Raw genomic sequence first — 55846 nt, forward strand, 5'->3', positions numbered from 1 at the left:
ATGACGTCGAGACGGGCTTCCATGATGTGCTCCTTTGTGTGGTCAGCAGTCACCTCTAAGACGAGAGCCGACCTCCCCCTGTGACACCTCCGCCACCGACCCCGAGCAACGGCCGGTTCGGTCAGCCCGTGAACGCGGCCAAGATGTCCATGGAGCCGTCCCCAGCGTCGCTGATCCTCAGGTAGACCCCTCGGCCGGCCCGTTCAGCGCTCACACCGTCGACGCAGACTCGGAGACGGCTTTGGGGAGAGGGTCCATCACGATCTGCTTGAGCTGGTCGATCTCCTGCCGCGCCTGTGTCTCGCACCATGCCGTGCAGCCGGTCGTCGTCGAGGCGACCAGGATGGCTGCCGCTGCGGTGAGAGCACAGGTCCTCGTCATGCCGCCTCGTCCTTGGGGGTCGGGGCAAGGCGGAGGTGACGGGGGTTCGTGTCTTCGTCGGGGAAGACCCACTTGCGGAACGCCCAGAAGCGGAAGATCATCGCGACCAGGGTGCCGATGAGCTGGGCGCTGGTGAAGTCGGCGATCTCCTGGGTGAGCAGGGTGACGTGGGGGGTCTCCAGGAGGAGGACGTACCTGGAGATCCACAGCGGCACCGAGCTGAGCACCAAACCGACGCCGCTGACCAGGAAGAACAGCGCCGCCTCGTGATGGCGCTCGCGACCGCCCCGCGTACGGAACGACCATTCGCGGTTGAGGACGTACGACACGATGGTGGCCACCAGCACGGCGATGACCTTGGCGGTCACCGGCTTGGGCTCCAGGACGGTCAGTTTCAGGCCGTAGAAGACCGCGTTGTCCACCAGGAACGCCGCTCCGCCCACCACCGCGAACTTCAGCATCTCGCGGTATCTCCACACCAGGCCGTGCAGGAACGTCGGCAATATGGCGAATGCGGCTCTTTCGACGCGCCCCGATCTGCTCATGAGGCAGTCATCCTAGACCCGCCGACCCGGGCTCGCGGCGGATCGGTGGACGCGGGTCAGACGGCGAACAGCAGGGCGGCGTCGAGCAGCACGAGGACCGCGGTGGCGAAATGGACGCCGAAGGCGGTGGCCTTGGTGCCGCCGTTGCGCAGCACGATGACGGTGTCGGCCAGCGGCGCCAAGGCGGCGAGCAGCATGAACCAGGCTTCGGCCCGCGCGCCGACGAAGGCCAGCAGAGCCAGGCCGATCAGCCCGTACGTGCCGTCGCGCACGCCCTTGATCGTCAGGTACGCGCGGTCGGTCGTGGCGGGCACGCCGTAACCGGTGGCGGCCGCGTACGGCTGGAACAGGAAACGGACCCCGATGAGCAGGCAGAGCGCGTTGATGAGGATGGCGAGACCGTAGGCGACAACGGTGAGCATGACGTGACTCCCAAAAAACTAGCACTGCTAGGAACAAGTACGACGCTAGCAGAGCGGCGGCAATTGTTCTAGCGGTGCTAGATTTGGTGTCATGTCGATCCAGAGCCGTAAGGAACGCGAACGCGCCCAGCGAGAAAAGCTGATCATCGCCGCCGCGCGCGAGCTGGCCGAGACCGAGGGCTGGGAGGCGGTCACCACGCGGCGGCTGGCCGAGGAGGTCGAATACAGCCAGCCCGTCCTCTACAGCCACTTCAAGGGCAAGGACGCCATCGTCACCGCCGTCGCCCTCGAAGGCATCACCGACCTGGCCGCCGAGCTGCACGCCGCCCGCACCGCCGCCCACGACCCCGCCGCCGCACTCGCCGGGCTCAGCACCGCGTACGTGGCCTTCGCCGAGCAGCGGCCCGCCCTCTACGAGGCCATGTTCAGCCGCCACGTCGACCTGCCCTTCGCCACCCCGGAGGCCCCGCCGGCGCTGAAGGAGGCGTTCGGCGAGTTCGTCGCGGCCGTACGCCCCTACGCCCACGACACCGCCCCCGAGATGCTGGCCGAGATCCTCTGGGCCGCCCTGCACGGCCAGGTCACGCTGATGCGCGGTGGCCGCATCCCCCGCGAGGTCCAGGAGCACAGGCTGGCGGTCCTCCTGGCCAGGTTCACCCAGGAGCCGGCGGGCTCCGGGCGGGCAGGATGAGGGTGCGCGCGGCCTCACCGTCCCTTCCGCCATGGTGATCGTCCGCCGGGCGCCCAACCCCCCACTTTTGTGATGTACGCCACCGGCTTCGGATGTCACGTGGCCGGCGAAGCGGGCGTCTTGTATACGAAGCGACGCCGAGCAGGCAGGAGCCAGTGATGAACGAGCAGAGCCCGACGGCCGGCGGCCGCACCTTCCTGAGGATCGCGGTCGCCGTACAGACCGTGGCCCTCTTCTTCCAGGCGATCACCGCCGGCGTGCTGCTGGCCTCGTCGCACGAATCGGAGCTGCACCACATCGGCTCGTACGTGACGTACGGCACGACCGTGCTGTACCTGCTCGCCGCCGTCCTGGCCTGGCGTCCCGGCGGCGGCGGCCCCCGCCCCATCCTGTACGCCGCCGGCTTCCTCGTCCTGGCCTCGGTGCAGGTGGCGTCGGGCATCGCGGGCCTGACCCCGCTCCACGTCCCCTTGGGCGTCCTGATGTTCGCCCTCAGCACCCTGGCCCTGGCCCGCCTGTTTCCCACCCGCAGTGCGTCCGCGGTGAGTCCGCGGTGAGTCAGGCCGCCTCGACGCCGATGTGGGTGCGGTGGTGGTGAGGAGTGTCGATCTCGTCCAGGAGAGCGACGGCCAGGTCGGTGTAGGAGATGCGGCCGGCCGGGTCGGCGGCCGTGATCGAGTAGCGGCCGGTTCGGGGGGCGGTGGGGTCGAAGTCGCCGGCCGGGCTGACGATCAGCCAGTCCAGCGCCGAGGCGCGCAACCCGGTCGCCATCGCGGCGTGGCCCAGGCAGAGGGGGCGGTACTCCGGTGGGAAGCCCGGGGCGTCCATCAGGCGGGTTCCGCCGGCGGTCCGCAGGGTGGCCGCCAGCCCCACGACGATCAGGCGAGGCACGCCTGAGCGGCTCAAGCCGTCGATGAGGGCCTTGGCGGCGGCTGGGAAGAACGTCTCGGGTGGGGTGGCGTAGGCGGTCATGATGACGGCGTCGTGGCCGGTGGTGAGGTGGGCGATGGCGCCGGGGTCGGTGACGTCGCCGGGCGCCATGTCCGCTCCTGCTACGACCGTGGCCGGGTCGCGGACGACCGCCATCACCTCGTGGCCCCGTCGCAGGGCCTCCCCCACGGCCGCCCTACCGGCCCGGCCGCCCGCGCCGAACACTGCGATTCTGCTCATGACCGGCAAGGTAGCCGGATGCATGGTTACCGCCTGGACAGTTACGGTGAGGCTGTGCGTGAGCCGCTGGATCCGGAGATGTTCGACCCGGTCTGTCCCTCCGAGGTGATGCCGATCAGGGTGGGGGACAAATGGGGCGGGATGATCATTCAGTGCCTTGAGGAAGGCCCGCGGCGGTTCTCCGAGCTGATGGTCCCGCTGCGGACCGTCACCCCCAAGGTCCTCACGAAGTCGCTGCGCGCGCTGGAGCGCGACGGCTTCGTCGTCCGTACGGAACGCGCCGGGCCGAGGCACGTCGAGTACGCCCTGACCCCGCTCGGCCGCAGCCTCCTCGACCTGCTGGACGCGGCCCGCGCCTGGGCCGAGACGCACATGGACGCGCTCCTCGACGCCCGCGAGGCGGCGCAATGATCGGCGGCCACGGCGGATCAGAGCGGAGTGAGCAGGCCGTCGGGCGCCTCCCTCACCATGCGTCCCTGATGGACCGTCACCACGCGGTCCGTGTCCCGGAGCCGCGGGAGCCGATGCGCGATGATCACCAGGGTGCGTTCCCTGCAGTAGGCGCGGAGGGCGTCGTACACCTCGTCGGAGGTGACGCCGTCGAGGGCGCTGGTGACCTCATCGACGATGAGCACCTGCCAGGGAGCAAGGAGTGCCCTGGCCACGGCCAGGCGTTGCCGCTCGCCGCCCGACAGTTGATGTCCCTCCTGACCGATGGTGGTGTCCAGGCCGTCCGGCAGCTTCGCCACCAGGCCGTCCAGGCGGACGGCGGCGAGTGCGCGGTCGATGTCCTGCTCGGTCACGTCGTCGCGGGCGAACGTCAGATTCTCCCTGATGGACGTGTCGAACAGCGTGGTGTGCTGCGGGACGATGGTGGCCACCTCCCGTAGCTCCGCGTCCCCTGCGCCGTGGACGTGCACGGTTCCGGTGGCCGGGCGCAGGAGACCGGCTGTGATCAGGCCCAAGGTGCTCTTGCCCGATCCGGTGCGGCCGCGCACGACCGTCACCGAGCCGGCGGGCAGTTCCAGGTCGATCTCGCTGAGGACGGTCCGCGCCCCATAGGAATGACCCACGCCGCGGAGGGTGACGCCGACCCCCGCCCGCGGAGGCGACGTGACGGTGCCCGCGTCGGGCGCCAGCGACACCGGCATGTCCAGATATTCGATGACGCGCTCGAACTTGGCCAGCGAGACGTGGAACCCGCCGGAGAGCTGGAGCATCGTCTGGATGGGCTCGGACAGCTGGAGTTGGAGCATCACCAGGACGATCACTGTCCCGACGCTCAGCCCCGTGACCGTGGTGCCGGCCAGCCAGTAGACCAGAGGAGGGACACAGGCGAACGACACTCCGATGATCACATAGGCGGCCGCGCCCGTCACCCGCTGCCGGATGGTGACCTCGCTCAACCGCCGGCACAGCTCGACGAACCGTTCGCGCTGCCACCGCGTACGGTGCAGCGTCCTGCCCAGGATGATCCCGCCCAGCGTGAGGTCATCAGCGGCGAAGCGGAGCATCGAGGTCACGAGCCGCTGCCGCTGCCGCGCCAGGTCCTGGCGCCTCTGGGCGAAGCGGTGATTGAGCAGCGCCAGCAGGTACGCCAGGACGAAGGAGAGCAGGGCCAGCGGCCAGCTCAGTACCAGCATCGCGATGCCGGAGGCGGCCAGGGCGGTCGCCGCGGCGAGGGACTGCTGGACGATGTTGGTGACGAACCGGTCCACCCCGTCGATGTCGCTGACCAGCCGCGCCTGAACCTCGGACGTGCTCTCCTCCGTGTAGAAGTCCAGCTCCTGCGCCTGGGCGCGCTCGTACACGCCGGCGCGCAACGTGGCGGTCACCCGCTGGCCGATGCTGTTGGTGAGCGCCACGTTGCCGACGGCCAGAGCGCTGTTCACGATCCCCACCACGACCATGAGGGCGCACAGCGTCGTCAGCGTCGCGAAGTCGCCGCGCATCAGGCCCTGGTCGATGACCCCCCTGGTCAGAAGCGGGCTGACGACCCCGAGGGGAACGGAGATCAGCACGACGACCAGCGAGGCCGCGACCCGCCATCGATGCGGCCGGAACCACGTCATCATGCGGCGGAGCACCGCGCGGGCCGTCATGGGAAGGGATGGGGGTCGGCGTTGAGGTCGCCGGGCGTGAGGTCCCGGTCGCGGTGTCCGAGCAGCCGGGGCATGGTCAGGAGCCGCGGGAGGCCGTCCATGCGCCGGTTGTCGTGCCCGAACGTCATCGACAGGGTGCCGGGAATCAGCACCTTCACGCAGGCGAAGCCGCCCGCCCGGTGCTCGGAACCGGTTTGATCGATCATGATGACGTCCAGTCCGGTGTCCAGGTAGCGTCCCACCGTCTCGGTGAGCACTTCGGTCAGATCGGCGTCGTCGAAGGCGCCGGGGATCCCCATGTCGGCGGGCTTGCGGACGCCGGATGACCGGGTCAGGAAGTCGAGCCGCCGGGCAGCGTCCGGGTGCGCGTAGAGCAGGGAGTGGTCGTCCATGTCCCTGACGAGTCCTGGATCGGCCACCATCGCCTGTGCCCGGTCCCTCTCCCGGGCATACCGGTCCGCCATCGGGGTGATGTCAGGAGCGAGTTCGGTGAGCGCGTTGGCGATGGCGCGTTCGGGGTCCGGGCTGGACCCTGCGGCGCTGATCGTCGCGGGCCGGCCGTTGTCGCTGGGATTCACCGCCATGGCCCACACGCAGGGGATCCGCTGCTCAACGCTGATGTCGTAGAGCGACACGGCGTACCCGGTCTCGGCCTCGAGCGCCGCGCGCCACAGCGGCAGGCGACGGTCGGCGGCGGCGGACACGTCGATGCGCGGGGCGGGCAACCGGCAGTACCAGGTGAGGAGGAAGGCGTCGCGTTCAGCGACCTCCATGATGGCGTGCAGGATCGCCTCCTCCAGCGATCCTCCGAGCGCGCATCCGTTGGAGATCTCGTAGACCAGCCCGTGGTCGTGGCCGGTGGAGTGCGCGTGCTGATAGTAGGCGCAGCGCTCCGGCACCAGGATCGGCGCTTGCCGGGCGAAGGAGTACCCCCACACCCAGGCGCGGGGCTCGTTCACGTCGAAGGGACGGTACGGGAATCCCGGCAGGTCGTAGCGCTCCTCGGGGTACAGGCCGAGGGTGCGCGGGTCCAGCGCGCTGTCGGCGATGTCGGCGTACGGGGCGCGCACCTCCGTCCGGCACGCGCCGGGGGCGCCGCCGTAGCGTTCGACGCCTTCCAGCAGCGCGACGAGCCGGCTGGCGGCCCGGGTGCCGGCTCGCCCGTAGCCGGCCACCTCACCGCCGGCCCGTGCCCCCACCGCCGCCGACGTGACGACCAGACCGCCCGCCGTCCACTCGGTGAGCTCGCCGACGAGCCCGGACTCCCTGTCGACGTACAGTTTCTCCAGGTCGGCCAGTTCATCGGCGACGTCCCGCGTCCGGAAGGTCCGCTCCCGATACATGGGCCGGGGTTCCAGCGTCGGCGTCGCGCGCCCGGCGCTGTCCGCCGGAGCATCACCGCACGTGGGGCAGAAGTCGTCGGGCAGGAAGGTGTGCAGGCCGACGTCCAGCGATTCCAGATTCACCAGGAAGAATGCCTCCCGGGTACGGAGCGGGCGGCCTACGGCCAGCAGTGCCGTTTCCGCTGCGACGAGTTCGGCGACCAGCAGGGCTCCCAGCGGGGTGAGCCACGACGACGGGCGCTCGCGCAGGGCGGTGCGGTGCTGTCGCAGGACGGCCCGGTGCCCGGCCGGATCGCTCCGCAGGCGGCGCCGGCGGCGTTCGGCGCAGGAGACGCATCCCGCCTGGCCGGGGGTTTCCAGCGGGCCGACGACGACGCGGTTCAGCTCGGTACGGACGCGCAGCCAGGGGACCCCGAATTCGGTGGCCGCCGCCCGCATCTCCCGGGTGCGCTCGGTGTTCCAGCCGTCGTCGGCCGCGATGAGCAGGCCGGGAGAGCCGGTGAGCTCCTCCGCGGTCGCGTACCGGCTGACGATTCGGTCGCCGCTCAGTTCCGCGGCGATCGCCTCGTGCAGCATTCCCCGCCCGACCAACGCCACTTCACGCATCTTCGATCACCACCTTGGCCAGGTACGGCATGAGCTCGGCGATGGCGGGATCACGGTCGAGGGGCGCGGTCAGCGCCACCAAGCCGCGGGCGCGCAGCCGCGACGCCACCTGTGACGCGCCGAGGCCGGGGAGCATGGGTCGGCACCGGGCGCCGCGCAACTGATCCGGGAAGGGCTCCACCGGGGTCCGTTGCGGGGATTGCAGGTGCAGCAGCACCGCTTTGAGTCCTTTCTGCAGAGCCTTCGCCGGGTTCAGCGCGGCGAAGTAGCCGACGGTGACCGTCCCGGCGCAGCAGACGACGGCCGGGACGCCCAGCGGACCGGTGACGTCGTACACGTCGGGCAGCTGATCGAGCCGGGCGAGGACATCCCGGCACCTCCGGCCCTCCGCGGGCAGGTCGGCCGTGGCGACGTCGACGCGCGGGCACGGTTCCGAGCGCGACCGCAGCTCAGCCAGAGTCAGCCGCAGGCACTGATCGGCCAGGCCCTCGCCGACGGCCTGCTCCCAGTGGGAGCCGGCCGCGAGTCCCGCGTCCGTCGTGCCGAACGCGCCGGGCACGCGCAGTGAGCGAACGGCATCCGGATCGTCGATCTCGTACGCCCACAGGTGGCCGCCCTGTTCGGTGGCCTCGCGCAGTGCGTAGGCGGCCAGAGCCTTGCGGGCGGCGTCGCCGGTCGCCGCGTCGTACCCGAACCCCACCCCGAGCACGTCCATGTCCGGTGTTCCCTTGAGCACGGCGCGGCAGACGTTCAGCGGTGTCTGCGGGCCCGCGGCCTCGGCGAGGGTGAACAGGCCCAGATGCTCGTCGTAGCAGGCAGCGATGTCACGAAGGAACGTGGCGTCGTCGACGGGCCGGCCGGCTCGCAGGTCACGCAGGCGCCGGTGGAAGCTCTGCGGCGAGCCGCCCGCCGCCGTCGCGCGCGCGGGGTGCGGCAGGCACGCGTGCCGCGTGCTCGTATACCCGTCCGGACCGATCCGGACTAAATGGTCACGTTCGGTGTCCGGCATGACGCCCGTCATCACCCGGAAAGCGGCATGGACCAGGCGGGCCGCCGCACCGGATGGTGCCGCGGCGACGTGGCCGGTCGGAGAGCCCAGCCGACGCCAGGCGTCCTCCCAGTCGGGTCCTCCCGGGGGCACGAGCCAGGTGGCGTCGCCGGTGTGCACCAGCAAGGCCAGGGGGATCCGGCGCCGCGCGCACATGCGGTTCAGCGGCAGGGCCGACGGCCCGTCGCCGGCGTAGAGCACCAGCTCGGTTCCCTCGGGCGGGCCGATGCCCTCGGGCGGCGGCGTTCCCCGGGGCGCGCTGATGTCGATCCTCGTGACGTTCTCCAGACCCGACACCCTCGCCGCTCGCGCCAGGGACTCCAGCATGGGCTCGGCACCGACGAGCGCTACACGCAGGCGCCGGTAGTCATCGAACGTGGCGACCGCAGGAGTCCGGAAGCAGCCGAGGAAGTCACCTCCGGGTGTGCGCGGCGGTTCCTCGGCGACCATCTGGACGGCGTCGCATTCCAGAAGCAGGTCGATGACCTTCCGCACCGCATCGCCACGGGCAGGCGGCAACCCGGCGGTCAGTTCGCCGACCGTGCGCTCGCCGTCGAGGAACGGGGCCAGCCGGTCGACCCATCCGGCGATCGAGGCGCCGTCGATCCGCGCGAGCCCGCGATGCGTCAGGATGTGAACGCCGTCGCCGTCCGCGGCGGCATAGGCGTCCTCACGCCAGCGCACCCTCATGGCCGCACCTCCGCGTAACGTGATCCGAGGGCGAACTCGCCCACCGCCCCCTCCTCCAACGGGTCGAGCCCCGTCGCCGCGGCGAACGCGCCACCGTCACCGTCGCCCAGGGCGCAGGGTGCCAATCCCATCGCGGTGGCCACCAGGTACATCGTCTGGTAGAGCACTCCGACGTGCTTCATGACCAGCGAGTACGCCATCGCCTGGTAGCCCGACATGACCCGTCCGAACCGGGCGGCGATCACGAGGAGCACCTGCGGTTCCTGCACGGTGGCCGCCGCCATCGCCCCGGCGCGCAGGAGCCGCCGCACCTGGGGTGTGGTCCCGGACAGCCGCTCCAGCCGGTGATCCTGAGGGTCGTAGTGATACAAACCGGGCTCAAGCCCGGAGACTTTCCGGACCACCGGGTAGATCTCCAGCTCGTGCATGGCTCCGCCGGCCGGATAGGGCCGGCTCACGTGCTGGACGCCGTCGATCCGGTAGATGCCGCGGTTGCCCGCGCAACGGTGGAGGAACTCTCCGAGGCCCGCGGCGGTCAGCGGGGCGCCGTCGTCGTGCCCGCGAATCGATCGCCGCTCCTCCAGCACCTCGGTCAGGCGAGGTTCGGCGGCGTACCGGCGGCCCGGATCAGACCGGGCCAGCTCGACGATCTCGCCCCCGAACGGCTCACGACGCGCCCCCGGCGGGGCGAACACGCCGGCCGTCCAGTCGCCCTTGCCGTACGGGACTCCAGGCAGCCGGGTGCGGCTGCGATGGTGGAACCACAGCTCATGCGGCTGCCACAGGCGCTCGGGCGGCCCGGCCGCCTCGTCGTCCTCCGGTACGGCGAGGCCGGCCGCCCAAAGGTCCTGACGGAGCCGGACAAGCGCCGGATCATCGTCGACCGGCCGGTCGGCGGCGAGCAGAACCACGGCGCGGCGCTCGTGCAGCCGGACGCGACACCAGGACAGCGGGGACTCCACGACCACCTCGCCGCCGTCCCTGCGAGCGATCGCGAACCTCGACAGGGTCAGGCGGCCGGGTGGCTCTCCCTGATGGGGCTCCTGCGACCGCTCCGGCTCAACGGTGTAGACCTTCCGGCCGGCGGCGGCCACGGTGACGTGCAACCAGCCGCCCGTCCGCAGCAGCTCCAGCTGAGTGAAGAAGCCGGGATGAGTTCGCAGCTCGCCGAGGGGGACGGACTCCTGTCCCAAGCGCCGCAGCAGCGCGTGCTGGTCTGCGGTCAGGCGACCCAGACATGTGCTGTGCGGCCAGCTGAGCAGGTGGTAAGAGCCGTCTGGAGCGAGCGTTCCCGCCACCTCCGGCCTCAGCCTGACCATTTCCTCGATCGGTGGTGTCATGCCCGATGCTCTTCCTCACGCAGTTCATGCACGGTCCATGCGGCCAGGGAGGACGCGTATCGCTCGGTCCACAGGTCGATGCCCAGGCGGTTGGCGGCGAGGTGCGCGCAGGTGGTCAGCACCGCTGCCGTCCTGTCCGGGTCCACCTGCAGCGCCTTGCGCAGTTTCGCCGTCGTCCGCGACCAACCGGCCAGACCGTCGTCGCGTGTCACCTGATCCGTGTGGTCGACCAGCCCGCGCAGGCGCCGCCCCAGCGGTAGCAGGATGTCGCGCTGCCGCGCGTAGGCCTCCGCATGCTCTTGCGACGCCGTCGGCGGTGCCGCGAGCCGGAGCCGGACGATGATGTACATCGCGACGCCGGCGGTGACGCGCTGCTCTGCGGTGATCCCCGCTTCGAGCATGGCCAGGACGATCCTGCTGGAGTCCACGAAGTGCTCTTCCACCGCCGCCATCGCGGGGCGCCCGTAGCGGTGGTACTCCCTGCGATAGGGGATGAACGCCACGGAGTCGTTCGAGGCCAGGGTGGGGGCGAACTCCGTCATCTGTTCCCCGCGGGCCAGTTCGGCGGCCGACCGCTCGTACTCGGTCTGACTGATCCGGGTCTCGGAGGGCCACGTCTGGAAGAAGCGGCGGCTTCTCTTCTCGATCAGGCGGCGGACTCCGGCGTGGTCGGATGGCTCGGCCCGTACGCGTAACCGCACGTGCGGTCCTGCCTCCCAATAGCGAAGGAAGAAGAAGTCCCGGCCGAGGCCCTCCGCGGCAAGGTCGTCCACGATCTCCCTGATCAGCCGGGTGATCAGGCTGTCCTGATCACCGTGGTAGAAGACGTGCGCGCTCACCCACTGGCCGCCGCTCATGTCAGGCGATCCCACGCCGAGACGTCCAGCATCATCTCCATGACGTGACCTCCGCCGTGGTTCTCGTGCGCCGTCACCGGATCCGGCAGTGCCTCCTCGAAGAGGACCACGTCGTGGGGGGATCGCAGGAAATCGGTGAAAACCCGCACGAGGAAGGGGTTGGCGAAATCGATGAAGAGCGGCTTATGCTCGCCGGTCCGTGCCCGGGAACGGCTCTTGAACAGGCTTTTCACGTAGCAGGTCTCCGGGATTCCGGCGATCTGCCGCCACTCGGTCAGGCGCAGCAGATAGGCGGCCTCCCGCTCGCCGGCCTTGGGCGCGGGGATGGCCGGCGGCGCTTTGTGCCGGGCGGCTCGTCGTACCGTCACGCGTCCCACTCGCGCCCGCGAGATCACCTCCCTGCCGCGCGTTCCGGACCGGTGCCCGCGGGGCGCGAGGGCGGCGATCGGCTGGGGAGCGTCCTCGCCGAACCCTTTCACGAGTAGCTGGGCCGCACGTGGCAGGGTCCAAGGTGCGCTCATGCCGAGATGTAGCGGTCTGATCTCCCGATCGAGGCCACTCGCACGCAACCGCAGGAGGCCGCGGGCATGGTCGCGCTCCACCCACAGATCCCGCAGATCGATCCCGCGGATGCCCGGTCGCGCGTCACCGTGCCACGGGTAGACGATCTCGTACGGCACACAGGGCTCCCGGACGTTCAGCGAGGTGCCGAGAGAGCCGCCGAGCCCCGCGAACAACGGAAAGTCGCCGGGGATCACCCATGGCTCCGCACGACGTCCCGCCAGGCCGTCCACGCGGCGGTGCCCCTTGCCGTATCCGATGAAGACGTTGTTGACCACGAACTCGGGCCCCGCCTGCTCCAGCAGCGGCTGGCCGTACACCTCGAGCGAGTGCAGTTCGTCCACCCACGGGGGGAAACCGGCCACCGCGTCGGCGAGCCGCTGGGGATCGATGTCGACGGTCTCGTGACCGGCCTGCTCACCCCAGAGCACGCGGGCGGCGTCATCCCGTAGGGCGTGGAGCTCATCGGCGCGTGCCGACCCGCTCTCCCGCCGCTCCGACGGCGAGTGCCACAGGCGGCCGATCGTCCTGCCCTCGGGGGAGCCGCCGGCCACCTCCTGCATGACCTCGTGGTAGAAGTCCAGGTAACGCATCCGCTGATCGGCGGACGGCCGCCGGGTCCACCACGCGTCCAGAGCGATCTTCAACTCCAGGCTGGGGCTGAACACCGCCAGCCACCGGCGGAGGACCTGCAGATCGTCCATGACGGGCCGCCAGGCGCTGCGCCCGAAAGCCGCCAGCGGGCTCTCGGCCACGGCGGTGTCGAAGGTGGCCTGGCCTCCGGCCGACGCGACGGGCTGTCCCAGATGGTCCGACAGGTCGGCGAGCGCGCGGCGGACGTCGTTCAGGCGGCGTCGGTGGCCCTCGACATCGTCGATCGGCACGTCGATGCTCAGCCGATCGCTGACGGTCTGGACGAGCGCGCCCTCGTGGACGAAGTCCGCGCCGAGCGACCGCAACCAGCGCGCGGTCTCCCCCGGCGTGGTGACCTGCCCGCCGGGTTGGGGCGCGACCTGCAGCAGGCCGATCTCGACGAGGTGATCGAGGAAGGCGTCGACCTGAGCAGGATCGGCCTTGCCTCGCTCCGCCAGCCGTCCGGCGAGGTCTCCGAGCGTTCCGGCAGCGGTACCGGCAGCGGTACCGGCAAGCAAGTCCAGGCAGGCATGGATCGCCGGCGTGCCATTGATCGTGATCATCGGCTCCTCGGGCGGGTGGCCGAGGAAGCGCAGCCGGTCACGGTCGACGACCACGCTCGGATTGACCCGGACGAACAGAGCGCGCCGGGTGCGATCGCTCGCCACCAGGGCCGCGTGCAGGTCCGACCGGGTCACGTGCCCCAGCTGCAGCACGCCGCGCGCGCCACGCACCCCATCGGCGAGCCGACGGACCGCGATATCGTCCTCGCTCCACGTGCCGCGCCCGGTCACCATGAACGTGCTGAAAGGGCTGGTCTTGGCCGCGGCGCGGGTCAGATACTTGGCCAGGGCCGCCGCCAGCCGGTGCGGAGCGCCACGATGCGGGTCGGCCAGCCACTTGTCCAGGTCGTCCGAGAGGGCGGCACTGGCCTGCAGGAGCCCGCGCCGGAAGGCGGGGGCCGAGGCCATCTCGCGCAACCGGGCGGCGCGGGCGTCGGTCTCGGATCTCACCAGTTCGTCCAGGTCGTGCTCACCCGCGCGTAGCCGCGCGTGCAGCGCCAGCCACTGCTCCACCCTGTCGGCGAGGTCCTGTGCCAGCGCCTTTCGCGTGTCCGGGCTCCACTCGCGCGCGGTGGGCGCCCGCCCCTGGTAGAGGGCGCGGCGCAGGCCGACCATGAACGGCTTGACGGGATCGTCGGCCAGGCTTGCGATCACGCCGTACAGGTCGTCGCTCAGAGCCTCGCTCTCGGTCCTCAGCCTGCGCCGCAGTTGGAGCTGTCGCTCCACCGCCTGCCATGCCTCGTGGAAACGCAGCTCGCGTAGCACCTCCGACGGCATGCCGGCCAGCCGGATCAACGGGGGAACATCCACCTCAACCTCATTCGATGAGCACCAGGACGTGGCCGGTGGGCCGCCGCGCGGGGGGCGGCCCACGAGCCGGACTACTCCTCGTCCTCGTCGATGCCGGGCGCCACCGGGAGCGGGTCATCGGTGCAGGAGCCGCAGCCCCCCGTACCGGAGCAGGGGTAGCAGCGGGTGGACAGGCAGGAGGCGACCACGTCCAGGCCACGGCCCAAGGTCAGGGTCTCCACCTCCAACCCGCTGACGGTGAGGTCGAAGACGTCCATCGAAAGGTCCTGAACGTCGAAATCCAGCATTTCTGTGGTCGGCATGGAAGCCCCTTTCACCTAGCGGAGTTGGCGTCAACGCTAGGAGGAGCCGGTATGTCCGAGGTATGCCGACGTTATGCCAGGTGACCGCAGCGTTCGCAGTCCCCCCGGCGTGCGACGACGTCCTGGTGCGACGACCACGCGCGCAGGTCGAAGGTGGTGATCGTGCCCGGCGGGAGCGGTGTGCCGATCCGGGCGCGCTGATGGAGGATCTCGCCCGCGACGAGCGCCCAGGCCAGGTCCGCCGCCTCCGACGGATCCGGGCCGGACCCGCCGGCCGGCGGAACGTGAGCGGCACTGCGGACGCAGGCCAGGCAAGGGGTGAGCCGCCGGTCGAAGCGGCACAGTCGCAGGGTTCCTCCGGCGTACCAGGCCCACGTCCACGTCAGGCCATGCTCGAAGCAGGCCACGTCGAACCGTTCGAGCAGGTCGCGCTCCGTCTCACCCGCCGGCACGACGACGTACGACTGCGCCGCCGGCACGCTGCCGGGCGCCACCAGCGTGACCCGGTCCCCCGACGCCGCCAGCAAGTCGGCGACCCGCGCGGCGGGCGGCCCCGTGTCCACGATGAAGGCGGGTGAGGCATGCATCGCCCGATAGGCCGCCGCCACGTTGGGCCAGGCCGGGTCGGCACCGAGCATCCTGCCCAGGGCCTGCGCGGCACCCGCGGGCACGCCCGGGGGCGGCTCCGGATCGTCGTCGCCCTCCTGCAGGTGACCCGTGGAGTGGAGGAGGCGAAGGGCGGCGGTGACCGCCTGCTCCGTACCTGCTCCGAGATCGCGGGCGAGGTCGGCGTGGGTCCGGCTGCCGTCGAGCAATGGCAGGAGGCGTGGCAGGAATGTACGCGCCGCCTTCCCGTCGAAGGACCTCGGCTGCGCCGTGCCCTCCAGGACGAGACCCCGCTCGTACGGCACGGCGCACAGCCCGGGATGGAGCTTCGGCTTTCGAGGCAGGTCGGAGGACGTCACTCGGTCTCCAACTCTTCCACGATGCCTCGCAGGCGGACGATGCTGCGAAGCTGCGGCGCTTCCGCCGCCTCGGGCGCGCAGACCGCGCAGCCGTGGACCGGCACGAGCCTGCTCACCAGCGGTGTGTTCGACAGCAGATCGAGGTGGCGTACGCGGGTCGTGTCCGCCGGGTCGGCCTGAGCGGCCAGCGCGGCCAGCGCGGCGGCCAGTGCCGGCCAGTGCGCCAGATACCCGCGGTCGGCGACCTCCGGATGCCGGCGGTGATGCTCCTCCACCGCTTCCTGAGCCGATACGTTGGCCGCGTGCTGCCGCACCCTGTTGCGGTAACAGGTGGAACAACCCCGAGAGCCGGCCCGCGACACCGGGCCGACACGCAGGCGCGGATGGTCGAGGACGACGGGGAGGAAGGCGAAGTCCCGCAGGTGCGCGGCCCGCGACAGCTCCAGCTCCACGGCGGGTGCGGGCACCGAGGCGGCCAGCACCACAATCGCGGTCGCAGGCGGGAGGTCGATCTCCCGCCCGGCCGGAGGCGCGTCGGCGAGGCGGGTGGCCGGTCCCGAGAGCAGCCGGGCGGCAGCGGCGCCGAAGGCACCGACGGTGACGATGAGATCGGGCGGTCGCATGATCATCGGCCCTCACACGAACGGCTGGGGCCACGGATTGAGGTCGGCTTCGGCGTGGGCGGGGTAGCCCATGGCGACGGGCGCCTCGTACAGTCGCGGCGTCCCGCGGTACTGAGCGGCGCCGACGAAGGACAGCGGCATCAGCCGCGGCACGATGACGCGGACCACCGACATCCCGATGTCCCGTGCCTCGTCGCAGGTGAGGTCCACCGCGAACGCCTCCATTCCGTGATCCCGCAGCCGCTGGAGTATCCATCGCAGGGCCGGCCGCCCCTCTGCCACCTCGGTCGCGGGCAGCTCGGACAGGCTGCGCCGGTGCGGCGAGTCGAGCAGGAAGTCGAAGGCGTGCGCCCGTTCGGGGGCGGCCATGTACGTGCCTCCGTCGAAGGGGTCGCGGAACGTCATGGGGTCCGTTCGCTCCGGCACCCGGGAACGCAGGCCGATCCGGCACGAGGCGGCCTCGCGGAACACCTTCTCCGCCGCCGCGTACGGGTCGAGATCCGTGGCGCACGTCACCAGCGTCCGCGTGGCCGGATGGTGCGGCGCGACCTCCACCAGGTAAACGGTGGGTACACCGAGGTCGGTCGTGGCGTCGAACAGGTGGGTGACGACCTGTTCCTCGCGTGCGATACGGGCGAGGAGGGCGAGTTCGTCCGACACACGGTCCAGGTCAAGACGGGGCAGCGGCAACCGCTGCAACCAGGTCAGGACGATCGCGTCGCGCTCGATCACCTCGCACAGCGCTTTGGCGAGCGCGGTGTGCACGTCGGTGTGTGCGGCGCAGCCGGTGGAGATCGGCGCCGTGAGCCGCTCACCCTCGGAGGCGTGGCGGAGGTGCAGGTAGACATAGGGGACCGGGATCCAGGCCGGCTTGGACGTCATGAGCGACAGACCGCGGACCCAGCGCATGGGCGCGAGCTTGTCCGGTTTGACCAGGGGGCAGGCCGGGTGGGCCGCCTCTGCATCGGAGATGCTCGGCACCGTGTCGAGGTCGAGTGCCTCATCGCCGAGTTCGGCCGCTGTCGCCCAGACGAACTGATCCTCGCTGTAGACGCTGCTCGAGTAGCGCTCCAAGGCCTCGGCGACGGCCAGCCAGCGCGCCTCTCGCTCGTCGACGGACGCGGCCGCACCGTCGATGGTCCCGTTCGTCGGACGCCCGCGCATCGCATCGGCCACCGCGGGCAGCACCTGCGTGGTGTCGCCCAGGGCGGCGGCATGAACCGGCAGCAACGCACCGGTCTCAGGAGTCAGCAGCCGGCTGGTCGAGCCGACGAGCCCGCCGAGAGGTGAGACCATCGCCTCCAGCGCGTCCGCCACCGGGGGTCTGGGGCGCGGGGGCCCGCCTAACGTCTCCGTCAAGGGCTTCCTCGGGTCCGATCTCCTTGGGCGCCAGGCACCGGCGCGTTCTCGGGGAGCGGTCGGCCGCCATCGGCCCGATCACTCTAGTCGAGTCAGCCGCGCGGCGTTCTGATGGTCACGAGGGGACCGGCCGTGTCACAAAAAGGCAGGCGGGGGCGTCTTGTGGGTGTGACGCAATCAGGCATCAACGAACGCGGCCCGCGCGCCGACACCGCGACCGAGGCGTTCGTCACCCATCGGAACCTGCTCTTCACGGTCGCTTACGAGCTGCTCGGCTCGGCCGCCGACGCCGAGGACGTCCTGCAGGAGACGTGGCTGCGCTGGGTGGACGTCGATCTCGCCGCCGTCCGTGACCGTCGCGCCTACCTGGTACGCATCGTCACCCGCAAGGCGCTCGACCGCCTGCGTACGCTGAGCCGGCGCCGCGAGTCGTACATCGGGCCGTGGCTTCCTGAGCCGCTGCTGACGACGCCCGACGTGGCCGAGGACGTAGAGCTGGCCGACAGCGTCTCGATGGCGATGCTGCTGGTGTTGGAGACGTTGCAGCCGGTGGAGCGGGCGGTGTTCGTGCTGCGGGAGGTGTTCGACCTGGCGTACGAGGAGATCGCCGCGGCCGTCGGCAAGAGCCAGGCCGCGGTCCGCCAGCTCGCCCACCGGGCACGTACGCACGTCGCCGCCCGCCGCCCGCGCGGCACCGGCTCCCCCGCCGAGCACCGCGCCGCCCTGCTGGCCTTCCAGCGGGCGGTCGAGACCGGCGAGCTCCAGGACCTGCTCGACATCCTCGCCCCTGACGTGGTGGCCTTGAGCGACGGCGGCGGCGTCAAGTCCGCCCTGCCGCGCCCGGTCGTGGGCGCCGACGCGGTGGCCCGCCTGCTGTCGACCGGCTGGTGGCGCACCGACGCGAAGCGAACGGTCGAACCGGTGCACATCAACGGCTCCCCCGCCCTGCTCATCCGGCTGGACGGCGAGATAGACGGCGTGCTGGCGGTACACGTGGACAACGGCCACGTCACCGGCGCCTACCACGTCAGAAACCCCGAAAAGCTCTCCCACATCAACCGCCCGACCACCGTCAGCCGCTGAGGTCAGGCTTTGGCGGTGCCCCAGACGGGCTGGTCGGGGTCCGGGGGTGGGAGCCTGGAGAGGATTTCGGCGACGCTGTTCCAGTCGCCGACCTCCACGTTGTCGGTCATCAGGCGCAGGCGGTCGGCGATCTCGTGGTGGGCCTCCATGAGGACCCCGATGCCGGCGGCCAGCTGGCCGGCGACCGCCGCGTAGCCGCTGCCGCCGCCCTGGCCCTTGAAGAACGTGACGCCCTCGGCGGTGCCGCCCCAGAAGTCGCCGATGGCGTTGAGCTCCTCGGCCGCCGCCGCGACGAACGTGGCCAGCTCGGTGCCCTCGACGTCGAACGCGATCGCCGCCGAGCGGATGCGTGACTTGCCGATCTCCACGGAAACTCAGCCTCCCGCTGGTTTGTGGGCCATGGTGAAGTACAGGAGCACCCGGCCCAGGGTCTCCTTCCAGGTGGGGAGCAGTTCCTCGCCGCGCTGCCCGTTCATGAGGTCGTACGAGGGCCCGTACGCGATGGACCCGCCGGCCATGCGGCTGAGGAAGTATTGGACGTCCGCGTTCGAGGTGACCTTCTTGGCCAGGGGCGCGGCGGCGTCGAAGACGCCGTAGAAGGCGACCGAGGCGGCGAACTCCTTGAGCGCCTGCGTGGCGTTGTCCTCGAGCGAGCCGACGTCCTCGCCGCGCGCGGCCTTGACGCCGGCCACCGCCGCCACGTCGCCGACCGCGAAGAAGACGCTGCCGATCGTGTACTCGGTCAGCTTGGCCAGCACGATCTTGGCCATGCCGTGTTGCAGCAGCTTCGCGAGCAGCCCGGCCTGCGCCCGGCGGATGAGGATCTGGGTGATCTGGTACGCCACCCCGGCCTGCCAGGGGAAGGTGGAGATGAAGACGAAGCTGGCGAAGTTGGCCATGGCCAGGGTCCAGTAGGCGTGCCTGGCCGCCTCGACCGCTTCGGCGAACTCGTTGCAGGCCGCGCTGGTGTCGCGGCACCGCTGGGCGAGCTTGGCGGCGTACCCGTTCTCCTCCGGCTCGGGGTAGAGCCCTTCGATCATGGCCCGCTTGAACTGGTCCACCCCGGCCCCGTGGTTGGTGCGCCACACGGAGGCGGCGGCGGGGTAGGTGTGCGACGGGCTCTGCTCGATGCGCTCGGCCAGGCGCGCGTAGACGCCGGCGGCCTGGCGGGCCCGGTCGGGGTCGCCCTCGGGGTAGTCGACGGCGAGCATCTGGAAGACGAAGCCGGCGATGCCGAGGGTGCCGAACGTGTAGACGCCCGCGCGGCCGTACGGAAGCTTCAACGGCGGCGCGTCCCGTCGGCGCGGTCGCCGTCGAGCAGCGTGCCGGCGATGAACGGCGTCACCAGGTCCTGCGCCTCCTGCTCCGCCTGGCGGCCGGCCCGTCCCGCGGCCTCCATGATGGCCGCCGCGAGCTGTTCCGAGCCGAGCCGCATGGCGCGCGGGTCGATGGTGACTCCGGCGAGCGTCCCGGTCTGTGTCACCTCCACCACGACCCGGCCGTCGGCGGCCTCGCCCCGGCCCTTGACCGCGGCGATCCGGTCGCGCAGTCCCTCGAGCTCCGCGAGATCCTGCTGGTAGCCGCGGAGGAGCCGGCCCAGTTCCTCGTCGCCGGTGGTGGTGAACGGATCTCTCGGTGATGTCATCCCGCCTCCTGAATCACCTAGACGATCTTTCACAAGATACGCAAACCGGTCAAATCTCGGTTCGGTCTCCGAGGATCTCCCGGGCGATCGCGACCGGGTCGCCTGACGGCTCCGCCGGGTGGTCGGCATGCCGGTCGGCCCACGCCTGGCCGAAGGCGTTCCAGTCGATCTCGCCCTGGGCGAAGAAGGTCCGCCAGCGCTCCCGGTAGTAGCCGCTCATCAGCCCGGCCCAGTTGCGGTTGGCGTACTCGGTGAGGATGGCGGCGTCAGGCCCGCCCCACACGGTGACGAGCCGCTTGGCGGCGCGTTCGAGGTCGCGCCGCTCCCCCTCGTCGGCGCCCCAGCGGCGGGCGTCGCGCAGCCAGCGGCCGAGCAGGAACTCGGGGCGGGTGGCGAGCAGCCGGTCCTGGACGTCGATCAGCCGCAGGAACCGCTCCTGGACGGCCGGCTCGGTGAGCCGGGGGACGAGCGCGCGGCCGCGGTCGTCGAGGACCTGGCGGGTGACATCGACCACGTCATGCCGGTACGTGTCGCGCTCACGCAGCCGGGGCGCCGCCTTGAGCAGCAGCCGCCAGGCGGCCTCCACCTGCGCGGGGTCGTAGTGCAGCCGCCGGGGACCGACGGCCGACGCCTGGTCGGCGGTGAACGACGGGGTGGCGGCGAAGACGCTGTCGGTGGCCGCGTAGACGTGGAAGTCGGCCAGCTTCTCGGCGAACTCCTCGTCCCCCTCGGGCATGGACGTCTCCCCGCCCCACGTCGCGTACGCCGAAGCGCGCAGCAGCCGCCACGCCTCCAGCGCGTCGGGGTCGGCGGCGCCGTAGCGGGCGTGCACCCAGTCCGCCAGCCAGGCGTCGAGGTCGACGGGCTCGCGGGTCCACGCGAGGTCGGCGAACAGGTCCCAGACCACGGGGTTGGTCTGCACGCCCTCGGCCATGTTCGTCAGCCCGGTCAGCTCGCCGGAGGCGAGCGGTGCGGCCAGCGCGGCGGGGGCGGCGGCGATGTCGGGCAGTGAGCCGTACAGGCCGTGCCGGCCGCCGTAGTTGGGCAGGATGCCGTACGCCCAGGGCGCGCCCCAGAACCCGCCGGCCCGCCGCCAGGTGTCGCCGGTCAGGTCGAGCACCAGCATCCGCTGCCGGTCGCAGACCTCGAACAACTCCTCGCGCGGGTTGCCCGCCCACGCCTGGACGACCCACAGGTAGCCGGGGTCGGCGGCGCGCATCGCCTGCTCGACGCCGCAGGCCGCGTCGGCGAGCGAGGTGCCGCCGGTCTTGCCGCCCTCGTGCAGCAGGTCCACCGCCCAGGTGCCGGACTCCCCGAAGCGTTCGCGCTGGTGCCGGTAGAAGGCCGCGGCGACCTGCGCGTAGTGCGGGGTGGAGGTGTCGAGCCAGTCGGGACGTGCCGGGCCGGCGACGTCCATGAACCACCGGCCCTGCGGGACGACGACGGCGCCGGGGTTGCGCTCGGCGAAACCGCCGGGGACGGTGCCGGAGAACCCGGGCAAGATCGGCGTGATGCCCAGCTCCCGCATCCGCGCCAGCACCAGGACGGCCAGCTCGGCGCGCCGCTCGACGAGGCCGCGGGTGGTGCCGCCGCCGAAGCTGTGGATGTTGTTCAGCCACTGCCACGGCTGGTGCGACGGCGGGACGATCCAGGCCAGCAGCTCGCTCTCGGTGTAGCCGGACTCAGCGAACGCCGCCAGCCACACCGCCTCCTGCCCGAGCGTGAGGTGCGCGGCGTTGACGCCGGACGCGGCGAGCAGGTCGAGCTCGCGCTGCCAGTCGTCCCAGTCGTAGAACGGCGTCGTGTACCCGGCGACGGTGAGGTTGTAGGCCACCCGGTAGCGGTACGGCGAGGCCGCCGCCAGTGGTTCGGCGGGCGGCGGCGCGTGCTCGGGCAGGTGGTCGCCCCAGCGTGAGACCGTCCCGCGCGCCACGTGCCGCAGGTAGTGGGCGAACCCGCTGAGCACGGCCACGGGCCCGGTGCCGGCCAGCACCGTACGGCCCTCCTCGCCGGCGCGGACCTCGAAGCGGTCGCCGTCACCGGGCAGCGCCCGCACCTCGAAGGCGAGCGGTCCTGCGAGCCTGCGCAGCGCCTCCTGGGCGACGGGCACCCATGCGGGCGTGGTCATAAGACCTCCAGAAACTGTCTCAACGGGACTTTTCATAGTGTGATACGAAATTTCCCGCCAAGCCTACTGTCCCAGTGAGACATTTTTGCCCTACGGTAAGGGCCATGACCAGCCCAGGACTCCGCGAGCGCAAGAAAGCCGGCACCCGCCGCGCCCTGATCGAGGCCGCCCTCACCCTGTTCGAACGGCAGGGCTTCGACGGCACGACGGTCCAGCAGATCGCCGACGAGGTGCAGGTGGCGCGGCGGACCTTCAACCGCTACTTCACCTCGAAGGAGGACGTCGTCCTCGCCCACGAGGACCAGGTCATGGAGGATCTGCTGGCCGCGGTCGGCGACCGTCCGCGCGGCGAGTCGCCGGTCACCGCGCTGCGCGCGGTCTTCCGCACCTGGCTGGCCGACCCCCACTGGGCCCGGCACGAGCTGCCCCGCATGCAGCGCGTCCAGCTCCTGCTGGCCGACAACCCCGCGCTGATGGGCGAGAACATGCGGCGCTTCGCCGTACGCGAGGAGCTGCTCGCCCGCCACCTGGCCGAGCGGTCGGGCGCGGGGCACGGCTTCCACGCCCGGCTGCTGGCCTCGACGGCCTTCGCGGCGCTGCGCATCGCGTTCCAGGAGTGGGCGGCTCAGCCCGACGCCGGCCCCGACTCCTGCGCCCGCCTGGTCGACGAGGCCCTGCGACGGCTCGACCTCGGGCTGGACCTTCCCCCTCTCATGGAGTAGGCATGACCATCACCTCGAGCCGGGACGCCCACGGCGCCACCGGCCGCCGCCTCGGCGCGCTCCTGGGCGCGATGTTCCTGTTCAACGTGGCCGGTTACGCGGCCATCGGCGCCGCCCTGCAGGTGCTGCTGCCCTCCCAGGTCGAGGCGGCCGACCCGGTGGGCAAGCTGTCGGCGTTCGGGCTGGTGACCGGCGTCAGCGCGATCGCGTCGGTGTGCGTGCCGCCGATCGTGGGCGCTCTGTCCGACCGGACGCGCGGGCGGTGGGGCCGCCGCTCCCCCTGGATACTCGGCGGCGGCCTGGCCACCCTCGCCGCCCTGGTCCTGCTGGGCTGGATGTCCACGGTCGCCGGGCTGCTGATCGGCTGGTTCCTCGTGCAGGGCACGGTGAACGTCGGGCTGAACATCCTCATCGCCGTGGTGGCCGACCAGGTGCCTGAGCGCAGGCGCGGGCTGGCCTCCACGGTCGGCGGGCTGGGCGTGCCGGTGGGCTCGCTGGCGGGGACGGCGGCCGGGGCCGCGTTCATCGACTCCGCGCTGCTCGCGTACACGCTGCTCGGGGTGGTGTTCGTCGCGGCGTCGGCGCTGCTCGCACTGCTCAGCCGTGAGCACGTCACCGTGGCCGTCGCGCCCGGGCGGGTGCCGCTGCGCGCTCAGCTGACCTCCGCGCTGGACAGCCTGCGTGCCCGGGACTACGCGTGGGCGTTCGGCTCGCGCGCGGTGATGTTCCTCGGCTACTTCGCCGTCTCCTCCTTCGGCCTCTACATCCTCAGCGACTACATCGAGCTGCCCGCCGGGCTCGCCCCCCAGGACGCGCTGACGCTGCAGACCACCGTGCAGACGCTCTGTCTGGTCGTAGGGACGATCATCGCGGGCCCGCTGGCCGACCGGCTGAACCGGCACAAGCTGTTCGTGCTCATCTCCTCGTTGATGGTCACGGTGTCGGTGGCGCTGCCGGTGCTCGCGCCCGTCTGGCCCGTCCAGCTCGCCACCGCCGTCATCGGCGGCCTCGGCTTCGGCGCCTACCTCTCGGTGGACCAGGCGCTGGTCACGCTGGTGCTGCCGGCGGCCGAGGACAGCGGGCGCGACCTCGGCGTCTTCCACATCGCGCTGAACGCGCCGCAGGTCGTGGCGCCGTTCGGCGGCTCGCTGGTGGTCGCCCACCTCGGCGGCTATCCGGCGCTGTTCGTCACCGGCGGCGTGCTCGCGCTCGTCGGCGCGCTCATGATCCTGCGGGTACGCGGCGTCCGCTGACGCGCCCTTCCATCACCTGTCGCCGGGCTCGGCGCTGCGCTCCCACATCGACTTCATCTCCGCGAACCCCTGCTCCATGATGCCCACCATGGCCCGCCGCGCGCGCTCCCCGTCGCGGCGCTGGATCGCCTGGGCCACGTCGGTGTGCAGGTGGAGCGCCTGCTCGTCCGGATAGTGCGGCATCAGGTGGTAGTGGTGCCGCCCGGCGAGCACCTCGGCGACGATCAGGTGCAGCTTCTCGAACATCTCGTTGCCCGACGCGGCGAGCACCCGCCGGTGGAACTCGATGTCGAGGTCGAGGAAGCGGGTCTCGTCGCCTGCCTTCCCCGCCGCCCACATCTTGGCCGCGAGCCCCACCAGCTCGCTCGCCTCGTCGTCGCTGATGTGGGTGGCGGCCAGCGCGGCCGCGTACGGCTCGATCGCGGTACGCAGCTCCGTGATCGAGCGCATCTGCGCCATGCGCCCGCCGGAGGCGAGCCGCCAGCGGATCACCTGCGGGTCGAAGACGTTCCACGCCCGGGCGGGCTGGATCATGATGCCGACCCTGCGCCGGGTCTCGATCAGCCCCATGGACGCGAGCACGCGCAGCACCTCGCGGATCACCGAGCGGGAGACCTGATAGCGGTCGATCAGGTCGTCGATGCTGAGGACGGAGCCGGCGGGCAGGTCGCCGTTGCAGATGACGGTGCCGAGCCGGTCGAGGACCCGAGCATGCAGCCCAGCCTCGGCAGGGGCAGGTGGGGTTGGTGCGCCCTTGGGGGAGGACTGAGTCACGAATAAAGCATATCAATTGAAAGACGATACTTGAATAAGTCAGCTTTTTTGTCCTAGCATCCCGGCATTAACCGGATGTTACGGATACGTGGCGCATAGGGGGCGGCGACCATGAAAGAAAGGCGAGATCACGTGCGACATCGGTCGATCATCGGTGCATCTCTGGCCGTGGTGGTGTCCATGACCCTGTCCGCCTGCGGCGGCGACGACGGCGATGGCGCGTCCACCACGGTCCGGGTCACGCTGGCCAACCACGTGTGGACCGACAACATCAAGAAGGCGCTGCCCGAGTTCGAGAAGCAGAGCGGGCTCAAGGTCGAGGTCACCCAGCTCGGCGAGGACCAGCTGTCCGACCAGTACAACGTCAAGCTCAACGCCGGCTCCGCCGACATCGACGTGATGATGTACCGCCCCCTGCAGGAGGGCAGGCTCTTCGCCAAGAACAAATACCTGGCCGACCTCTCCACCCAGGTCAAGGCCAACGCGAACTGGGACTTCAGCGACTTCCAGGCCGGCCCGGTCGAGGCCACCACGTACGAGGGCAAGCCCGTCGGCGTCCCCATCATCACCGAGCAGGAGGTCCTCTACTACCGCAAGGACCTGCTGGAGAAGGCCGGGCTCGACGCCCCGCCGAAGACCCTCGACGAGCTGAAGGCCGCCGCCGCCAAGATCAAGGAGAGCGAGCCCGACGTCGCCGGGTTCGTCGCGCGCACCGGCAAGTCCGCGGCCGTCACCCAGTTCTCCAGCTTCCTCTACAGCTTCGGCGGCGACTTCGTGGACGCCAACGGCAAGTCCGCGGTCGCCAGCGACGCCGCCAAGCAGGCGTACGCCTTCTACGGCGGCCTGATCAAGGACAGCGGCCCGGCGAACGTCAGCACCGACATGAGCTGGCCCGAGGCGATGGCGATCTTCACCCAGGGCAAGGCCGCCTTCTACACCGAGGCCAACTCGCTCTACCAGAACGCCACCGACCCCGCGAAGTCGAAGGTGTCGGACCAGGTGGGCTTCGCGCCGTTCCCCGCCGGCCCCGCCGGGTCCAAGCCGTACAACATCCCGTCGTGGGCGCTCGGCATCAACGAGAGCTCGGAGAACGCGGCCAACGCCTGGAAGTTCATCGAGTGGGCGACCAGCAAGGAGCAGACGCTCGCCCAGCAGAAGGCCGGTGTCCCCGGCGCCCGCGCGTCCGTGTGGGAGAACCCCGAGGGCACCTCGACGTTCCCCAAGGACCTCGCCGAGGCCATCGCGGCCAGCACCCAGGCCGGGGTCGGTCATGACCGGCCGCTGGTCGTGAAGGTCGCCGAGTCCCGCGAGATCGTCGGCCAGCCCATCGTGGACGCGATCACCGGCAAGGACGCGGCGGCGGCCGCCGACGCCGCCAACACCGCGTTCCAGAAGTTCCTGGACGACGAGGCCAGGTAGCAGCTACCTCGCTTCTTTCTGGAGATTCCGTGGCAACGACCACCACCGAGCCGCCGCGCAGCGCGTCCACCCCCACCCCCGCCACGCCGGGGTGGGCGCGCTGGGTGGACGACCACCGCAAATGGCTCTTCGCCGCGCCGGCGATGGCGTTCGTCGCCGCGCTGCTCGTCTTCCCGCTGGGCTGGACGATCTTCCTCAGCCTCACCGACGCCGAGGGCTCCGTCCGCGCCGAGAGCGACTTCGTCGGCCTGCGGAACTACCTCGACGTGCTCACCGACACCGAGCGGTTCTGGCCCGCCGTCGGGCGCACGGCCATGTTCACGATCGTGGCGCTGCTGTTCGAGGTGGTCCTGGGGATGGCGATCGCGCTGCTGCTGTGGCGGCCGTTCAAGGGCGAGCGGTGGGTCCGCGTCGCCATCCTGCTGCCGCTCGTCGCCACCCCCGTCGCGGTCGGCATGATGTGGCGGCTCATCTTCGACCCCAACATCGGCCTGGCCAACCAGCTGCTCGGCTGGTTCGGCATCGGGCCGCAGCCCTGGCTGGCCGGCCAGCACACCGCGCTGCCCACCACGATCCTCATCGACGTGTGGCAGTGGACGCCGATGGTGGTGCTGATCCTGCTCGCCGGGCTCACCTCGCTGTCGGAGGAGCCGCAGGAGGCCGCCCGCATCGACGGCGCGAGCACCTGGCAGCGCTTCAGGCACGTCACGCTCCCGCTGCTGACGCCCACCCTGACGGTCGCGGTCCTGCTGCGCGGCATCGACGCGCTCAAGACCTTCGACATCCTGTACGCCACCAAGGGCCGCGGCGGCGGCTCGTTCCACGAGGTGGAGACGCTCAACGTGTACGCCTACGGGCTCAGCTTCGACTACAACGAGTACGGCGTCTCGTCCACCGTCCTCATCCTCTTCTTCCTGATCATCATCGGGGCGATGTGGGCCCTGACCGCGCGGCGCAAGGAGGCGAAGCGATGAGGGCCCGGCCCGCGTACCGGATCTTCCGCGCGACCGCGCTCACCGTCGTGGTGCTCGTGCTGGTCGCGCCGCTGGTCTGGATGGTCGCCGCGTCGCTCAAGACGAACGTCGACATCTACGACCCGGCCAAGGCGCTGTCCTTCTCCCCCACGCTGGACAACTACGGCAAGGTGCTCCAGCAGGCCAACTACGTGGAGTTCATCCTCAACAGCCTGTGGGTGGCCTTCGCCGCCACGGTGGCCTCGCTCATCCTGGGCGTTCCTGCGGCGTACTCGATGAGCCGGTTCAACATGAAGAAGTCGGCGCTGGTCGTGCTGATGGCGCGGATCATCCCCGGTGTCTCGCTGCTCGTGCCGTGGTTCTACGTCTTCTCCAACCTGCGCATGGTCGGCGGCTTCGGGGTGCTGATCATCAGCCACATGTTCGTGTCGCTGCCGCTCGTGGTCTACATCATGATGGGCTACTTCGACAGCCTGCCGACCGAGCTGGAGGAGGCGGCGCTGGTCGACGGGCTGACGCACGTCGGCGCGTTCCGGCGGATCACGCTGCCGCTGTCGGTGCCGGGCATCGCGACCTCGGGGATCCTGTCGTTCATCTTCTCGTGGAACAACTTCATGTTCGCGCTCGTGCTGTCCGACGCGGACACCAAGACCCTGCCCGTCGCGATCTTCGACTTCGTCGGGTACGCCAGTATCGACTGGGGCGGCCTGATGGCCGCGACCACCGTGGTCACCCTGCCGATCATGGTGATCGCGCTGTTCGTGCAGAAGTACGTGGTGTCCGGCCTCACCGCGGGCGCCACCAAGGGCTGACCCTTCTCAGGCGAGCAGGGCCCGCGTGACCTCGTCCGGGTAGGTCAGCATGCCCTGGTGGCCGCCGGGGACCATCGTCGGCGTCAGGCCGATCCTGGCGGCCAGCTCGTCGCCCGGCCTGGCCAGGGCGTGGTCGTCGGCGCCGAGCACGTACGAGAGGGGCTTGCCCAGGCCCGTCACGTCGGGCACGTCGAGCGGCTCCAGGAAGTACGCGCCCGGCTGCGGCACCAGCAGCTCGTGGAAGATCCGCCGCGCCGCCTCGGGCAGCTCCGGCACCAGCACCGGCACCTGCTCGAACGCGACCTCCACGCTCCCGTCGGGCGAGGCGTCGATGGCAGCGCGCATGATGGCGGCGTATTCGGCGTTCTCATCGACGAACGGCACCCCTCGGGCCGGGACGAACGCGTTGTAGTAGACGATGCGGGCCAGCCGGTGCGCGACCCGGTGGGCGGCGCCGGTGATCGGGTAGCCGCCCCAGCTGTGGCCGACCAGCACCACGTCGTGCAGGTCGCGCCGCTCGATCTCGGCAACCACGTGGTCGACCGTCTCGGAGAGGTGGCGGCCGTCGCGGCGGTCGCCGTCGGCGAGGCCGGGCAGGGTGAGCGTCACGGCCTCGTGGCCGGCGGCGCGGAGCCGGCGGGCGACGGGCTGCCAGACCCAGCCGGCCTGCCAGGCGCCGGGCACGAGAACAAACGTCGATATGTCGGACATAGCTGTTGCCTTCCGTGGGGTGAACACCCACACGATCCGTGTCGAACGCGGAAAGTTCGGTCCGAGCTCAAGATTTCTGTCAGGCCGCTCGGTGGATCATCCTCACGCGACGGACCCGGCCGCCCTCATAGTCCAGCAACCAGCCCATCCACGGCGCGCATCCCGGCCCCGCCTCCGCCGGGCTGAACACCTCGGTCTCCCACACCACGACGTCGGCGCTCGCCGCCACCTGGGCCACCCGCTGCCGGGTGCCCGCCGCCATCCGCACGTCCACGACCCGGGCCAAGGGCTCGATGCCGCGCGTACGCCGTCCGTTCCCCCAGGCGATCTCCACGTCCGGCCACCAGCTCTCCCTGAGCGCGGCCCGGAACGTCCCCTGATGCCCGGCGGCGATCACCTCCTCCGCCTCCCGCCGCCGCGCGGCCACGGCCACCGCCGCATCGCCGTGCGCACCGTCCCAGGTGCCCGGCAACGTCCGTGCCAGCATGCCCCGCGCCTCGTGCAGCCTGCGCCGCACGGTCCCGACAGGAACGCCGCAGACGGCCGCGATCTCCTCATACCTGGTCACCGAGGAGAAGTAACGCAGCAGCGTCACTGTTCGCAGCGGCGGCGACAACCGGCCGACGGCGTGCCAGATCCAGTCGCGCTGGGCGTGCCGCTCCAGCGCCTCCTGCGGATCGGCGGCCCGCTCGGCCGGCGTCAGGTGTCCGACGGGGATCGCCTGCCGCGCCCGCAACCGCTTCCTGCACAGGTTGCGGACGATCATCCGCAGCCACGGCCCCACGGCATCCGGATCACGCAGGTCCCCGATCCGCGCCAGCGCCGTCAGCGACGCGTCCTGCACGGCGTCCTCGCTCTCACCCGGGTCATGCATCACGCTCAACGCCACCGCCAGCATGCCGCCTCGATGCCTGGCCAGCAGCGTCCCCAGCGCACCCGCGTCACCCTGCTGGGCCAGCACCACCAACTCACCGTCGGCCGGCTCCCCAAAACCCGACATAACCGACAAAGTCACCGCGCCACTCTCCCATGCCCCGTCCCGGGCGGTCAGGGGCGGTCGAACAGGCCGCGTTCGAAGGCGGCGGCCACGGCGGCGGCGCGGTCTTTGACGCCCAGCTTGGTGTAGATGTGCAGCAGGTGGCTCTTGACGGTGGCCTCGCTGATGAACAGGCGGGCGGCGGCCTCCCTGTTCGTGCTGCCGCGGGCGATCAGGCCGAGCACCTCCAGCTCTCGGGAGCTCAGGGGATCGGCGGGGGCGCGTACCTGGCCCAGCAACCGGGTGGCCACCGACGGGGACAACACCGCCTCGCCGCGCGCGGCGGCACGGACGGCGCGGACGAGCTCGTCAGGCATCGCGTCCTTCAGCAGGTAGCCGGTGGCGCCCGCCTCGATGGCCGGCAGCACGTCGCGATCGGTGTCGTACGTGGTCAGCACCAGCACCCTGGCCGTGCTCCCCCGCTCGGCCAGCATCCGGATCGCGGTGACCCCGTCGGTGCCCGGCATCCGCAGGTCCATGAGAATCACGTCGGGCCGCAGCTCCTCGGCCAGGCCGACCGCCTCGGCCCCGTCGCCCGCGACCCCGACCACCTCGAAGCCGGGCTCGCCGGTGAACATGCCGCGCAGCCCGTCCCGCACGATGGGATGGTCGTCGACGACGATCAGCCGGATCACGCTCATCGCGGCTCCATCGCCGGGACGCTGGCGGAGACGGCGGTGCCCCCGCCCGGCTCCGACTCGACCTCTAAGCCGCCGGCCAGCCGGGTGACCCGCTGCCGCATCGACGTCATGCCGAAACCGCCTCCTTGGGTGCCGGGGACGAACCCCGCGCCGTCGTCGCGTACGTCAAGAGTGACCACGTCGTCCATGTACGACACGGTGACGCCGACCCGGGAGGCGCGGGCGTGCTTGGCCACGTTCGCCAGGGCCTCCTGGCAGACCCGCAGCAGGGTCACCTCCACCTCGGGATGCAGCGGCCTGGCCGTCCCCGTCGTCGCGAACGCGGCCGGCACCCCGTGCAGGCCCTCCCACCGCCGCACCACCTCGGACAGCGCCTCGGGCAGCCGGGCGGTCTCCAGCTCGGCCGGCCCCACCGCGTGCACGGACCTGCGGGCCTCGGCCAGGCCGTCCCTGGCGAGCTGGGCGGCGTTGTCGAGGTGGCGCTGCCAGGTCTCCGGGTCGTCCTTGGCCTTGGCGGCGGCCTGGACCTGGGTGATGATCCCGGCCAGCCCCTGGGCGAGCGTGTCGTGGATCTCCCTGGCCAGCCGCCGCCGCTCGTCGGTGACGCCGGCCTCGCGGGCCTGGAGGAGGAGCTGGGCCTGCAGCCCGGCGTTCTCCCGCATGGTCTCCTCCAGCTTGGCGTTGGTGGCGGCGAGCTGGTCGACCATCTGCTGCCTGCGTACGCTCTGCTCGTTGATCATGTCACCGGAGAGGCTGAACAGCACGACCAGCACCACGATGGCGACGATGACCAGCACGTAGGAGGAGATGACGGCCGGGTCAGGGCCGGGCAGCCCGCCGAAGTAGCCGGTGACGGCGGCCGCCGCCGTGACCGTCACGCCCGCGATCCGCCAGCGGCCGCGCAACAGGCGCCAGGAGTCCAGATAGCCGGTGAAGGCGTAGAAGCCGGCGAACCACGGGCTGAGCAGGCCGAGCGCGGTGACCAGCGCGATCAGGCCGGCGAGGTAGAGCACCGCTCCCCTGGCGGTCCCCGTGCAGGACGGGCGGCGCAGCACCACCATCCAGCCGGCCGCGAGCACGCTCAGCACCAGGACGGCGATCCGCTGTCCCGCCGTGAGGTCGCCGGTGAGCAGCGCGAGCCCCGCCGCGACGGCCAGCAGCACGTACGGGGCGGCGCCGAGGCCGGCGACCAGCCGCGTGTGAGCGGTTTCCGGCTGCACGCCTACCTCATTCCCAGCGGAAGAACCGGGCCGCGACCCCACCGATGACCAGCGCATATGCCGCCATTATGGCAAGAAGGAGTGGTTGTGTCGCCGCCCCGCTCCAGGCATCGTGCACGGCCTGCCGGAAGAGCCCCAGCGGCGTGAACCGCCCGATCGTGGCGAGCAGCTCGGGCATGGCGTCCACGGGCTGCATCACGCCGCCGAGGAAGGCCAGCGGGAAGTAGAGCAGCACGCCGATGCCGTTCGCGGCCCGCCCGGTGGTGGCCGTCGCCGCGATGAGCAGGCCGACCGCGACGATCGCCGCGGTGCCGAGCAGGAACGCGGCCACCAGCGACGCCACCCGCGCGGGCGCCGCCGCCTGGAAGACCGTCACCGAGACGGCGACGAGCAGCGCCGACGACACCACCGCGAAGACGAGCTGGAGGATCAGCTGCACGCCCAGCAGCGCACCGGGGCTGACCGGCGTCGTGGAGAACCGTCGCAGGATGCCCCGCTCCCGGTAGGTCGCCAGCGTCGTGGGCACCATGTAGAGCCCCACCAGCCCCACCGCGACCGTCATCGAGAGCGCGGGCAGCATGGTGTCGCCCGGCGCCGCCCCGCTGCTGAAGACGATGAGGATGAACAGCGGGATCACCATGCTGAAGATCGCGCCGGGGTCGCGCATCAGCAGCTTGGTCTCGACACCCGTGAGTTTCCCGAAACCGGTCACGCGTCCTCCTTGGCGTCGAAGGCCCGTCCCGTCAGGGCGACGAACGCGTCGTCGAGAGTGTGCTGCTCGATGCGCAGCTCGGCCACCGGCACCTGGTCACGTGCCAGCGCGGACGTCACCGCGACCGCGAAGTCCCCCCGTCCCGCCACGATGACCTGCTCCCCCGAGCGGGTCACCGACGCCACCCCCGGCAGCCGCGTCAGCAGCGCGTCGTCGAACGGCGCCAGCGGCCTGAACCGCAGGTGCTGGTCGGCGTCCACGTTGGAGATGAGGTTCGCCGGGCTGTCGAGGGCGACGATCCGGCCCCTGTCGAACACCGCGACCCGGTCGCACAGCTCCTCCACCTCGTCCATGAAGTGGCTGACCAGCACGACCGTCACACCCGCCGCGCGGACCCGCTTGATCAGCTCCCACGTGGCCCGCCGGGCGGCCGGGTCGAGGCCCGTGGTCAGCTCGTCGAGGAAGGCCACCTTCGGATCGCCGACCAGCGCCAGCGCGATGAACAGCCGCTGCTTCTGCCCGCCCGACAGCGAGCCGAACTTCGCCTGCCGCTTTTCGGCCAGCCCCCACTCCTCCAGCAGCGCCCGCCAGTCCTTCGGCGTGCGGTAGAAGGAGGCGAACAGGTCGAGCGCCTCCCCCACCTTGATGTTCTCGGGCAGGAGTGACTGCTGCAGCTGTACGCCGACCAGGTGGCTCAGCTCTTTCCGGTCCTTGACCGGGTCGAGCCCGAGCACCCTGGTCGAGCCCCCGTCGGGCCGCCGCAGCCCCTCCACGCATTCCACGGTCGTCGTCTTCCCGGCCCCGTTGGGGCCGAGGATGCCGAAGATCTCACCCTCGGCCACGGAGAACGACACCTCGTTCACCACTGGCAGCCCGCCGTACCGCTTGACGAGCCCGTTCACCTCGATCACCGTCATGCGTTCATGGTGGCGGGGAACGCCCTTCGCCCGAATCGCCCAGCCGGCCACGACCCGGCGCGGATCCGGCTGACCGACGAATCAACCGATCGGTTGATGCGGTCAGGTGTGGTCCTTGTCCTTGTTGTCGTTGCAGATGGGGTAGGTGCTGTCGCGCACGGTCCGGAAGTTGGCCAGCGACATCCACCCCATCTTCCTGGTGCCCTTGACCCGCCCGTAGACCCAGAGGTTCCCGTGGCGGTTCTTCTGCCAGCAGTGGAAGTAGAGCACCTGCCCCGCGCGCATCCGCATGACGTCGCACCCGCTCTGGTAAGGGATGTCCTTGAGGTTGTAGGAGCCCCTCATCACCCCATAGCCGTCGTCCAGGTTGGGCCCCTTGTACACATAGTTCGGGCACGGCGCCGGAACGGACGTCGCGGCCTGGGCGGCCGGCGCGCCTGCCAGGGCCGCCCCGGCGACCACCAGCGCCACCGCCGTCGCACTCACAAAACGCATACGCCTCTCCTTCCTCAGGGGATCTTGTGTCCCAGAAGTATGGGGGCCGGCGTGTTGAGTATTCGTTGAGTGCCTGTTGAGTCACCGGCTCACGTGGCGACCAGGGTCGGGACGAGGACGGCCAGGAGGAGGACCAGGGTCCAGATGGCGGGGGCCGAGCCGAGGGTCTGCTCGCGCAGCGCGTTCGCGCGTTCCGCGGCGGACTGGCCACGGGTGAGCCACCACGGGTTGGCCCGCTCCTCCAGCAGGTTGTAGAGGACGCCGACGGCGGCCCCCGCCACCAGGTGGGCGACCAGGGCGGGGAAGGCGGCGGCCAGGTCGGGTGACGGGTGGGCGCCGCGCAGGACGGGCAGCAGGATGAGCGGGCCGAGCAACCACCACAGGAACCCGTACGACAGGCCCCAGCCGAGCCCGGACACCGGGTCGAAGCTGCGTCCGCGGAAGAACAGCGCGTACGTGACGCCGGCGACCACGCCTTCGACGAGCCCGAGCGGCCCGGCGGCGAGCGCCCCGAGCAGACCTGCCACCAGGCCCAGAGCGACGCCGTAAGCGGCGGCCGTGAGCCTGGGGACGCCGAGCGGGTCGGGCTGCAGGCGGCGGACGTCGTCGGCGAACAGCACCAGCGCCAGCCCGCCGAGCCAGGTGAAGACGGCGCCGGTGCCCGCGCCGAGCAGCAGGTAACCGGGCAGGGCGGGCAGCGTCTCGCGGACCATGGCGATCGACCAGTCGAGCCGCCCGCCGTCGAGGAGGCCAGGCAGGGTCAGGGCGAGCAGGATCCACCAGGCGAAGCCGTACACCATGCCGCGGATCAGCGCGGGCCCGGTGCCCTCGGAGCGGCCGCCGAACAGCAGCGCGTACGCGGCGCCCGCGAAGGGGGCCGCGACCAGCAGCTCGTACGGAGTCCGGCCGGTCATGACGTTCAGCCCCAGGACCAGCACGGCGGCGCTCACCAGCGCGGCGACGGCGCCCCTGACCACCGTGGCGAGGCGGATCGGGGCGGACGGCGCCTGCCGCCAGGCGTAGGCGGCGGCGGTGAAGGCGCCGTAGGCGAGATGGCCGAACAGGCTCGGGGTGAGGCTCTGGCCGCTCGTCAGATCCCAGGTGACGGGCCGGCCGAGCAGGATCGGCAGCAGCGTGAGCGGGCCGAGGAACCACCAGAAGGCGCCGTACACGAGCCCCCAGAACAGCAGCTCGCCCGCCTGGGCGCGCTGCCGCTCGACGAGCAGGCCGAACCCGGCGCCGATGATCATCGCGAACAGCATGTGCACGGCGAACCCGAGCACCACGGAGTCGGTGCGGACGATGGCGGCGACCGTGGGCAGAAAGCCGATCTGCGCCATGATCAGGCCGAACACCAGCCCGCCGGCGATGCCTGAGACGGCTCCCCTAATCATGAGCGATGTCCCTCGGGAAGGCGAGGTCGAGCGACCAGTCGAACAACACCCGCAGTTTCTTCTCCAGCCCCGGCAGCTTGGCGAGGTAGACGGCCCGCCACACCGCCCAGGCGAGGAAGCCGGACAGCCGCAGCCCCCGGATCTCGGCGACGGCGGTGTGGCGGCCGAGCGCGACCAGGGTGCCGAGCGAGCGGTGGCGGAACTCGGCCGGCTCGCCGCCCCGCAGCGTCGCGGCCACGTTGTCGGCCGCGGTACGGCCCTGCCGCAGCGCGTGCTGGGCGGTCGGCGGGTACGGCACGCCGTCCGGCCCGAGGACTCGCGCGCAGTCACCGATCGCCCACACGCCTTCCCTGCCCGGCACGCGCAACCGGCCGTCGGCGGCCGGCAGCCCCTCGGTCAAGGGGTGGGGCTTGTTGCCCGCCGTCCACACGATCGTGCGGGTGCCGATCTTCTCCCCCTCCTTGAGGAGCGCGGCATCGGACGTGGCGCCGGACAGCCGGGCGCCCAGCCGGATCTCGATGCCCCTGGCGGTCAGCTTGCGGTGCGCGTACGCGCCGAGCGTGGCGCTCAGCTCGGGCAGGATCCGCTCCCCCGAGTGCACGAGCACGAAGCGCGGCTCGTCGGGACGGATGCCGGGATAGCGGTGCAGCACTCCGTGGACCAGGTCGAACAGCTCGGCGATCAGCTCGCTGCCGGCGAAGCCGCCGCCCGCCACCACGAACGTCAGCAGCTCACGCCGGTCGCCGCCCGCGAGGTCGGCGGCGTCCAGCAGGTCGAGCACGTGGTGGCGGAGCCGGGTGGCGTCGGCGGTCGTCTTGAGCGTGAACGCGTGCTCGGCCAGCCCCGGCAAGTCGTGGAAGGACGGGATGGAGCCGACGGCGTACACGAGCTGGTCGTAGGGCACGGTCGTCCCGTCGCTCACGCGGACCGTCCGTCCGGCGGTGTCCACGGACTCGACCCGCGCGTGCAGGAACGTCGTACGGCTCAGGAAGGCGCGTACGGGGACGCTGATGTGCCGGGGCTCCAGGGCGCCGGTGGCCGCGCCCGCCAGCATCGGCGTGAACAGCAGCGAGCCGGCGTCGCTGATCAGCGTGACCTCGGCGGGCAGCCCCCGGGTGACGAGCCGGTCGAGCCTGCGGGCGGCGGCCAGCCCGCCGAAGCCGCCGCCGACGACGACCACGCGCGCGGTCTTCTGCGGCGGGGCGGCGGCCGGTTGCTCGCGGCGGCGCGGAGCGACGTACAGCAGCACGCCGGTGATGCCGCCGAGCAGCACCTCTCCCGCGAGCGAGCGGAAGTCGCCCGGCGTGATCGTCCAGTGCGGGGCGCCGCCGAGCAGGACGGGCAGCACCGTCAGCGACCAGACGGCCCAGGCGAGCAGCCCGGTCAGCAGGCCGCCGGCCAGGGCGTTGGCCAGGCTGAACAGCCGGGTGCCGAACAGCGCGGCCAGCACGGCGCCGAGCAGCGCGGCGTGCGCGAGGAACAGCGCCCACGTGCCGGCGTCGATCATGTCGTTGACCGCCATCAGAGACACCACCGGCACGCCGGACACCAGGCCCGCGAGCAGCCCGAGCCGGCCTGTCCTGGTCCACAGCCTCGGCAGCAGCGCGGCCAGCGCCAGCGCGGCGAGGACGAGCAGCAGGTTGCGGCCGTAGTCGAGCGGCAGGATGGACGGGTTGTCGCCGCGCCTGCCCAGGGCCAGCACGGTCGGCAGCGTCGCCAGCGTCACCGTGCCCGCCACGATCGCGGCGGCCCGCACCGCCCAGCGCACCCGGCGCAGCGCCCAGCCGGCCAGCAGCACCAGCGGCACCAGGATCGCGTCGTGCGCCACCGCGGCGCCGCCGAACCACCAGGCCCAGCCCACCGGGTTGCTCTGCTTGACCAGCCCGGCGAAGCCGAGCAGGATCAGCGCGGCGCCGGCCGCGTACAGAAGCCATCTCATGTGACGCGCACCGTCCCCACCCATTTGGTCTGCATGACGCCCGGCCGGTTCGGGGCGATGAGGCGTACCGGGTAGCCGTGGTCGGGGTCCAGCGGCCGGCCGTTGAGCTTGAGTGCGAGCAGGGTCAGCGGGTCCTGCCAGTGCGGCGCGCGGACCTCGCTGGTGCGGTAGTAGCCGGCGCGTTCCAGCGACTCGACGGTCAGGACCGCCTCGGGCGCGCCGCCCGCCGCCTCGATGAGGTCGCGCAGGCGGACGCCCGTCCACTCGCACTCCACGCTCCAGCCCTCCACGCAGGCGATCGGCAGGCGTACCGTGTGCTGCGGCATGCGGGCCAGCTCGTCGTAGCCGATCATCAGCTCCGTACGCACCGCGCCCGTCACGACCAGCCGGTACGCCGCCGGATCCACCTGCGTCACCCCGGCCGCCGCGGCGGAGCGGTTGACCGGTACGCCCTGCGGCCCGATGTCCGGGTTGCGCGGCGCGAGCACCGCCAGCCGCTTGAGCGGCGTGACGGTCTCGCCCGCGGTGACCAGCGCCGCCACGCCGCACGCGGCGGCCACGGTGGCGAGGAAGCGGCGCCGGTCCGGGTCCTCGACCCGGGTGAAGGCGTGCCGCCGCACCTTGGCCCACTCGTTGACGACGTGGATGATGAGCGCGCCGTAGACGATGAACGCGGTCCAGTAGTGCGCCTGGATGAACCCGAACGGCCACAGGTACGTGTACGCGATGTTCATCAGCCCCGTGACGAGCTGGAACAGCGCGCCCGCGACCAGCAGCAGCACCGACAGCCGCTCGGCCGCGTGCCCGGCGGAGCGCAGCGGCGGCCACTGCCACAGCTTCGGGTAGACCGTCCACAGCTTGGCCAGCAGCAGCGGCACCGTGGCGATGCCGCCGATGACGTGCAGCCCCTGCGTCACCCGATAGAGGTTGACCGGCCGCGACGGCCACAGCAGCCACGCGGGCGGGTGCTGCACGTAGTGGCTGAACAGCCCGGTCGCGAAGGCGACGGTGAAGCTGACGCCCAGCCACATGCCCAGCTTGGCCGCCACCTTCTCCGAGTGCAGCCGGCTGGTGAACCGGCCCGGCAGCGACCGGCCGAGGTCCGTGACCTGCCTCAGGCGCGTGCTCATGGTCGGGCTCCCCCTGGCCGGCTACGCGTGCTCGCGCATGTAGCGGATCATTCCGGCGACGTCCTCGGGGACGAGGCGGCCGATGGCGCCGCTGGAGTAGACGCTGACGAGGACCCGGCCCTGCGGGTCGAGCAGGAAGCCGGTCGACTGCAGGTAGAGGGGGTCCTCGTTGACGAAGGCGCCGGTCGCCTCGGCGTACGCGCGGGCGTCCGCGCTGTGGCCCACCGGGAACCGCAGGCCGTGCTTGCCGATCGTCTCCTTGGTGGTGGCCTCGTCGTCCACGGAGACGGCGACCACCTTGGTGTCGAGGTCGGCGAGCTTGTCCAGCGACCGCTGGAACGCGCGAAGCTGCGCGTTGCAGTACGGGCACCACGCGCCGCGGTAGAACAGCACCACGCCGAAGTGGCCGGCGAACGCGCCCGGCAGGTCGAGGGTCTCCGACCCGGGCAGCGTCACGGTCAGGTCCGGGAACGTGTCCCCGGGATTCAGCAGGCTCATGGCCTTTTCCTTCCGGTAATGGTGGTCAGGCGTCGAAGTCCCAGATCTGGCCGGTGCCGTTGTCGCGGGCCAGCCGGTCGAGCAGCGTCCTGGCCGACTGCTCGGGCGTGATCAGCCGCCCCTCGGTGTGCGAGCGGATGAACCGCTCGTGCAGCGCGGCGCCGATCCGGCCGGGGTCCTGGGCGCGGATGTAGCCCGGCATGGCCGTGTCGACCAGGCCGGGGCGGTAGACGTTGACGGTGACGCCGGTGCCGTCGAGCTCCAGCGCGAGGTTGAGGGTGTGGGCTTCGAGCGCGGTCTTGGTGGTGACGTACGCGTTGCCGCCGATCATGCTGCCCGGGCGGGCGACGGCCCCGGTGGAGACGTTGACGACGCGGCCCCAGCCCCGGTCGAGCATCCCGGGCACGAACGCGACGGCCAGCGTCACGGGGGCGAGCACGTTGATGCGCATCGCCGCCGCCCACTCGCCGACGTCCACGGCGGGCGTCTCCCCCAGCGGCCACACCACGCCGGCGTTGTTGACGAGGATGTCGACGGCGCCCAGCTCGTCGCGTACGCGGGCGATCGCCTCTGCCAGCCGCCCGTCGTCGCCCAGGTCCGCGGGCACCACGTACGCGGTGCCGCCCTGCTCCTTGATCAGATCGGCCGTACCGGTCAGCTCGTCCTCCGACCGCGCGAGCAGCGCGACCTTCGCGCCGCCCGCGGCCAGGCCGACGGCGGTCGCCCGGCCGATGCCCCGGCCGGCCCCGGTGACCAGGGCGGCCCTGCCTTTGAACGAATGAGTCATGCCCCGTTCGCGACGATCAGGGGCGAGCCCTTACCTCGATGTGACGCAGGTCACATCAATCGTCGCTGATGGCGGCCAGCAGGCCCTCGAAGTCGTCGGCGCACGGACCGCAGGCGCGCAGGTGCGCGGCGATGCCCGGAAAGCGCCGCGCGGCCCCGGCGTCCTCGGCCACCAGCTCGACGTAGACGTGCAGCATGGCGATCGCCTCCTCGCAGCCCACGTCGCGGGGGTCGGTCTGCAGGAAGCGGTCGAGCCCTGCCCAGTCGTTCACGGGCGCCTCACCATGTCGTCAACGTCGCTCACGTATCCCTTAGCGGCGAGCGCCGCCCTGAGCTTACGTCTGGCGTCGAACATTGTTTTGTAGATGGCGTTGCGATTGGTGCCCAGCTCGGCGGCGAGGACGTCGAGCGGCACCCCGGTGAGCACCAGGGCGACGAAGACGCGGCGCTGGTGCTCGGTCAGCTTGTCGAGCACGGCCTGGCGCAGCGCGGCGAGCAGGTCGCGCCACTCCGACTCCTTGGCCGGATCGAGCCCGAACCGGTCGGGCAGGCGTTCCCACTGCTCGCCTTCGAGCGGCACGCCCGGCTCGCGCCAGAAGTGCCGCGCGACCTTACCGGCCGCCTCCAGCACGACGAACTTGTAGGCCCAGGTCGTGAACCGGCTCTCGCCACGGAAGTCGCCGACCTTGCGGGTGATGGCGAGCAGCGCGTCGGTGGTGGCCTGCTGGGCGAGGTCGTCGAGCTCGGGCCCGGTCACGCCGAGCCGCGCCGCGCGCCTGCCCACCTCTTTCCTGGCGATGCGCAGCAGCAGCTCGTGCAGCCGCCCGACGGCCGCCTGCCGCTCGGGCCCCGTGCAGCTCAGCGCCCGCACCCATGCGGCCGACTCGTCGTCCAGCACAGTCGGGCTACCTCCCCCCATGCAGGCATCGTAGCGAGATCTACTCCCGGCGCTCCGCGTCCCCGTCCTTGTCGCCGTCGGCGGGGCTGATCACCAGCTCGAACTCGTCGTCGTACAGCTCGTGGCCGCTCTCGACGGCCGAGTGCACGATCTCCACGCCGCGCTTGCCGCGCAGGATCAGCGGGTCGTGGCGCAGGTCGCGGGTGAGCGCCACGCACATGGCCACCATCACCAGCATGAACGGCACCGCGGCCAGGATCGTGACGTTCTGCAGCCCGGCCAGCGCCGCCTCGCCACCGCCGCCGAGCAGCAGCATGATGGCCGCGACCGCGCCGGTCAGCACGCCCCAGAAGACCACCACGGGCCGGGTGGGGCGCAGGCTGCCGTTCTGGGAGAGGGTGCCCATGACGACCGAGGCGGCGTCCGCGCCCGAGACGAAGAAGATGCCCACCAGCACCATCACGAGCAGCGTCGTGACGCCGACCAGCGGGAACTGGTTGAGCACGGCGAAGAGCTGGCCCTCGGCGGTGGCCTCGCGGGTCAGGCCCGCGCCGCCGGCCTCCAGCGACATCGCGGTGCCGCCGAGGATCGCGAACCAGACCAGGCTGACCAGGCTGGGCACCAGGATCACGCCGCCGACGAACTGCCGGATCGTCCGCCCCCTGCTGATCCTGGCGATGAACATGCCGACGAACGGCGTCCAGGAGATCCACCACGCCCAGTAGAAGACCGACCACGTCGAGAGCCATTCGGCGACCTCGTCACCCCCGGTCGCCTCGGTACGCCCGGCGAGCCCGGCCAGCTCGCCCAGGTACGCGGCGACGGAGGTGGGCAGCAGGTTGAGGATCAGCACGGTCGGCCCGGCCACGAAGAGGAACAGGGCGAGCGCCACCGCCAGCACCATGTTCGTGTTGGACAGCCACTGGATGCCCTTCGCCACACCCGACACCGCCGACACCACGAACGCCAGCGTCAGCAACGCGATGATCATGATGAGCAGCCCGATGCCGGCCTCCCCGAGACCGGCCTCCCTGACGCCGCTGCCGATCTGCAGCGCGCCGAGGCCGAGCGAGGCGGCCGAGCCGAACAGCGTGGCCAGGATGGCCAGCACGTCGATCACCTTGCCGGCCCCGCCGTTCGCGTGCCGGGCGCCGATCAGCGGGGTGAACACCGCGCTGATCGTCTGCCGCCGGCCCCGGCGGAAGGTGCCGTACGCGATGGCCAGACCGACCACGGCGTAGATCGACCAGGGGTGCAGCGTCCAGTGGAAGAGCGTGGTGGCCATCGCGGTGCTCATCCGCGCGGCCGGCGGCGCCGTGGCCTCATGGGTGCCCGGCGGCGGCTCGGTGAAGTGCGTGAGCGGCTCGTTCACCCCGTAGAACATCAGGCCGATGCCCATGCCGGCGCTGAACATCATCGCGACCCAGGACACCGTCCTGAACTCGGGCTCCTCGTCCTCGCCGCCGAGCGTGATGCGGCCGTACTTGCTGAAGGCCACCCACAGCACGAACACCACCAGCCCGGAGGCGACCAGCACGAACGCCCAGCCCAGGTTGTGCATGGTGGCGTCGAGCAGCCTGCTCGACACCCCCTGCAGCGAGCCGGTGGCGACCGCGCCCCAGACGATGAAGACCAGGGTCAGGACGGCGGCCACGCCGAACACCACCCAGTCCGTACGGGGCGGGCGGGCAGCGTCGCGGCCATCCGAGCTCGGCATGGGCACTCCTGTGATCCGGACCCCTCGTGCCCCTCTCGTCTCCAGATCCGGGTCCGGTAAACAGCCCTAGCCCTGATCTTCCCGCTGGCTCAGCACGCTGGACAGGAACGCCTTGGTCCGCTCGTGTTCCGGGGCGGCGACCAGCTCGGCGGGCACGCCGCTCTCGACCACGACCCCGTCGGCGAAGAACGTCAGCCGGTCGCCGACCTCCCTGGCGAAGGCGATCTCGTGGGTGACCACGACCATGGTCATGCCGTCGGCGGCCAGGCCGCGCATCACCTCCAGCACCTCGTCCACCAGCTCGGGGTCCAGCGCCGACGTGGGCTCGTCGAACAGCATCAGCTCGGGCCTCATGGCCAGCGCCCTGGCGATGGCGACGCGCTGCTGCTGCCCGCCGGAGAGCTGATGGGGCCGCTTGTGCGCGTGGTCGGCCAGCCCGACCCTGTCGAGGTGCTCCATCGCGCTCTCGCGCGCCCGCTCGGCCGGCACGCCCAGGACGTGCACGGGCGCGCAGGCCACGTTCTCCAGCGCGCTCTGGTGGGCGAACAGGTTGAAGCGCTGGAACACCATGCCGATCCTGCGGCGGAAGGCGGCGAACTCCTTCGGCGTCCAGGGCCGGTAACGGCCGTCGCGCAGCGTGTGGCCGACCTCCTCGCCCAGCACCCGCAGGCTGCCGCCGAGCACCGGCTCAAGGCCGTTCACGCAGCGCAGGAACGTCGACTTGCCCGACCCCGACGGCCCGATGACGCAGCTCACCTCGCCGGGCGCGACCTCGAAGTCCACGCCGTTGAGCACCTGCGTGTCGCCGTAGCTCATCCGCACGCCCCGGGCGTGCACGACCGGGGTCACGCCGCCGCCTTCAGACGCCCGCCGCCCCGCACCAGCCGGACGGCCTCGGAGCCGAAGCGGCGTTCCAGCCGACCCTGGAGGAAGGTCGCGATGGCGGTCATGAGCATGTACCACAGGCTCGCCACGATGAGCAGCTCCATGATCAGGTTGTTGGCCTTGTAGATCTGGCTGGCGTTCGTCATCAGGTCGTGGCCGGCGACGACGTACACCAGGGACGTGGTCTTCAGCATGGAGATGAACTCGTTGCCGGTGGGCGGGATGATGATGCGCAGCGCCTGCGGCAGCACGATCACCCGCATCCGCTTGGCGGGGGTCATGCCCAGCGCGTACGCCGCCTCGGTCTGGCCGTGGTCCACCGCCTGGATGCCGGCGCGTACGGTCTCGGCGAAGTAGGCCGCGAGGTTGAGCCCGAGCCCCAGCATGGCCGCGGTGAACCCGGTCATCACCTCGTTGGTGTCCCACTTCAGGCCGATCATCGTGAACGGGATCTTCAGCACCAGCTCGGGGAACAGGAACGCCAGGTTGTACCAGAAGATGAGCTGCACCAGCACCGGCGTGCCGCGGAAGAACCAGATGTAGAGCGTGGCCAGGCCGCTGAGCACCGGGTTGTGCGACAGCCGCAGGATCGCCATCGCCACGCCGAGCACCAGCCCGAGCACGGTCGCCAGCACCGAGATCTCGATGGTGACCCAGACGCCCGCGAGAATGCGGTCGTTGAACAGGTACTCGACGACCTTGCCCCAGTGCAGGCGCGGGTTGGCGGCGAACAGGTAGACCAGCCAGCCGGCGACCGCGACCGCGACGAGCGCGGCGGCCAGGCGGCCCCAGTGCCGGGTCCTGACGACCGGGATCCGCGCGCCGTCCGGCCCGGTGAACGGTTCGGTGCGCATGCTCACGTACCGCCGTTGATGGTGGCCGCGTCCACGGCCAGCGCGCCCAGGTTCCAGGCTTCGAGCATCTTGGCGTACTCGCCGCTCGCGATCAGCGAGTCGAGCGCGCCCTTGACCGCCTCGATCAGCTCCTTGTTGTCGGTACGCAGCCCGATGCCCCACAGGCTCTCCGTGCCCTCAAGGGCCTTCGCCTCGATGCCGAGCTTCTCGTCGGGCACCTTGTACGCCGCCACCACGTAGTCGGTGATGCTGGCCTGCGCCCGCCCGCCGGTCACCTGCAGCAGCGCCTCCTGGTCGCCGGGGAACTTCAGCAGCTCGACGGCCTTCTCACCGGCCTTCTCGCAGTCGGCGGAGTAGCCCTCGGCCAGCTGCAGCGACGAGCCGTTGTCCACGACGGAGACCGTCTTGCCGCACAGGTCCTTCGGGCCGGAGATCTTCTCCGGGTTGCCCTTCTTGACGATCATCCCGGCGCCCGCCTTGACGTAGTCGACGAACGTGAGCTGCTCCCGCCGCTCAGGCGTGTCGCTCATCGACGAGATGACGAAGTCGTAGCGGCCGGTCAGCACGCCCGGGATCTGCGAGTTGAACTCCTCGTCGGTGATGCTCACCTTGACGCCGAGCTTCCGCGCGATCGCCCTGGCCAGGGCCGGGTCGAAGCCGATCGGCGTCTTGCCGTCGCTCGCGTACAGCTCCATCGGCGGGTAGCCGATGGACGAGACCACCTTCAGCCCGTCCTTCTTCAGCTTCGCCGGCGTCTTGCCGGCCAGGGCCGGGTCGGGCGTGATGGCGTTGATGACGCCGGCCGCCTTCTCCTCGGCGGGCGCCTGGTCCAGGGTGACCGGCGGCGCGCTGCCGGCGGGCTCCGAGGTGTCGGCGTCCAGGGATTGGGCGCCGCAGGCCGCGGTCGCGGCCAGCAGCAGGCCGGCGGTGATGATACGGATCTTCACAGGGGGGTGCTCCTTCGTCAGGATCGCCGCCAGCGGACGTCGCCGCCGACGACGGTGGTGAGGACCTGGGTACGCAGCACCGCCTCCGGCGCCTCCAGGTAGGGGTCCGTGTCCACCGCGATGAAGTCGGCGAGCATGCCGGGCGCCAGCACGCCCTTGCGGTCCTGCTCGCCGGCCGCGTACGCGGCGCCCAGCGTGTGCGCGGTGATCGCCTCGGCCATGCTGAGCCGCTGCTCGGGCTGCCAGCCGCCGGCGGGGGTGCCGTCCTGCCTGGTGCGGGTGACCGCGGCGTACAGGGCGGCGAACGGGTCGGGGCTCTCCACGGGGGCGTCCGAGCCGAAGGCCAGCGCGACGCCGGCGTTCAGCATGCCGCGCCAGGCGTACGAGGCCAGGTCGTGCTCGCCCAGCAGCGCGTCCACCAGGGAGATGTCGGTGGTGCAGTGCACCGGCTGCATCGAGGCGACGACCCCGAGCCTGGCCATCCTGGTCAGGTCCTGCGGGCGCAGGTGCTGGGCGTGCTCGATCCGGTGCCGCAGGCCGGGGGTGGGGCCGACCTGCTCGTACGCGTCCAGCACCAGCCGGTTCGCCCGGTCGCCGATCGCGTGCGTGGCCACCGCGATCCCGGCACCGGCCGCGGCGGAGAAGAGGCGGACGAGGTCCTCGTACGGGGTGACCGCGATGCCGGTGTTGCCCTCCTCGCCGGCGAACGAGCGGTGCATGTGGCAGGTGTGCGAGCCCAGCGCGCCGTCGCTGAACACCTTGACCGGCCCCGTACGGAACCAGTCGTCGCCCTGCCCGGTCCTGCGCCCTTCGGCGATGGCCGCCTCCAGGTGGCCCACCGGGATCGCCTTGTGCACCCGGATCTTCAGCTCGCCCGCGTCGCGCAGCTCCAGGTAGGCGGCGCGGCAGTCCTCGCCGTCGATGTCGTGCACGCTGGTCACCCCGAGCGCCAGCAGTTCCTCCTGCCCGGCGCGCAGCCGGTCGCGCAGGTCGCCGGCGACCATCAGGGCGCGCAGCGGGTAGGACGCCGCCTCGCGCAGGATGCCGGTGGGCTCGCCGTCCGCGTCCCTGACGATCTCGCCGCCCACCGGGTCGGGGGTGCTCGCGTCGATGCCGGCCAGGTGGAGCGCGGCGCTGTTGGCCCAGACGGTGTGGCCGTCCACGTTCGGCAGCGCCACGGGCAGGTCGGGGCAGACCGAGTCGAGGGCGCGGCGGTCGGGCTGGACGGGCGGGTCCCAGACGTTGCTGTTCCACCGGCCGCCGAACAGCCATCCGCCCGGCCGCAGCCTGGCCGCGTGCTCGGCGATCCTGGCCAGGGCCTCGTCCAGGGAGCGGACGTCGCGCAGGTCCACGCCGGTGAGGCTGTGGGCGTACTGGGCGGTGTGGATGTGGGCGTCGTAGAAGCCGGGCAGGACGGCGGCGCCGTCGAGGTCCACCAGCTCGGGCGCCGCGCCCGCGGCCGCGCGTACCTCGTCCTCGGTGCCCACGGCGACGATCTGCTCGCCGTCCACGGCCATGGCCTGGGCGGCGGGAGCGCCGGGGACGCCGGTGCGGATGGCGGCGTTGCGGTATACGCGCATGCTGTCGTGATCTCTCAGGGAATGGGGAGGAGTGGTGTCGCTCACTGTAGGAGTCGCGAAAAGAAGTAGGAAGCGCTATAAACACGACATTTAGCGCCGCTGAGACCAAGGAATGCTTATGCTGAAGCCCGAGCATCTGCGTACGCTGCGTGAGGTCGTCCGGCTCGGCTCCTTCGCCGCCGCGGCCAACCGGCTCGGCTACACCTCCTCCGCCGTCTCCCAGCAGATGGCCGCGCTCGAACGCGAGACCGGCGTCCGCCTCTTCGAGCGCTTCGCCCACAGCGTGCTGCCGACCAGCGCGGCCGAGGTGATGGCGCGGCAGGCCGAGACCGTGCTCGCCGACATCGACCGCATGGTGGCCACCGTCCAGGAGGTGCACCGCAACAGCCACCCGCAGGTCCGGCTGGGCCTGTTCCCCAGCTTCGCCGACGTGCTGGCCGGCGTCCTGCGCGACATGGAGCCCGAGGAGCGGGCCGGCGTCCGGCTGTCGGTCGCCGAGCCCTCGCAGCTCATCACCCGCCTCGGCACCGGCGGCGAGATGGACGCCGCCGTCGTCTACCAGGTGGGCAACTCCGGGCTGTCGTGGCCGTCGGCGCTGTCGCGGCGGTGGATCGCCGAGGACCGCTACCGGCTCGTCCTGCCCCGCTCCTGGCCCGACCTGTCACCGCACCGGGCCGAGCAGCTCGTCGACCTGCCCTGGATCATGCACCACCCGGCCAGCAGCGACGCCACCCTCTTCGAGGCCCTGTTCGCCGGCTGGAACCTGCATCCGCGCGTGGTCGGCAACTCCGACGACTTCAAGGTCACCCTGTCGCTGATCGCCGCCGGCCTGGGCGCCGCCCTCCTCCCCGACCTCGCCCTCCGCCACCACAACCCTGAGGTGGTGGTCGTGGACCTCCCCTGGCTAAACATCAGCCGCAGCATCTTCACCCTCGTCCACCCCGACCGCGAAACCGCCCGCCTCCAAACCCTCCTGGACGCCCTCACCCTCTGAATCGACCACGGGAGGCGTGGACGATGACGTCAGGTGGCGAGGCCGCGGCGGTAGGCGTAGACCACTGCCTGGACGCGGTCGCGCAGGTCGAGCTTGGTGAGGATGCGGGAGACGTACGTCTTGACCGTCTCCTGGCTGATGACCAGGGTGGCGGCGATCTCGCTGTTGGACTGGCCGTCGGCGATGAGGCGCAGCACCTCCAGCTCGCGCGGCGTCAGCGCGGAGTCGGCGGCCGGCTCGTCCACGGGGCGGATGCGGGCGGCGTACTTGCCGACGAGCTGCCGGGTCACCTCGGGGGCGAGCAGCGCGGAGCCGGTGGCGACGGTACGGATGCCGTGCAGCAACTGGGGCGGCGGGGCGTCCTTGAGCAGGAAGCCGCTGGCGCCGGCGCGCAGCGCCTCGTAGACGTACTCGTCGAGGTTGAAGGTGGTGATGACGAGCACCTTGACGGGGTCCTCGACCCCGGCGCCGGCGAGCTGCGCGGTGGCCTTGATGCCGTCGAGCACGGGCATGCGGACGTCCATCACCACGAGGTCGGGCCTGAGCCTGCGGGCCATCTCGACCCCGGTGCGGCCGTCGCCGCACTCGCCGACGACCTCCATGTCGGGTTGCGCGTCGATGATGGTGGCGAACCCGGTGCGGATGAGCGCCTGGTCGTCGCAGATCAGGACACGGATCGGCGCGCTCACGAACCGCTCCCCGTCGGGATGTCGGCGCGTACGGCGAAGCCGCCGCCGGCCTGCGGCCCGGACTCGAACCTGCCGCCGAGGGCCGCGACGCGTTCGCGCAGCCCGTTCAGGCCGCGCCCGCTCCCTCCCACGGAAGTGGCACGGGAGCCGGAGCCGTCGGTGGTGACCACCACGCTGATCTCCTCCTCGCCATAGCGCACCTGGACCAGGGTCTGGCTGCCATGGGCGTATTTGAGGGCGTTTGTCAGAGCTTCCTGGACGACTCTATAGGTCACGAATTCGGCGCTGCCTGCGGATTCGGATGGTTTGCCGTCCTCGTCGAACTCGACCGGCTGCCCGGCCTGCCGCGTCTGCTCGACGAGGTCCGCGAGATCGCTCGCCGACGGCACGCTGAAGTCGGCCTCGTGGTCGGGGTTGAGCACGTCGAGCAGGTGACGCAGGTCGGAGATGGCGCGCCGTCCCGTCCGGGTGACGGAGCCGAGCGCCGCGTCGAGGCGTTCAGGGTTGGCGGTCAGATAGCGGGCCGCCTCCGCCTGCACGACCATGGCCGTCACGTGATGGGTCACGACGTCGTGGAGCTCGCGGGCGATGCGGGTGCGCTCGGCGGTGCGGGTGGCCTCGGCGACGTGGCGGCGGCGCTCGGCCTCGGAGGCGCGGAAGGCGCGCAGCCAGGAGCCGACCGCCCAGAGGATCACCAGCGCCACGTAGAAGACGATCAGGTCTGGCAGCGTCTCCTCCGAGCCGAGCCGTTCGAGCCAGAGCACCAGCACCACGTACGCCACCGACAGCAGCGCCGGGGTGAGCCGGCGGCGGCGTTCGATGTGGGCGCCGGCGCTGATGATGGCGATCGGCAAGGCGATGCTGCTCACCGCGTGGTAGGCGAAGACCTGATCGAGGGCGAACCCGATCGAGATCAGCGCGATGGCGGCGGCCGGGTAGCGCCGCCGTACGGCGAGCGGCAGGCACTCCAGGGCGACCACCAGGAGGGTGAGCGCGTCGAAGGGCTCGTTGGGCAGCATGCCGAGGTTGGTGCCGCTGCCCTGGAACTCGGGCACGAACGACAGGACGATCAGCAGCAGGGCCAAGGGAAGATCCCGGACCGTGACGTCGCTCCGTCGCCAGATGTCCCTTATGCGTCGAAGATCCATCACCGAGCGAGCCTAGCGGTAGCAGGGGGTGGCGTGCCCACCTCGGAGCGAAACCGAAACAGGCGGCTTGTCCCCCATGCGAGCTACGGGCGATTGTCCACTGTGTGGTGACGCTTCCGGGGCGCTCGATTCCATAGCGTAACGGTCATAACGCCAACGACGTTCCTTTAGCCCCTGGAGGACATCATGATCCGCACGTTCAAGACCACCGCCGTGGCCGCCCTCTGCGCCGCCGTGGTCGGCGTCGGAGCCGCCGGCTGCAATGCCGACGGACTCGATGAGCTGGACAAGCTCGACGCCTTGGACGGCACGCCGTCCACCTCCCAGGAGGCCGGGGAGAAGCTGCTGTCCGGCACCGAGAAGATCGACGTGGCGGGCGTGAAGGTGAACGTGTCCTGCGCCGGCGAGGCGGCCGAGGGCAAGCCGGTGATCATGCTGCTGGCCGGCGCGGGTGACGGGCTGGACAAGCTGGCCGCCCTGCAGAAGACGCTGAGCGCGAAGCACCGGGTCTGCTCGTACGACCGTCCCGGCGAGGGCACCAGCGACAAGCCCAAGGGCCCGCAGACCTTCGAGAGCGCGGGTGAGGTGCTGACCGCGGTGCTCGACAAGGCCGCGGGCGACCACCCGGTGGTGCTGGCCGGACACTCCCTCGGCGGCCTGATCGCCGCCAGGTACGCCCCCGAGCACACCGGCAAGGTCAAGGGCGTCGTCCTCATGGACGCCACCCCGTCCACCATGCTCAGCGACATGGAGAAGTCGATCCCGGCGAACGCCAAGGGCCCGGCCGGCGAGCTGCGCGCCCAGAACCTGGCCGTCTTCAAGGGGCAGAACCCCGAGATGATGAGCATGCCCGACGGACCGGTCGGCTCCGCCGGTGACATCCCGGTCGAGGTGCTCACGCACGGCAAGGAGTACCTCGCGGCGCTGCCGACGTACGGGCCGAAGCTGGAGCAGGCGTGGACCGCCGGCCAGCGCGCGTGGCTGAAGCTGTCCAGCGACAGCAAGCTGATCGTCGCCGACAAGAGCGAGCACTACATCTACGTCGACCAGCCCGAGCTCGCCGTCGAGTCCATCGAGCGGGTCACCGCGCAGGCCGCGGGCGACCAGCCCGCGCAGTGACGGCCTGAAGACGAGGCGCGTGCCCGCCGACAGGGGCTTGCGGCGGGCACGCGCCTTTCCCTGTGTCCTCCATGTCCACGAGGGCCGGAGCCGGTGAGAGCGTCCCCTTAAGGTGACGGACAGGAGTCATCGCAGGAGGCGGCACGGTGAGCGCGCAGGGACGGGGGCCGACGGGCAGGGAGGTCCGGGTGCTGCCCGCGCTCGCGGCCGGGCCGGTGGAGATGCCGTTCCCGATCCTCAGCTGGAGCGAGGACTTCACGCACGACCTCGACTGGAACGAGCACTCCCACCCCTACCACGAGCTGCTGTGGAACGAGCGGGGCGCGTCCAAGGCCGTGGTGGGCGCGCGGGTCTGGACGGTCACCCCCACGCTCGGCCTGTGGATGCCCGCCGGGACGCTGCACTCCGGCTCGGCGGCGGCGGGCACGCGGTGCCGGGCCAGCCTGTTCGGCTTCGACGCGGTCGCCCCGATCTCCCCCACGCCGGTCGCGGTCGAGATCACGCCGCTGCTGCGGCTGCTGCTCGAACGGCTGGCCGGCGCCGGGCTGCCCGCGCGCTCGCGGGAGCTGACCGAGGCGATGGTGCTCGACGTGCTCACCCCGTCGCCGCACGAGCTGCTGCTCAAGATGCCGACGTCCGAGCTGCTGCGGCCGATCGCCGACGCGGTCATGACGGATCCCGCCGACCGGCGCGGGCTGGCCGAGTGGGCGTCCCTGCTGGGGGTGAGCGCCAGGACGATCTCGCGGGCCTTCAACGCCGAGACCGGCACGAGCTTCGCGCGCTGGGTGGCGGCGGTGCGGGCGCAGCACGCGGTGGAGCTGCTCACCCGGGGGTGGCCGGTGGAGGTGGTGGCGGAGCGGGTCGGGTACCGGTCGGCGAGCGCGTTCGGCGCGGCCTTCCGCCGGACGACGGGGCTGACGCCGGGAGCGTTCAGAGCGCCATGAGCGCTCAGGGGGCGCGGGCGTGCGGACGTGAGTCCAGGCTGTGCGGCCGTGTCCCGATCGCGATATCCGGTGTCCTGAACGCTTGATTGCGACAAGTCGCCCATTTCTCTTATCGTGCAGGGTCATAGGTAAGCCTTACCTAAGTAGTGGGTCACCACCAGTGGAGTACGAGTGAAGCGTCCACCCAGCCTGCGCCTCATCACCGTGGCGATCGCCCTGCTCATGGGCATCGTCGCCTGCGGCAGCAGTCAGCCGGAACAGGCGCGGGACAGCGCCGCGGCACCGACCGCGAGCGGCGACGCCGCCTTCCCCCTGACGATCAAGCACGCGCTCGGCACCACCACCATCCCGGCCAAGCCCACCCGCGTCGCCACCGTCAACTGGGCCAACCACGAGGTGCCGCTGGCCCTCGGCGTCGTCCCCGTCGGCATGGCCAAGGCGAACTTCGGCGACGACGACACCGACGGCCTGCTCCCCTGGGTGGCGGAACGGCTCAAGGAGCTGAACGCCCCGGCTCCCGTGCTGTTCGACGAGACCGACGGCATCGACTTCGAGGCCGTGGCCGACACGCGCCCCGACGTCATCCTGGCCGCGTACTCGGGCCTGACCCAGCAGGACTACGACACGCTCAACGAGATCGCCCCCACGATCGCCTACCCTGACGCCGCCTGGGCCACCCCGTGGCGCGAGATCATCAGGCTGAACAGCAAGGCCATCGGCCTGGCCGCCGAAGGCGAGCGGCTGATCGGCGACATCGAGACCGACATCAAGGCGGCCGTCGCCGAACACCCGCAGCTCAAGGGCAAGTCGATCATGTTCATGACGCACGTGGACCCCAACGACGTCAGCGAGATCGGCTTCTACACCACGCACGACACCCGCACGCTGTTCTTCGAGGACCTCGGGCTGACGATCCCCGGCAGCATCGCCGAGGCGTCGAAGGGCACCGACAAGTTCGCCCTGACCAGGAGCGCCGAGCAGATCGACGTCTTCGACGACGTGGACATCATCACCGGTTACGGCGACGAGAAGGGCGAGCTGCTCGCCAAGATCCGCAAGGACCCGCTGCTGTCGAAGATCCCCGCCGTCGAGCGCGGCTCGATCTACCTGCTGCCCGACAGCAAGCCGCTCGGCACCGCCGCCAACCCGACGCCACTGTCCATCAGGTACGTGCTCAAGGACTACGTCAAGGCCCTGGCCGAAGCCGCGGACAAGGTCAAGTGACCCTGCCGCGACCCGAGGCCGCCACCGGCCGGAGCCAGGACGCCGCCGCCGCGCGGCGTCCTGCGCGTGTCCGGGCCCTGTGGCTGCTGGCCGTCGTGGTGGTGCTGGCCGCGCTCATGGTCGCCTCGGTCGCCCTGGGCTCGCGGGACGTCTCCTGGGCCGACGTCTGGGCCGCGCTCGGCGGGGCCGACGGCTCGCTCGACCAGGCCGCGGTCGCCAAGCGCATCCCGCGTACGCTCCTCGCCGTGCTCATCGGCGGCGCGCTCGGCCTGGCCGGGGGCGTGATGCAGGGCGTGACCCGCAACCCGCTGGCCGATCCCGGCATCCTGGGCGTCAACATGGGCGCCTCGCTGGCCGTCGTCACCGCCGTCGCGTTCTTCGGGCTCACCTCGCCCACCGGCTACGTCTGGGTCGCGATGGCGGGGGCCGCCGCCGCCGCGCTGTTCGTCTACACCGTCGGCTCACTCGGGCGCGGCGGTGCCACGCCGCTCAAGCTCGCGCTCTCCGGGGCCGCCACGTCGGCCGCGTTCGCGTCCCTGGTCAGCGCCGTCATCCTGCCGCGCAACGACCTCGCGGGCAGCTTCCGGCTGTGGCAGATCGGCGGGGTCGGCGGGGCGTCGTACGAGCGGATCGGGCACATCCTGCCGTTCGCCGCCGCCGGCTTCGTGCTGTGCCTGCTGTGCGCGCGGGGGCTGAACTCGCTCGCCCTGGGCGACGACATCGCGGCCGGGCTGGGCGAGCGGGTCGCCCTCATCAGGGCCACCGCCGCGCTCGGCGCCGTCGTCCTGTGCGGCGCCGCGACCGCCGCGGCCGGGCCGATCGCGTTCGTCGGGCTGGTCGTGCCGCACGCCGTCCGCCTGCTCGCCGGTGTGGACCACCGCTGGTCGCTGCCGTTCTCGGCACTGGGCGGCGCGGCCCTGCTGACCGCCGCCGACGTCGTCGGACGCATGGTGGCGCGTCCCGAGGACGTCGAGGTCGGCATCGTGACCGCCCTGATCGGCGCACCGTTCTTCATCGTCATCGTCCGCCGCCAGAAGGTACGTGAACTGTGACCGCCTTCCTGACCAGACCGCCGTCGGCCGAGGTCGTGCGGGTGGTGGCGCGCGACCGGCGGCGGCGGGTGTCGCGGCGGCGGGTCGTCGTGGTGACGCTGGCCGTGCTCGTCGTCGCCGCGTTCGCGGTGACCCTGATGGCCGGGCAGACGTTCTACCCGCCGGGCGACGTCATCCAGGTCATCCTCGGCGAGCGGGTGCCGGGCGCGTCGTTCACCGTCGGCCGGCTGCGCCTGCCCCGCGCCGTGCTCGCGCTCGTCGCGGGCTTCAGCTTCGGGCTGGCGGGCGTGACGTTCCAGACGATGCTCCGCAACCCGCTGGCCAGCCCCGACATCATCGGCATCAGCGCGGGCGCGAGCACGGCGGCGGCCATCGCGATCGTGTCGTTCTCGTTGGGCGGCCCGCAGGTGTCGGCCATCGCGATCGTCGCGGCCCTGGCCGTCGCGCTGCTGGTCTACACGCTGGCCTTCCGCGACGGGGTGGCGGGCACCCGGCTCATCCTGATCGGCATCGGCGTCGCGGCCATCCTCGACAGCGTCACCTCGTACGTCCTGTCGCGGGCCGCGGAATGGGACCTCCAGGAGGCCATGCGCTGGCTGACCGGCAGCCTCAACGGCGCAGGATGGGAGCAGGTCCGACCGGCCCTGGCCGCGCTGGTCGTCCTGACGCCCGTGCTGCTGTGGCAGGCCCGCGACCTGTCCGCGCTGCAGCTCGGCGACGACACGGCCGCCGCGCTCGGCGTCCGCGTCGAGCGCACCCGGATCACGGTGATCGTCGCCGCGGTCTGCCTGATCGCGTTCGCCACGGCGGCGGCCGGGCCGATCGCGTTCGTGGCGTTCCTGTCGGGACCGATCGCCGCGCGGCTGATCGGCCCAGGCAGCTCACTGCTCGTGCCCGCCGGTCTGGTCGGCGCGCTGATGGTGCTCGCCGCCGACTTCGCGGGGCAGTTCGCGTTCGACACGCGCTTCCCGGTGGGCGTGGTCACGGGGGTGCTGGGGGCGCCGTACCTCGTCTATCTGATCGTCCGTACGCACCGCGCCGGCGGCTCGCTCTGACGTGCGAGGATGGACGGGGCCTGGAGGCGAGGCGTAGGTTGATGGATCATCTACCGGCTGACCAGGTCGGGGGGCGCAATGACCATCATCGATGTGGCCGCGGCCGGCTCTTCCATGGTCGAGACCGTGGGCGGCAAGGCCGCCGGTCTCGGCGAGATGATCAGGGCGGGTGAGCGGGTTCCCGACGGCTTCTGCCTGACCGTGGCGGCCTACCGGAGCGGGGAGCTGCCCGAGCAGGAGCTGATCGACGCCTACGAGCGGCTCGGCGGCGGGCGGGTGGCGGTGCGCTCCAGCGCCACCACCGAGGACCTGCCCGATGCCGGCTTCGCCGGTCAGCACGACACCTATCTCAACGTGGAGGGCCACGCCGCGCTGCTCGACGCGGTACGCCGCTGCTGGGACTCCCTGCACAACGAGCGGGCGACGGCCTACAGGAAGGCCGTGGGCGTCGACGACGCCGCCATGGGCGTGGTCGTGCAGCGCATGGTGGACGCCGAGGTCGCCGGGGTGCTGTTCACCGCGAACCCGGTGACCGGCTGCCGTACGGAGATGGTGGTGGACGCCGCCCCCGGCCTCGGCACGTCCGTCGTGGACGGCACGGTCGTCCCCGACCACTACGTCTTCGGCCACCGCGCGGCGCCCGACGGCGGCGGCTGCCTCGACCGGCGGCGGCTGGCGGCGCTGCGCGACGCGGGGCGGCGGCTGCAGGCGCACTTCGGCACGCCGCAGGACGTCGAGTGGGCCTTCGACGCCGCCGGCACGCTGTGGCTGCTGCAGTCGCGGCCGATCACCACGCTGTTCCCCGCGCCGCCCGCCACCCGCGACACCCGCCTCTATCTCGAGGTCGGCCACATGCAGGGCATGCTCAGGCCGGTGACGCCGATGGGCATGTCGCTGCTCAAGGCGGCGATGGGCGTGTGGCTGGAGTCCACGGGCGGCAGGTTCGACCGGCGCGACCCGCTGCCGCGCGTGGTGCCGATCGGCGGGCGGCTCTACTTCGACCTGACCGACTTCCTGCGCAACACCTCGATGCGCGGGCAGCTGGGCGCGTCGCTGGAGGTGTACGGGCCGCGGGTGCGCGAGGCGGTCGATCGGGTGCTGGACGATCCGCGGTTCACCCCGCGTCCAGGGCTGCCGTTCCGGCTGGGCAGCGCCGTACGGATGACGCTGCGGCTCGCCCCCGGCCTCGTCGCGGGCGTCGCGCACAGCCTGGCCGCGCCCGACGCGGGACGGGCCAGGGCCTACCGCGCCGTGCACCGGATGCGGCGCGACGTCGTCCCGCCCGCCGAGCCCGCCACGGCGGCCGAGCGGCTGCGCTGGGTGATCGAGGACGCCCATCGCCCGCTGCGGACGCCCGGCCTGTACGGGCTGATGGGTCCGCTGGTCGCGGGCATGCTGGCCGGCACGTCGCCGGCGGGGCTGCTGGCCGGCGTCGCCTCC

57 protein-coding genes (2 of these 57 cut by a window edge) are annotated in these 55846 nt (G+C 71.4%); 16 read left to right on the forward strand and 41 right to left on the reverse strand.

The window, feature by feature from the left end; genetic code table 11:
- The 4 genes from AB0K28_RS09300 to AB0K28_RS09315 form a co-directional block, all read right to left on the reverse strand.
- Positions 1 to 23: the 5' end (the start) of a carboxymuconolactone decarboxylase family protein gene (locus tag AB0K28_RS09300; RefSeq protein ID WP_345391736.1), read on the reverse strand. The gene continues 460 nt to the left of window position 1, outside the view; only the first 23 of its 483 coding nucleotides appear in the window; the start codon lies at positions 21 to 23; its stop codon lies beyond the left edge, outside the window.
- Between the two features lie 187 nt (positions 24 to 210).
- Complete coding sequence (locus AB0K28_RS09305) at positions 211 to 381, reverse strand: hypothetical protein (RefSeq protein ID WP_364367138.1); 171 nt, start codon at positions 379 to 381, stop codon at positions 211 to 213.
- Complete coding sequence (locus AB0K28_RS09310; RefSeq protein ID WP_364367141.1) at positions 378 to 926, reverse strand: GtrA family protein; 549 nt, start codon at positions 924 to 926, stop codon at positions 378 to 380. The genes AB0K28_RS09305 and AB0K28_RS09310 overlap by 4 nt, the downstream gene beginning before the upstream one ends.
- 56 nt (positions 927 to 982) lie before the next feature.
- Complete coding sequence (locus tag AB0K28_RS09315) at positions 983 to 1348, reverse strand: DUF4267 domain-containing protein (protein ID WP_345391742.1); 366 nt, start codon at positions 1346 to 1348, stop codon at positions 983 to 985.
- 91 nt (positions 1349 to 1439) lie between these two features.
- On the opposite strand from AB0K28_RS09315, the gene AB0K28_RS09320 reads away from it, so the two are divergent.
- Together AB0K28_RS09320 and AB0K28_RS09325 are read left to right on the forward strand one after the other, a co-directional pair.
- On the forward strand, positions 1440 to 2039 hold the full coding sequence (locus tag AB0K28_RS09320; RefSeq protein WP_364367144.1) for a TetR/AcrR family transcriptional regulator: 600 nt from the start codon (positions 1440 to 1442) through the stop codon (positions 2037 to 2039).
- Positions 2040 to 2197: 158 nt separating this feature from the next.
- Positions 2198 to 2596, forward strand: coding sequence for a hypothetical protein (locus AB0K28_RS09325; RefSeq protein WP_345391748.1), 399 nt, complete (start codon positions 2198 to 2200; stop codon positions 2594 to 2596).
- Between the two features lies 1 nt (position 2597).
- On the opposite strand, the gene AB0K28_RS09330 is transcribed toward AB0K28_RS09325, so the two are convergent.
- Complete coding sequence (locus AB0K28_RS09330; RefSeq protein ID WP_345391751.1) at positions 2598 to 3209, reverse strand: NAD(P)H-binding protein; 612 nt, start codon at positions 3207 to 3209, stop codon at positions 2598 to 2600.
- Positions 3210 to 3263: 54 nt separating this feature from the next.
- On the opposite strand from AB0K28_RS09330, the gene AB0K28_RS09335 reads away from it, so the two are divergent.
- Entirely contained in the window at positions 3264 to 3620 is a 357-nt protein-coding gene (locus AB0K28_RS09335; RefSeq protein ID WP_345391754.1) for a helix-turn-helix domain-containing protein, read from the forward strand.
- A gap of 17 nt (positions 3621 to 3637) precedes the next feature.
- Here AB0K28_RS09335 and AB0K28_RS09340 read toward each other — a convergent pair whose 3' ends face one another.
- The 10 genes from AB0K28_RS09340 to AB0K28_RS09385 all read right to left on the reverse strand — a co-directional run bounded on the left by AB0K28_RS09340 (position 3638) and on the right by AB0K28_RS09385 (position 17011).
- Positions 3638 to 5311: an ABC transporter ATP-binding protein gene (locus tag AB0K28_RS09340; protein WP_364367149.1), complete on the reverse strand. Its 1674-nt coding sequence runs from the start codon at positions 5309 to 5311 to the stop codon at positions 3638 to 3640.
- A complete protein-coding gene (locus tag AB0K28_RS09345) occupies positions 5308 to 7260 on the reverse strand; it encodes a TOMM precursor leader peptide-binding protein (protein ID WP_364367152.1) in 1953 nt (650 codons plus the stop codon). The genes AB0K28_RS09340 and AB0K28_RS09345 overlap by 4 nt, the downstream gene beginning before the upstream one ends.
- Positions 7253 to 8998 (reverse strand): YcaO-like family protein, encoded by a 1746-nt coding sequence (locus tag AB0K28_RS09350; protein ID WP_364367155.1) that lies wholly within the window; start codon positions 8996 to 8998, stop codon positions 7253 to 7255. The genes AB0K28_RS09345 and AB0K28_RS09350 overlap by 8 nt, the downstream gene beginning before the upstream one ends.
- Complete coding sequence (locus AB0K28_RS09355; RefSeq protein ID WP_364367158.1) at positions 8995 to 10338, reverse strand: SagB family peptide dehydrogenase; 1344 nt, start codon at positions 10336 to 10338, stop codon at positions 8995 to 8997. The genes AB0K28_RS09350 and AB0K28_RS09355 overlap by 4 nt, the downstream gene beginning before the upstream one ends.
- Positions 10335 to 11195, reverse strand: a complete 861-nt coding sequence (locus tag AB0K28_RS09360; protein WP_364367161.1) for a thiopeptide-type bacteriocin biosynthesis protein — start codon at positions 11193 to 11195, stop codon at positions 10335 to 10337. Before AB0K28_RS09360 ends, AB0K28_RS09355 begins: the two co-directional genes overlap by 4 nt.
- Positions 11192 to 13762 (reverse strand): lantibiotic dehydratase, encoded by a 2571-nt coding sequence (locus tag AB0K28_RS09365; protein WP_364367164.1) that lies wholly within the window; start codon positions 13760 to 13762, stop codon positions 11192 to 11194. Before AB0K28_RS09365 ends, AB0K28_RS09360 begins: the two co-directional genes overlap by 4 nt.
- 71 nt (positions 13763 to 13833) lie before the next feature.
- Positions 13834 to 14064 (reverse strand): thiomuracin/GE37468 family thiazolyl RiPP peptide, encoded by a 231-nt coding sequence (locus AB0K28_RS09370; protein WP_345391780.1) that lies wholly within the window; start codon positions 14062 to 14064, stop codon positions 13834 to 13836.
- Positions 14065 to 14135: 71 nt separating this feature from the next.
- Entirely contained in the window at positions 14136 to 15029 is an 894-nt protein-coding gene (locus AB0K28_RS09375) for a hypothetical protein (RefSeq protein ID WP_364367168.1), read from the reverse strand.
- Complete coding sequence (locus tag AB0K28_RS09380) at positions 15026 to 15658, reverse strand: TOMM precursor leader peptide-binding protein (protein ID WP_364367171.1); 633 nt, start codon at positions 15656 to 15658, stop codon at positions 15026 to 15028. The genes AB0K28_RS09375 and AB0K28_RS09380 overlap by 4 nt, the downstream gene beginning before the upstream one ends.
- Before the next feature lie 6 nt (positions 15659 to 15664).
- On the reverse strand, positions 15665 to 17011 hold the full coding sequence (locus AB0K28_RS09385) for a YcaO-like family protein (protein WP_364367174.1): 1347 nt from the start codon (positions 17009 to 17011) through the stop codon (positions 15665 to 15667).
- 168 nt (positions 17012 to 17179) lie between these two features.
- On the opposite strand from AB0K28_RS09385, the gene AB0K28_RS09390 reads away from it, so the two are divergent.
- Positions 17180 to 18094: an RNA polymerase sigma-70 factor gene (locus AB0K28_RS09390; RefSeq protein WP_364367177.1), complete on the forward strand. Its 915-nt coding sequence runs from the start codon at positions 17180 to 17182 to the stop codon at positions 18092 to 18094.
- 2 nt (positions 18095 to 18096) lie between these two features.
- Here the strand turns inward: AB0K28_RS09390 and AB0K28_RS09395 are convergent, their stop codons facing one another.
- From AB0K28_RS09395 to AB0K28_RS09410, 4 genes are read right to left on the reverse strand one after another with little or no spacing between them, the layout of a single operon-like run.
- The gene (locus AB0K28_RS09395) at positions 18097 to 18462 is read right to left on the reverse strand and encodes a hypothetical protein (RefSeq protein WP_364367180.1); all 366 of its coding nucleotides are present in this window, start codon (positions 18460 to 18462) and stop codon (positions 18097 to 18099) included.
- A 6-nt stretch (positions 18463 to 18468) separates the two neighbouring features.
- Positions 18469 to 19377 (reverse strand): hypothetical protein, encoded by a 909-nt coding sequence (locus AB0K28_RS09400; RefSeq protein ID WP_345391795.1) that lies wholly within the window; start codon positions 19375 to 19377, stop codon positions 18469 to 18471.
- Entirely contained in the window at positions 19374 to 19739 is a 366-nt protein-coding gene (locus AB0K28_RS09405) for a YbaB/EbfC family nucleoid-associated protein (protein ID WP_345391798.1), read from the reverse strand. The genes AB0K28_RS09400 and AB0K28_RS09405 overlap by 4 nt, the downstream gene beginning before the upstream one ends.
- Positions 19740 to 19788: 49 nt before the next feature.
- Positions 19789 to 21867, reverse strand: a complete 2079-nt coding sequence (locus AB0K28_RS09410; RefSeq protein ID WP_364367184.1) for an alpha-N-acetylglucosaminidase TIM-barrel domain-containing protein — start codon at positions 21865 to 21867, stop codon at positions 19789 to 19791.
- Between the two features lie 104 nt (positions 21868 to 21971).
- On the opposite strand from AB0K28_RS09410, the gene AB0K28_RS09415 reads away from it, so the two are divergent.
- A complete protein-coding gene (locus tag AB0K28_RS09415; RefSeq protein ID WP_345391804.1) occupies positions 21972 to 22589 on the forward strand; it encodes a TetR family transcriptional regulator in 618 nt (205 codons plus the stop codon).
- Positions 22590 to 22591: 2 nt separating this feature from the next.
- Positions 22592 to 23842, forward strand: coding sequence for an MFS transporter (locus AB0K28_RS09420; RefSeq protein WP_345391807.1), 1251 nt, complete (start codon positions 22592 to 22594; stop codon positions 23840 to 23842).
- Between the two features lie 12 nt (positions 23843 to 23854).
- On the opposite strand, the gene AB0K28_RS09425 is transcribed toward AB0K28_RS09420, so the two are convergent.
- Entirely contained in the window at positions 23855 to 24616 is a 762-nt protein-coding gene (locus AB0K28_RS09425; protein WP_345391810.1) for an FCD domain-containing protein, read from the reverse strand.
- A gap of 132 nt (positions 24617 to 24748) precedes the next feature.
- On the opposite strand from AB0K28_RS09425, the gene AB0K28_RS09430 reads away from it, so the two are divergent.
- Genes AB0K28_RS09430 through AB0K28_RS09440 form a run of 3 tightly spaced genes read left to right on the forward strand, consistent with a single transcriptional unit; the run spans position 24749 to position 27821 of the window.
- The gene (locus tag AB0K28_RS09430; protein WP_364367187.1) at positions 24749 to 26035 is read left to right on the forward strand and encodes a sugar ABC transporter substrate-binding protein; all 1287 of its coding nucleotides are present in this window, start codon (positions 24749 to 24751) and stop codon (positions 26033 to 26035) included.
- Between the two features lie 29 nt (positions 26036 to 26064).
- A complete protein-coding gene (locus tag AB0K28_RS09435) occupies positions 26065 to 27009 on the forward strand; it encodes a sugar ABC transporter permease (RefSeq protein ID WP_364367190.1) in 945 nt (314 codons plus the stop codon).
- Positions 27006 to 27821, forward strand: a complete 816-nt coding sequence (locus AB0K28_RS09440; protein ID WP_364367193.1) for a carbohydrate ABC transporter permease — start codon at positions 27006 to 27008, stop codon at positions 27819 to 27821. Before AB0K28_RS09435 ends, AB0K28_RS09440 begins: the two co-directional genes overlap by 4 nt.
- Before the next feature lie 6 nt (positions 27822 to 27827).
- Here the strand turns inward: AB0K28_RS09440 and AB0K28_RS09445 are convergent, their stop codons facing one another.
- The 19 genes from AB0K28_RS09445 to AB0K28_RS09535 all read right to left on the reverse strand — a co-directional run bounded on the left by AB0K28_RS09445 (position 27828) and on the right by AB0K28_RS09535 (position 46181).
- Positions 27828 to 28532 carry an alpha/beta hydrolase gene (locus AB0K28_RS09445; RefSeq protein WP_364367196.1) on the reverse strand — a complete coding sequence of 235 codons (705 nt, stop codon included), beginning with the start codon at positions 28530 to 28532 and terminating at the stop codon, positions 27828 to 27830.
- A 79-nt stretch (positions 28533 to 28611) separates the two neighbouring features.
- Positions 28612 to 29532: a sigma-70 family RNA polymerase sigma factor gene (locus AB0K28_RS09450; RefSeq protein WP_364367199.1), complete on the reverse strand. Its 921-nt coding sequence runs from the start codon at positions 29530 to 29532 to the stop codon at positions 28612 to 28614.
- 47 nt (positions 29533 to 29579) lie between these two features.
- Entirely contained in the window at positions 29580 to 30209 is a 630-nt protein-coding gene (locus tag AB0K28_RS09455) for a response regulator transcription factor (protein WP_364367202.1), read from the reverse strand.
- Positions 30206 to 31429: a sensor histidine kinase gene (locus AB0K28_RS09460; protein ID WP_345391825.1), complete on the reverse strand. Its 1224-nt coding sequence runs from the start codon at positions 31427 to 31429 to the stop codon at positions 30206 to 30208. The genes AB0K28_RS09455 and AB0K28_RS09460 overlap by 4 nt, the downstream gene beginning before the upstream one ends.
- 7 nt (positions 31430 to 31436) lie before the next feature.
- Complete coding sequence (locus AB0K28_RS09465; RefSeq protein ID WP_345391828.1) at positions 31437 to 32141, reverse strand: ABC transporter permease; 705 nt, start codon at positions 32139 to 32141, stop codon at positions 31437 to 31439.
- Complete coding sequence (locus AB0K28_RS09470; protein WP_364367206.1) at positions 32138 to 33058, reverse strand: ABC transporter ATP-binding protein; 921 nt, start codon at positions 33056 to 33058, stop codon at positions 32138 to 32140. Before AB0K28_RS09470 ends, AB0K28_RS09465 begins: the two co-directional genes overlap by 4 nt.
- Positions 33059 to 33160: 102 nt before the next feature.
- Entirely contained in the window at positions 33161 to 33553 is a 393-nt protein-coding gene (locus tag AB0K28_RS09475; RefSeq protein ID WP_364367209.1) for a hypothetical protein, read from the reverse strand.
- A gap of 89 nt (positions 33554 to 33642) precedes the next feature.
- On the reverse strand, positions 33643 to 34947 hold the full coding sequence (locus AB0K28_RS09480) for a hypothetical protein (RefSeq protein WP_364367212.1): 1305 nt from the start codon (positions 34945 to 34947) through the stop codon (positions 33643 to 33645).
- Entirely contained in the window at positions 34940 to 36886 is a 1947-nt protein-coding gene (locus tag AB0K28_RS09485; RefSeq protein WP_364367215.1) for an NAD(P)/FAD-dependent oxidoreductase, read from the reverse strand. Before AB0K28_RS09485 ends, AB0K28_RS09480 begins: the two co-directional genes overlap by 8 nt.
- Positions 36883 to 38016: a molybdopterin-dependent oxidoreductase gene (locus AB0K28_RS09490; RefSeq protein ID WP_364367218.1), complete on the reverse strand. Its 1134-nt coding sequence runs from the start codon at positions 38014 to 38016 to the stop codon at positions 36883 to 36885. Before AB0K28_RS09490 ends, AB0K28_RS09485 begins: the two co-directional genes overlap by 4 nt.
- 21 nt (positions 38017 to 38037) lie before the next feature.
- Complete coding sequence (locus AB0K28_RS09495; RefSeq protein WP_345391843.1) at positions 38038 to 38514, reverse strand: peroxiredoxin family protein; 477 nt, start codon at positions 38512 to 38514, stop codon at positions 38038 to 38040.
- A gap of 25 nt (positions 38515 to 38539) precedes the next feature.
- Complete coding sequence (locus AB0K28_RS09500) at positions 38540 to 39301, reverse strand: SDR family oxidoreductase (RefSeq protein ID WP_364367221.1); 762 nt, start codon at positions 39299 to 39301, stop codon at positions 38540 to 38542.
- A 55-nt stretch (positions 39302 to 39356) separates the two neighbouring features.
- Positions 39357 to 39572, reverse strand: coding sequence for a hypothetical protein (locus AB0K28_RS09505; RefSeq protein ID WP_364367224.1), 216 nt, complete (start codon positions 39570 to 39572; stop codon positions 39357 to 39359).
- Positions 39569 to 40219 carry a sigma-70 family RNA polymerase sigma factor gene (locus AB0K28_RS09510; protein ID WP_364367227.1) on the reverse strand — a complete coding sequence of 217 codons (651 nt, stop codon included), beginning with the start codon at positions 40217 to 40219 and terminating at the stop codon, positions 39569 to 39571. Before AB0K28_RS09510 ends, AB0K28_RS09505 begins: the two co-directional genes overlap by 4 nt.
- Positions 40220 to 40238: 19 nt before the next feature.
- Positions 40239 to 41915 carry a BCCT family transporter gene (locus AB0K28_RS09515; protein WP_364367230.1) on the reverse strand — a complete coding sequence of 559 codons (1677 nt, stop codon included), beginning with the start codon at positions 41913 to 41915 and terminating at the stop codon, positions 40239 to 40241.
- Positions 41916 to 41981: 66 nt separating this feature from the next.
- Complete coding sequence (locus AB0K28_RS09520) at positions 41982 to 42731, reverse strand: amino acid ABC transporter ATP-binding protein (protein ID WP_345409433.1); 750 nt, start codon at positions 42729 to 42731, stop codon at positions 41982 to 41984.
- Positions 42732 to 42760: 29 nt separating this feature from the next.
- Positions 42761 to 43654, reverse strand: coding sequence for an amino acid ABC transporter permease (locus tag AB0K28_RS09525; protein ID WP_364367232.1), 894 nt, complete (start codon positions 43652 to 43654; stop codon positions 42761 to 42763).
- 2 nt (positions 43655 to 43656) lie between these two features.
- The gene (locus tag AB0K28_RS09530) at positions 43657 to 44601 is read right to left on the reverse strand and encodes an ABC transporter substrate-binding protein (protein ID WP_364367235.1); all 945 of its coding nucleotides are present in this window, start codon (positions 44599 to 44601) and stop codon (positions 43657 to 43659) included.
- Positions 44602 to 44618: 17 nt separating this feature from the next.
- The gene (locus AB0K28_RS09535; protein ID WP_364367238.1) at positions 44619 to 46181 is read right to left on the reverse strand and encodes an amidohydrolase; all 1563 of its coding nucleotides are present in this window, start codon (positions 46179 to 46181) and stop codon (positions 44619 to 44621) included.
- A gap of 118 nt (positions 46182 to 46299) precedes the next feature.
- On the opposite strand from AB0K28_RS09535, the gene AB0K28_RS09540 reads away from it, so the two are divergent.
- Positions 46300 to 47175, forward strand: a complete 876-nt coding sequence (locus AB0K28_RS09540) for a LysR family transcriptional regulator (protein ID WP_345391867.1) — start codon at positions 46300 to 46302, stop codon at positions 47173 to 47175.
- A gap of 29 nt (positions 47176 to 47204) precedes the next feature.
- Here AB0K28_RS09540 and AB0K28_RS09545 read toward each other — a convergent pair whose 3' ends face one another.
- Entirely contained in the window at positions 47205 to 47864 is a 660-nt protein-coding gene (locus AB0K28_RS09545; protein ID WP_345391870.1) for a response regulator transcription factor, read from the reverse strand.
- Positions 47861 to 49015 carry a histidine kinase gene (locus tag AB0K28_RS09550; protein ID WP_345391873.1) on the reverse strand — a complete coding sequence of 385 codons (1155 nt, stop codon included), beginning with the start codon at positions 49013 to 49015 and terminating at the stop codon, positions 47861 to 47863. Before AB0K28_RS09550 ends, AB0K28_RS09545 begins: the two co-directional genes overlap by 4 nt.
- Before the next feature lie 183 nt (positions 49016 to 49198).
- Here AB0K28_RS09550 and AB0K28_RS09555 point away from each other — a divergent pair, with 183 nt between their 5' ends.
- The 6 genes from AB0K28_RS09555 to AB0K28_RS09580 all read left to right on the forward strand — a co-directional run.
- A complete protein-coding gene (locus AB0K28_RS09555) occupies positions 49199 to 50131 on the forward strand; it encodes an alpha/beta hydrolase (RefSeq protein WP_364367243.1) in 933 nt (310 codons plus the stop codon).
- 146 nt (positions 50132 to 50277) lie between these two features.
- Positions 50278 to 51075 (forward strand): AraC family transcriptional regulator, encoded by a 798-nt coding sequence (locus tag AB0K28_RS09560; RefSeq protein WP_364367246.1) that lies wholly within the window; start codon positions 50278 to 50280, stop codon positions 51073 to 51075.
- A gap of 171 nt (positions 51076 to 51246) precedes the next feature.
- Positions 51247 to 52299 (forward strand): iron-siderophore ABC transporter substrate-binding protein, encoded by a 1053-nt coding sequence (locus tag AB0K28_RS09565; protein ID WP_345391885.1) that lies wholly within the window; start codon positions 51247 to 51249, stop codon positions 52297 to 52299.
- Positions 52296 to 53351, forward strand: a complete 1056-nt coding sequence (locus tag AB0K28_RS09570) for an iron ABC transporter permease (RefSeq protein ID WP_364367249.1) — start codon at positions 52296 to 52298, stop codon at positions 53349 to 53351. The genes AB0K28_RS09565 and AB0K28_RS09570 overlap by 4 nt, the downstream gene beginning before the upstream one ends.
- Positions 53348 to 54406 carry an iron ABC transporter permease gene (locus tag AB0K28_RS09575; protein WP_364367252.1) on the forward strand — a complete coding sequence of 353 codons (1059 nt, stop codon included), beginning with the start codon at positions 53348 to 53350 and terminating at the stop codon, positions 54404 to 54406. The genes AB0K28_RS09570 and AB0K28_RS09575 overlap by 4 nt, the downstream gene beginning before the upstream one ends.
- Before the next feature lie 78 nt (positions 54407 to 54484).
- Positions 54485 to 55846 carry the 5' portion of a PEP/pyruvate-binding domain-containing protein gene (locus AB0K28_RS09580; protein WP_364367255.1) on the forward strand. Its footprint extends 1074 nt past the window's final position, so the window shows 1362 of its 2436 coding nt (coding positions 1-1362); its start codon is at positions 54485 to 54487; its stop codon lies off the right edge, out of view.

Source organism: Nonomuraea sp. NPDC049504, from assembly GCF_040676845.1.
Classification (GTDB): domain Bacteria; phylum Actinomycetota; class Actinomycetes; order Streptosporangiales; family Streptosporangiaceae; genus Nonomuraea; species Nonomuraea salmonea.

What these genes read in the sequence shown, in the direction of transcription:
- AB0K28_RS09305 (WP_364367138.1), bottom strand. Translation starts at nt 381, where the DNA reads ATGACGAGGACCTGTGCTCTCACCGCAGCGGCAGCCATCCTGGTCGCC.
- AB0K28_RS09310 (WP_364367141.1), bottom strand. Translation starts at nt 926, where the DNA reads ATGAGCAGATCGGGGCGCGTCGAAAGAGCCGCATTCGCCATATTGCCG.
- AB0K28_RS09315 (WP_345391742.1), bottom strand. Translation starts at nt 1,348, where the DNA reads ATGCTCACCGTTGTCGCCTACGGTCTCGCCATCCTCATCAACGCGCTC.
- AB0K28_RS09320 (WP_364367144.1), top strand. Translation starts at nt 1,440, where the DNA reads ATGTCGATCCAGAGCCGTAAGGAACGCGAACGCGCCCAGCGAGAAAAG.
- AB0K28_RS09325 (WP_345391748.1), top strand. Translation starts at nt 2,198, where the DNA reads ATGAACGAGCAGAGCCCGACGGCCGGCGGCCGCACCTTCCTGAGGATC.
- AB0K28_RS09330 (WP_345391751.1), bottom strand. Translation starts at nt 3,209, where the DNA reads ATGAGCAGAATCGCAGTGTTCGGCGCGGGCGGCCGGGCCGGTAGGGCG.
- AB0K28_RS09340 (WP_364367149.1), bottom strand. Translation starts at nt 5,311, where the DNA reads ATGACGGCCCGCGCGGTGCTCCGCCGCATGATGACGTGGTTCCGGCCG.
- AB0K28_RS09345 (WP_364367152.1), bottom strand. Translation starts at nt 7,260, where the DNA reads ATGCGTGAAGTGGCGTTGGTCGGGCGGGGAATGCTGCACGAGGCGATC.
- AB0K28_RS09350 (WP_364367155.1), bottom strand. Translation starts at nt 8,998, where the DNA reads ATGAGGGTGCGCTGGCGTGAGGACGCCTATGCCGCCGCGGACGGCGAC.
- AB0K28_RS09355 (WP_364367158.1), bottom strand. Translation starts at nt 10,338, where the DNA reads ATGACACCACCGATCGAGGAAATGGTCAGGCTGAGGCCGGAGGTGGCG.
- AB0K28_RS09360 (WP_364367161.1), bottom strand. Translation starts at nt 11,195, where the DNA reads ATGAGCGGCGGCCAGTGGGTGAGCGCGCACGTCTTCTACCACGGTGAT.
- AB0K28_RS09370 (WP_345391780.1), bottom strand. Translation starts at nt 14,064, where the DNA reads ATGCCGACCACAGAAATGCTGGATTTCGACGTTCAGGACCTTTCGATG.
- AB0K28_RS09380 (WP_364367171.1), bottom strand. Translation starts at nt 15,658, where the DNA reads ATGATCATGCGACCGCCCGATCTCATCGTCACCGTCGGTGCCTTCGGC.
- AB0K28_RS09405 (WP_345391798.1), bottom strand. Translation starts at nt 19,739, where the DNA reads ATGACATCACCGAGAGATCCGTTCACCACCACCGGCGACGAGGAACTG.
- AB0K28_RS09410 (WP_364367184.1), bottom strand. Translation starts at nt 21,867, where the DNA reads ATGACCACGCCCGCATGGGTGCCCGTCGCCCAGGAGGCGCTGCGCAGG.
- AB0K28_RS09415 (WP_345391804.1), top strand. Translation starts at nt 21,972, where the DNA reads ATGACCAGCCCAGGACTCCGCGAGCGCAAGAAAGCCGGCACCCGCCGC.
- AB0K28_RS09420 (WP_345391807.1), top strand. Translation starts at nt 22,592, where the DNA reads ATGACCATCACCTCGAGCCGGGACGCCCACGGCGCCACCGGCCGCCGC.
- AB0K28_RS09440 (WP_364367193.1), top strand. Translation starts at nt 27,006, where the DNA reads ATGAGGGCCCGGCCCGCGTACCGGATCTTCCGCGCGACCGCGCTCACC.
- AB0K28_RS09445 (WP_364367196.1), bottom strand. Translation starts at nt 28,532, where the DNA reads ATGTCCGACATATCGACGTTTGTTCTCGTGCCCGGCGCCTGGCAGGCC.
- AB0K28_RS09450 (WP_364367199.1), bottom strand. Translation starts at nt 29,532, where the DNA reads ATGTCGGGTTTTGGGGAGCCGGCCGACGGTGAGTTGGTGGTGCTGGCC.
- AB0K28_RS09455 (WP_364367202.1), bottom strand. Translation starts at nt 30,209, where the DNA reads ATGAGCGTGATCCGGCTGATCGTCGTCGACGACCATCCCATCGTGCGG.
- AB0K28_RS09470 (WP_364367206.1), bottom strand. Translation starts at nt 33,058, where the DNA reads ATGACGGTGATCGAGGTGAACGGGCTCGTCAAGCGGTACGGCGGGCTG.
- AB0K28_RS09475 (WP_364367209.1), bottom strand. Translation starts at nt 33,553, where the DNA reads ATGCGTTTTGTGAGTGCGACGGCGGTGGCGCTGGTGGTCGCCGGGGCG.
- AB0K28_RS09480 (WP_364367212.1), bottom strand. Translation starts at nt 34,947, where the DNA reads ATGATTAGGGGAGCCGTCTCAGGCATCGCCGGCGGGCTGGTGTTCGGC.
- AB0K28_RS09485 (WP_364367215.1), bottom strand. Translation starts at nt 36,886, where the DNA reads ATGAGATGGCTTCTGTACGCGGCCGGCGCCGCGCTGATCCTGCTCGGC.
- AB0K28_RS09490 (WP_364367218.1), bottom strand. Translation starts at nt 38,016, where the DNA reads ATGAGCACGCGCCTGAGGCAGGTCACGGACCTCGGCCGGTCGCTGCCG.
- AB0K28_RS09495 (WP_345391843.1), bottom strand. Translation starts at nt 38,514, where the DNA reads ATGAGCCTGCTGAATCCCGGGGACACGTTCCCGGACCTGACCGTGACG.
- AB0K28_RS09500 (WP_364367221.1), bottom strand. Translation starts at nt 39,301, where the DNA reads ATGACTCATTCGTTCAAAGGCAGGGCCGCCCTGGTCACCGGGGCCGGC.
- AB0K28_RS09510 (WP_364367227.1), bottom strand. Translation starts at nt 40,219, where the DNA reads ATGGGGGGAGGTAGCCCGACTGTGCTGGACGACGAGTCGGCCGCATGG.
- AB0K28_RS09515 (WP_364367230.1), bottom strand. Translation starts at nt 41,915, where the DNA reads ATGCCGAGCTCGGATGGCCGCGACGCTGCCCGCCCGCCCCGTACGGAC.
- AB0K28_RS09520 (WP_345409433.1), bottom strand. Translation starts at nt 42,731, where the DNA reads ATGAGCTACGGCGACACGCAGGTGCTCAACGGCGTGGACTTCGAGGTC.
- AB0K28_RS09525 (WP_364367232.1), bottom strand. Translation starts at nt 43,654, where the DNA reads ATGCGCACCGAACCGTTCACCGGGCCGGACGGCGCGCGGATCCCGGTC.
- AB0K28_RS09535 (WP_364367238.1), bottom strand. Translation starts at nt 46,181, where the DNA reads ATGCGCGTATACCGCAACGCCGCCATCCGCACCGGCGTCCCCGGCGCT.
- AB0K28_RS09540 (WP_345391867.1), top strand. Translation starts at nt 46,300, where the DNA reads ATGCTGAAGCCCGAGCATCTGCGTACGCTGCGTGAGGTCGTCCGGCTC.
- AB0K28_RS09555 (WP_364367243.1), top strand. Translation starts at nt 49,199, where the DNA reads ATGATCCGCACGTTCAAGACCACCGCCGTGGCCGCCCTCTGCGCCGCC.